Below are 48,768 nucleotides of genomic sequence, written 5' to 3'. Positions count from 1 at the left end.
CGGCACCGGCGCGAGCGGCGCGAGCCGGGACGCGTCGAGCAGCGGTGCCATATCGGTGCGGGCCTGCGGCAGCAGGTCGTCGACGGTGGTGGCCGCGGTCGCGGTCAGATCGGGATAGTCGGTCGCGGTCATCCGATCACCTCCGTCGGGACAGCCGCGGGACGTGGGAGCGGCGCGGGACGCACGGTGCCGTCGGTGAGATCGGCGAGCAGGCGCAGCACGTCGGGGCGACGGTCGCGGGCCAGTGGGAACGAGGCGCGGCGGGCGGGCACGGCGTCGAGGTCGAGGGTGACGCGCAGGGTCTCGCCGGCGCGGTGGGCCGGGGCCTGGGCGACGATCTCACCGCTCGGGGAGATCACGCACGACAATCCGAAATAGTCGACAGTCACGCCGTTGAGGGTTTCGGGGCCGCCGCGGTTGGCGGCGATGATCCAGGTCTGCGATTCGAGTGCGCGAGTTTGCAGTTCGGCGAGGAACAGGTCTTCGCGGCTGCCGAGGGACGAGACGATCGCGAGCATCACTTCTGCGTCGAGTGCGCGGGCGACCGCCCAGTATTCGGGGAAGGTGCGGTCGTAGCAGATGACGCAGCCGAAGCGGGTGCCGAACGCGTCGACCGTGGCCGGTGCCTGCCCGGGCGAGAAGTGGTACTTCTCGTCGATGTCGACGTCGCCGACCTTGCTCGCGGGCAGCGACAGCTTGCGGTAGGCCGGCACGCCGCCGCCGTCGGGGGTGCGCCACGTGAGCACCTCGCCGGTCGCGTCGATCAGCACGACGGAGTTGTGAGTGACGTCGTGGGCGGTGCGCTCGAACATGCCGAAGGTGATGGCGCAGCCCAGTTCTCGGGCGAGGTCGCCGAACAGGTCGGTGGCGTCGCCCGGGATCGTCTGCGCCCACGGGGTGCGGTCGACGTCGTGGCTTGTGCAGAAGTAGGGGGTGGTGATCAGTTCCGGAAGGACCACCAGGTCGGGGGTGCTGCCGTCGTCTGCGGGTGCCGCCGCGGTGCGGACGAGTGCGGCGAGCCGGGCCAGGTTGCCGAGGAGGTCCTCGGTCAGTTCGCCGGCCTGCACGATGGCGACGTCGAGGGTGCGCGAAGTCAAGGAGGAACCTCCGGGGAGAAATGGGGACGGGTGGGAGCGCGGTCTGCTGCACGCGCTCCCACCCGTCGATCGGGGTCAGGCCGCTTCGGCCGTGACGGCGTTGCGGCTCTTCATGAGCGGCTGGATTCGGGTACCGAAATTCTCGATGCCCTGCACGAAATCGTCGAAGGTGAGCATGATGCCCTTGATGCCGTCGATCTCGGCGACCTCGTCGAGCATCTTCGCGACGGTCTCGTACGACCCGACGAGGGTGCCCATGTTGAAGTTCACCGCGCCCTCGGGCAGCGAGATGGTACGGGCGGTGGACACGTCGTCGGCGGTCGCGTCGGCAGCGGACTGATCGGCCATGTAGCCGAGGGCCTCGAGGTCGGCGTTGTCGTGGTAGTCCTGCCACTTCGCCTGTGCCGCTTCATCGGTCTCGTCGGCGATGATCATGAACAGGGTGAGCGCACCCACGTCGCGGCCCGTGGCGCCGGCCGCGTCGACCAGCGTCTTGACCGAGTCGGAGATCGCGGTGGGGGTGTTGATGCCGCTGCCCATGATGAAGTTGAAGTCGGCCATCTCGGACGCGAACTTCATGCCGCTCTTGGACTGTCCGGCCGCGACGATCGGCACGCCTCCACCGGTGGGGCTCGGCGACAGGACGCACTCGTCCATCGTGTAGTGCTCGCCCTTGAAGTTGCTGACGCCGTCGGCCCACAGCTGCTTCATGACCGTGACGTATTCGGTGGCCTGCGCGTAGCGGTAGCCGAAGTACTCCTCCCCCGGCCACAGACCCATCTGCGTGTATTCGTTGGGGGCCCAACCGGTCACGATGTTGACGCCGAAGCGGCCGGGGGCGATCGAGTCGATGGTCGAGGCCATGCGGGCGACGAGCGCCGGCGGCAGGGTCAGGATCGCGGTCGAGGCGAACAGCTTGATCTTCTCGGTGACGGCCGCGAGACCCGCCATGAGAGTGAAGGATTCGAGGTTGTGGTCCCAGAACTCGGTTTCACCACCGAAGCCCTTGAGCTTGATCATCGACAGCGCGAAGTCGAGTCCGTGCTCCTCGGCCTTCTGCACGACTGCCTTGTTGAGCTCGAACGAGGGCATGTACTGCGGGGCGCTCTTGGAGATGAGCCAGCCGTTGTTGCCGATGGGGATGAATACGCCGATGTCCATGGTCACTCCTGAGGGTGGGAGATTCGAGGAAGCGAACTGGGCCGCGCTGTCCGGCTCGCTGTGACTTCGAATGTATGCAGGAGTTATTGCCGGTCCGGGACCGTCCGGTAACGGACCTGTTGCCCATGTTAACGATCATGAACGGGCTGGGTGGCCGGTGCCACACTCCCCCGCTGGACCCACTCCACCTCGAAGTTCCAGTGCACGGGAGCACCCGCCGCACCGTCGATTCGTGCCAGCAGCAGCTCCGCCGCCGCGACCGCCATGTCGTCGAGCGGCTGGCGCACCGTCGTCAGATCGAAGATCGACCAGCTGGACTGCTGCAGATCGTTGTAGCCGACGATGGAAACATCGTCCGGCACATCGAGATTCAGACGCTTGGCGGCGTCCAGCGTGCCGTAGGCCATGTAGTCGGTGGCGCAGAACACCGCCGTCGGGCGGTCCTCGCCGGCGAGCAGCGCAAGACCACCGTCCAGGCCGGTCGACGCATCCACCGGGCCGCGGTACACCCGCTTCTCGTCGAGCTCGACGCCGCGCGCCGCGAGCCCGTCACGGAAACCCTTCTCGCGCAATCGGATGCTGGGGTTCTGCAGCGGACCGGAGATCAGGCCGATCCGGGTGTGTCCCAGATCCACCAGGTGATCGGCGATGAGCCGGCCACCACCGACGTTGTCCGACGTCACGCGATCGACCCGGCCGGCGTGCCGGTCGTCGACGTCCCGGTTGAGGATCACCAGCGGGATCTTCCAGTCGATCATCTCCGACACCATCGGCGAATCGAGCCGCGACGAGATGAACACGACCCCGTCGACCAGGCCCCCGCGCAGCGCGAGGATGTCCTTCTCGAGCGAGCCTTCGGTGCGGTCGCTCATCAGCAGCACCCGGTAGTCGTGGCGGGCGAAGCAGTCCTGCAGGGTGTTCACCAGCGTCGGGTACGACGGGTTGCGCAGGTCGCCGCTCACGATCCCGATCGTTGACGACTTGCGCGTGATCAGGCTCCGCGCGGTGACGTGCGGGACGTAGCCCATCTCCGCCGCGAGGGCCTGGATGCGCTCCCGCGTCTCCTCGATGACCCGCGGATCGTTCCTGAGCGCACGCGACACCGTCGACTGCGACACCCCTGCGCGGCGTGCGACGTCGTAACTGGTGACCGACTTGCTGCCCATGACGGGATTCTAGGAGCAACCGGCGAGGACGGCCGGGCGAGCGGATTTCGCGACCCGCCGCAATGACCCCTGACGCAGCAGTCCGAACACTGCCGACCCATCGGCGGCGGCGTTCGGAGTTGGAGGCGAATTGCATTCGACGAAGGTGGTCTCACTATTCGAGTCGACGATGCCCACATCAGCAAAGCCAGCAGGAGTGGCCAGCTCACGCAGGTCCAGGGCGCATTCTGACATGCCGGGCACATGCTCCGGTACGTCGGCGATGTCGTTGGACTGAGTATGGATGGCGGGCGATCTGGACCAGCGGGAGGATCTTGCTGCTGCGGGCCTCGTCGATCCAGTCGTTCAAGCGGGGCAGCGGCGGTCACGTCGGCCAGCTGTAGTTCTTCCACTCGGTGGCGATTGTGGTCTCATACGACAGGAAGAACTCGTCCCGCCCACGCTGCTGGGTATGAGCGTGCTCCGGCTGCTCCCGCCATTGAGCGATAGCCTCGCGGGACTCGAACCTCGCCACCGCTAGCTCCGAGCCGTCCTCCCCTGCGAATCCCTCGATGGAAACGAACCCGGGAACCTGAGAGACGAGGTCCAACATTCGTTCGAACGTCCTCTGATATTCCTCCTGGTCGACGTCGGTGCGGGTCTTGATGTGGAACAGGACGATCTCCATGGCTCCTCCAGTCGAGTGTCGTTAGGTGGTGGTATGCCGAGCACCGAGCGGTCCGGAGTGAAGGACAAGACCCATCGGCACGTCACCGTCCACCCGCGGTGTACCAACCGCTGTGCGAAGGTCGATGTGGCCGCCCGTGCTTCGCGTCTTGTCGAAGCTGAGCGTCGCGTTGTGGATATCGGCGCCGCTGAGATCCAACCTGCCGCTCTGAAAGTTCGCACCTGCGAATTGAAGCTTCGCTCGGCCGAGCTGCGCGGACGCCATGGTGACGTCCTGGTTGAAGAATGCGCCGGCGAAGGAGACGGTGCCGGCGAATGTGGCGTGATTGAACGTCACGAACCCGGTGCCGCAGAAGCGCGCGCCCGCGAACGTGGGTCCGGGTGCCGCGATGGTGGCGTGATCGAACGAAACCTCGCCCTGACCGAGTTGCGCGCCGGCGAAGGTGACCGAACATCCCGGATGAAATGTCACGTTCTCGAAACTCAGCGACCCATGCTCGGGGGAAGACATCCTGTCGAATCGCACTGCGCCGCGGACAAAGTGAGTGTCTGTGAACCGAACGTCGGCCCCTTTGTCGAGAATGACGTCATCGAACCACACCTCCGCGCCGTTGAATCGAGAACTGCCGAAGTTGGAAGTGCCCGAAAAGACCGCCTTGCGGAGGTCGAGCCTTCCGGAATCGAACCGGACGTCCCGGAAATCCACGCTGTCGAGGTGTGCGCCCCTCAAGTTGAAGGTGGAATTCGACCAGCTCGTCGCGCTGCCTGCGCGTAGTCGGTCCACGATGGCCTCGAGCGCCGCCCTGCGCGAGTCGGGTGCCGGGGGTACCGCTTTACTATGCGAGTCGGGTACCTCGCTTGTCGCTCCTGGAATCGGTCCGCCCGATCGAATGTGCATACACAGCACGTCGATACAGGCCTGCCGGTTGTTCGGCCAGATGTCAGCTAGCTGAGCTAGCGCATACACACCGGCGGCCCGCACCGTTTCGTTGTTGTCTCCGATCTGCTTGGCCGCGCCCTCGAAGCGGTCGGTCAGGTGTCCCGCCTCCGTCAGGCGATAGGTTTTGTGACCGAACCAGACGGTGAACGACGTACCCACGGCGACGAGCGCAGCCACCAAACCGGTTCGAATATCCGCCATGACCTTGTACTCGTCGTCTTGCTGCTCCGGAGGAAAGGGCGGTGCCATCAGTCCGGGGATCACCCACACCACGATGGCGAGTCCGACGACAGTGACAACTCCTGTAAGGAGGAACCGAAGGAACGCGCTACGCCGAAGCTGGGACCGCCACGCACTCTGAGTCATCGCCGCGCCAATCTGGCTAGTTCTGAAGACAACGATTCACCGTGCAAGCAGTCGTGTCGAAGCCGGAATTCGTCCATGAAAGGCGACTGGAGGCTGCCGAGCTCGAACGATTCCGGCCCGCGGGGAAACAACGCTCGCGCCAGCTGAAAAGGCCGGGGAGACGATGCATCCATCGCGCCGAGAACGGCGTCGCGGTCGATTTCTCCGGGCGGGAACGCACCGGCCATTCGGCTGGCGCAGTCGAGTGCGTCGGCTGGGTGGTCGGCGAGTTCGAGCAGACGGTTCAGCGCGCGCCCCCGGACATCGATGTAGAACTGCATCGTGTAGTCGTCAGGCCGTTCGACACCGTGGAAGAGGTAGGCGTGCCGCACGGCCTGGCCGTACTCGTCCGCAGCGATATCGTGCCGATGCTGCTCCCAGTCCATATCTGCGCGCAAGAGCAGCAGGTTAGCGGCGAGTTCCTCGTCGTCTTCGTCGATGAGTTTGCTACTGCGCCGAAAGTGTTTCTCCACCGTGGTCGGGTCCGGCGCCGTCCTGCCTGCCAGCAGTTGCGCTAGCTCGAACTCGACCCATGCCGCGTTCCAGTCGTCGGGGAGCAGAGGTAGTGCCCGAAGATAGTAGAAGTCGGCCCGCGTGTCGGCGGGGTGGGCGTAGCGGTAGGTGTGCGCCATGAAGATGTCCAATAGCGCCGCCAGACGACGTTTCTTGCCTTTCAGGGTTTCGGCGCGGCGGCCTGTGCCGTGCCGGTGCAGGCCACACAGGTGCTTGACCTGCAATAGTGCCTGTCGGACCGAAACCCAGTCGGCGTTCTCAGGTTTGGCAGACCGCAGCGGGTAGGACTGCAAGATCGTCCTCAGCGCCCCGTGGAGTTGGTCGAGTTCTGGCCAGACGGCTTCATCGGGGAGGATGCCGACGTCCCACAACGCGCGGTTCTGTCCGGTCGCCGGTCCGCGGTGCTGTCCGGCGAGGACACCGAGGTCGGCGACGAGCTGATCGCAGAAGTCGAAGTGAACGTAGTTCCCCCACCACCAGAACGCGTCGAGGAAAACCAGCGAGATGTCCCGGATGACCTGGGAACGGTCTGACGATCGCGATGCCAGACCGCTGTGGACCAGCCACTCACGCTTGTTTCGCTGCCACGCCGGATCCTCATAGACGAAGGACTCGCCGTAGCTGGTGTTCTTCGAGCCGGACACCTTCGCCCGGTAGTAACTCGTCGCCCGACGGTTGAGGTCAGCAAACCGATCCGGGTCCGATGCCCGCATCAGTTCCAGCAAGCCGCTTCTGACCAAGGACGTGACGCGCAGACGGGAGCCGTCCGCCGACAGGTCCTCGACGAAGGGAAAGTCGGCTAGGCAGGTGAGCAGGGCCCGCACCTGGCCGCCCGACACGGTCTTTGGGCCGAGCAGGTGCCGCAGCAAGGGAGCGTCGAACTGCCGTGGCACTGCGGCGACATCGAGCGTGGACGCCATGAGTTCGTCGATATCGTCGCCGACGGCGACGCCTCCGATGCTGATCGACCGGACCAGCAACTGCGCGAGGTGCGCCGCGCGACGGCGGTCACTGCGCATGGCAACAAGCTCATCGAAGACCGGATCGGAAGTGCTCATCTGAAGGTCGCCGCGCCTCGACAGCAACTGGTAGAGGAGCTTGAGGACTGCAGGATGCCCTCCGCTTGCCGCGCAGATCTGCCGAACCATCGCCGATGACGGCTGGTGCCCCGAAACCCCGCACAGCCAGGCCTCGACAGTCGGCTCGTCGAACTGTGAGATGCGGGTGATCCGGGTACGTTCCTGATCGAGGGTAGACAACAACGTATCGGATTCCTGAGCAAATACGACCACGGTGGTGGAGAGACTGAGTACGAGTTCACCGATCCAGAGCCCGATCTCCTGGTCGGCGATATCGTCGGCGTTGTCGAGCAGCAGGAAACATCCGTGATCTTCGGTCATCGCGTTCCAACGCGTCGCAAACTTGTGGGCGATGTCACCGGCGGCATTGCGCCACGCATCAGCCAGCACTATCGGGTCGAGCGGGCGGAATCTCTCGTCGACGAAGTCCTCGATCCGAATGATCCGCGCGTCGTACACCTCGGCATTACGCACACTCAAGTCGAGCTCGCGGATCTCTCGCCGGTCGGCGTCAGTGCCGATCCGCCCGATCAGTGCTTCCAGGAGCCGAACGAACTGTAGGTAGCTGGCCTGAATAGCCCCAACGGACGCTTCGGGTCCTTGGTCGCCGCGGTGTCCGGGATCGAACTCGCTAAGGTCGATCCGCACTGCTGCTCGCGGAGCATTCAACTCGATGTGTTTGAGCATCGCGCTCTTGCCACAGCCGAGGATTCCGCACAGCACCTCGACATGATCAGCCGGCACCTCCGTGTGCAGGATCGTATGAACAAGGTCCGGATGCACTACCACGTACACCGGATGCACTGCCACGTAGGCCGGACGCACTACCACGTACATATCGATCACCCGCCTACCGTCGCGTCGCGGCCCGAGTCGCCGCCATATCGAGCAAACGCCTCGATCAGCTCGATCGTCATGAGTAGTCGACTACTCGATTTCTGCTTCACCGTTCGGCGAATGATCCGCTACTCGTAGCCATGGACTCGACCCGCGTGCCGGTTGTGCAGTCGCGACCGCGCTGGGTGTTCGCCGATCGCGGCTGCGACCTGGACAAGTACCGGAACCTGCTGTCCGCCCGGGGTATCACCCCGAAGATCGCTCGCCGTAGCGCCGCTCACGGTCCGAGCCCAGGAAGGTGCGCTGGGTCGTCGAGCGCACTTTTGCCTGGTTACATCAGTTCAAACGTCCTCGTATTCGTTCCGAAGTACAAGCTGACCTATATTACGGACTGCTCGAGCTCGCTTGCAGCATCATCTGCTTGACGCCGTTGCAGCGATCATTCTGAAACAGTCTGTCAGGGGATCACCGCACTCGCCAGGCAGCTCCGCTCGTCGCGATGACCCTAAGTACTCGCTGTTCGGCTCGTGAATTCTTGCAGGACAGGAACTTCCCGAGGTACGAGGCTGGCACCGAGCCAGCCCCCACCATTCACGAATCACCCCCTACCGGCGCACTGCGCGATACCCTCAGTACAAACTTGAATCATCGACCGTTTCCTTCGGGAGGTGCGAGCCATGAGCGAGCCACACAGTGCCGCCCCGGGATGGTATCCAGATCCCCAAGGCAAGCAGCACTACTGGGATGGAACGCAATGGCTGTCACTTCCTGAACCTCCAGGACCGGAACCTGATCAACGGAAGCGATTGAGCCGCGGCATGATCGGATGCATTGCCGCGTGCTGCGCAATTCTGGCTCTTACGGCAGTTGCAGTACTGAAGGTCAATCACGACACAGACGTCGATGCAAAGGCGGCAGCCGCCGAGACAGCTCGGCAGAGCGCCGAACGTCGGGCGGCGGAAGTTGCCGATCGCGAACGGAAGGAAGAAGCCGAGCGATCGATGAGGCAGGCAAGCGTACATCAGGTCGAGGCCAGCATCATGGAGATGGCGACGGGTCACGCAAACTCGTCGATAATCGACGGTCCAATCCTCTCGGTTTCATGTTCTCCCGTAGCGGGTGGATCCGTCGACGATCTACTAGCTGCCACTACAGTTTTGGAGTGCTTTGCCGCCACACAGGAGAACCCGAACGGAAGCCGAAGCGGATACAAGTATCACGCAACCATGAACTGGGAGACAGGGAGTTACACCTACGGGTTCGGCGCTCCATAGCCGAACCGGCAGGGCCCGGAGTTCACTCTACCGAGAACATCACGCCCAAAGTCATCATCGAAGTATCCGAAATCATGAGGGGCAGTGAGCATCCGTCCGAATCCAGATTCGCCGGACATCCCTTCGAGACAAAATCATCGTGCTGATTGTAGAGAATTTCAAACATTTGGTTCAGGCTGTCGTGATATGAGGGGTCGAGGGATTGCACCGCGGAACGTTCGAAGAACTCCACGTATGCTCTCCGCTCGTACATGCAGGTCACCGGATCCACATCGTCCGCGCACGCCGTCGAGGTCATTTGGTCGAACTGCTCAGCCATCGACGCTGCTTGTCGGGTTGCGCGCGGCGTAGCGCGCTGCGTTGTGATTGGGCTCGGCAATGGAGAACTCGAAGCCGTGGTCGCCCGATTATCTTCCGTCCAATCAGGAGGCGTTGCCTGTTCATCCGATGAACCGCACGCTGCCAGTACGGCAATGACCGCGGACGAGGCAAGAGCGAAAAATGTTCTCCTCATTCACATATGGTGCCATCGTAACCGCTAGGCCGTCCCGGAGTTGGGGTTCGATTCGACCGCTGACGTCGGCTCCGCATAACAAGAGGAACGTTGACCGAAGGGGCGCCTATGGGCTGCCAACCATTCAGCATCGTCCGAGTAGGTGACGATGTCGATTTCCGGACGCTGCGCCTCCTCATACGCGCCTTCGACCTGATTGTCGACGCGGACGAACAGCACGGAATCGACCAGCGCGGTCGCGTCGCTGCGGACGAGCGAGACGACGGCCCGCCTGTCCGGGGTTTGAACGAGCACCACTCCAGGTTCATCTCGTCGACGGAGAGCTCGAGGTAGTCGGTGTAGACCTCCGTGCTCCTCGACGTCAGGGAGGATCAGCGTTGCCGTGATGCCGGTGGGTTGCATGCGGAAACTCCCTCGGTCGATGCCGGGGGCATTACCCGTTTGCACGACACAGCATCAACCCACAGCCTGGTTCGATATGGGCCATCAGCTCCACTCGCAGGCAACACCGTCGCCGTCGGCATCGAGCTTGGACCGATATCCCGCCTCACCTATATACAGAGGTGCTGCGCCGGCCGCGCGGGCGGCAGCACAGTTCTTGTAGTAGGGGCTCGACTGCGGCGCAGGTGCCGGCGTGTACTCAGGGCTGGGCGTGTACACGGGCGGCGGGGTGTACGCGGGCGTGTACACCGGAGGCGGCGGGGGCGGCGTGTAGGTCGGCGCCGTCGTCGAAACACTCGAGGGCTGTCCCCCTGAAAGTGGCTGCGTCAGATCACGTCTCGGCGCACTCGTGGTTGCGGGCACTGCCGAGCGGACTGTCGTCGATACCACCCGGACCGGCTCCATATCGGATCCGGAGTCCGAACCGCTCGTTCCGATGATCAGACTGCCTGCCACCACGGAAAACAAGGCGACGCCCACACCGGCCATCCATCGCTTGGTTCGCCGACCTGCAGAGGTACCGGGCGAGGCGTTGACGGCCGTAACGCTCGGAGGTCTCGAGCCGGCAGAGGCGGCCGCGGGCGTGCGCGGCGACGGGCTCACCGGCTTGGTGAACGACACCCCGGAACTCGCGCCGCTCGACGTCGACGCGAACGGTTTGAGCATCGCACTCGAAATCGTGGGCGCAGCGTTTGTCGTGGACGCTGTTCTTGTCGTAGACACAGCGCCCGGACCGCGAAGCCCGACATGATTCCGCTCCGCCACTCGTCCGGAGGAATCGAATCCGTACAGCTGGATGCCCTTGGCGGTCGCGTAGTCGACGGCCGTCTTGCCGTAGCCGTTGAGCGCGAAGTAGGCCATCGCGTCACGAGATCCGGGCCCGCGATTCTCGTACATCTTCGCCAGCTCGGACCGGCTGACCGGAGTAGCTCGGACCGTCACCTGCGCGACGACCCCGCGCGCCCTGATCTGCATCCGTCCCGATCCGGCCCGAGTGTCGAGGGTGAAGCCCAGCGACTTCAGGTGCCGTTCCGCGATTGCCTTCGCTTCCTTCGGTGTCAACTGCGCGGTCATACCGTCCTTGTTCGTCCTGCCACACGCTCGATGCCCGGAGAAACCGGACAATGTACTACAACGTGTAGTCGTTCGGCGAGCGCCGCGCGTTACACCATCGACCCCGAAGCGAATGCGTGTTCGAAAGAATCCTTGCGCCGCCGGTGAACGCGGTGCCAGAATGGCCCAATCGTCACGCCCGTGGCGTCACAACTGAAGAAGGCCCGCCAGGAGCTGCAACTCCCGACGGGCCGGATGTCCGACTGATAAGGAGTCGAACGTGGGCCAGAATACCCTGGCTGGCGGCGTGCGTCGTGGACCGCGCCTTGCCAGCAACTTCACCATTCTCAGCAATGCCGTCATCAACGACGAGCGCCTCTCTTTCCGCGCGCGTGGCGTGCTCGTCTGGCTGTTGTCGAAGCCGGACGACTGGCACACCCGGTCCGAATCGATCGCCGCGCAGTCTCCGAAGGAAGGCCGCGACGCCGTCCGCTCGGCACTGCGCGAGCTCGCCGACCTCGGCTACCTCGTGCGCGAGAAGATCCAGGACGAACGCGGCCGGTGGAGCACGATCCAGACGGTGTACGAGGAACCCGCGACCGGTCCGACGCCTGGAAAACCGACCCGCGGACGCACCGACGTCGGACAACCCGGCCCTCTAGTCAGTACTGATGAACCAAGGACGAAAACCAACCGCTCGTCACGAGCCCGGAAGGTAACGACCAGACCCGCGGTCGGCCGGCTTGCCTCGGCATGCCGTGCCGCGGGATTGACCGCGACCTTCGCCTATCTCAAGCCCGACGACGCCGCAGTCATCGACCGACTCGTCGAGACACACGGGATCGCACCACTGGTCACGGCCGCGAAGTCCGTTCACCGCGCCCACGATCCGATGAGGTTCGCGCAGGCGTGGATTCCGCTCTGGCAGGCACTCCCGGAACCTTCTGCAACGCAGCCGAAATGCACCGCGTGCGACGAGTACGGGTGGCTGCCCGACGACGAACACGGCCGTGCCGTCAGGTGCAGGTGCCGCGCCGTTACTGCGGCGTGACTTGCGAGCACCGCGGTTGGAGAAAGAATAGTCAAACATCCCAGCGCAGAGGGCACTTTCGTCACTTCGGCTCACAACCGCACCAGCTGTGAGTAGATTTCGCCCCGATATCACCCGATATTCCGTCCAACAACGCGTTGGAAGCTTTTCGTCGGCGGTAATCTGTGGTACGCGACATCATCCCAATGTCGCTGCCGCTGTTAACCATTTGGACGATCTCGCGGGATTTCCGGTCGGAGGCCGACGTGCGTGGATTTGGTATCGATCTCGGAACTGCCAACACTGTCGTCGGGACGCCCGAGGACGGAATAGTCCTGAACGAGCCATCATTGATGATGGTGCGAACGAAGGATCCGCATCGCGCGCTAGCGATCGGCCAGGATGCGAGTGCCCTCGTCGACCGAACTCCGGTCGGTATCACGCCGGTTCGCCCGATACGCAACGGCGTGATCGTGGATCTCGAATCGGCCCGGGCCTACGTCTCCGCCGTCATCAAACGGGCCGCCCCGGCCCGACGGTCCGTAATGCGGCCGACGGGCATCATCGCGATTCCCGCAGGCGCCACCCCGCTCGAGCGTCGGGCACTGCTCGAGGTCGGGCACGAGGCCGGTCTGCGGAAGGTGGCCTTGGTACCGGAACCGGTTGCGGGTGCCCTCGGGTGTGGGATCAACCCGCTCGAACCGCGCACCCATCTCATCGTCGACATCGGCGGCGGCACTTCGGAAGTCACCGCCATCTGCTTCGGTGGCGTCCTGTCGCACCGCAGCTGCCGGATGGCCGGCGAGGACCTGACCCGAGCGATCCACCGGTACCTGCGTGCGAAGCACGAGATCATCGTCGGCGAGCTCACCGCCGAGCGGGCGAAGGTGGGCACGACCGAGACCACCGACGGACAGACGCTCGTGGTGGAGGGCCGCGACGCCGCGACCGGCCGGGCGCGCCTGCTCACCCTCGAAACCGACGAGATCATGGATGCGGTAAAACCTGCCATGACCGGCATCGCGCAGACGCTGGCCGCATGCCTGGACGATCTTCCGCCGCGGGCGATCAGCGACATCATGGCCGAAGGCATTCTGGCGATCGGCGGCGGGTCGATCCTGCGGGGCATGTCGCAGCTGATCGAAGAGTCCTTCGGGCTCCCGGTGAAGACGGCCGAGCGCCCGCTCACCTGCGTCGCCGAGGGCGCGACCGCGTGCATGGACCACCCCGAGGTGGTCGCAGCCTTCAGCTCTTGATCAGTCACGTGTTCCGCTCCAGGAACGGATTCGGTTCCGTTCCTGGAGCGGATTCATGAGTACCGCTTGTCAGCGGGCCGGGGTCGTGCCCCGGATCTCCGCGAGGTAGCGCTCGAGGAGGCCCTTGACCACCGGACCGGATGTCGCAGAACCGAATCCACCGCCGCGCACCAATGCCGTCACCACGATCTCGGGCTGCTCCGCAGGCACCACCGCGGAGAACCAGGCATTGAGGCCCTTGCCGGGCGCCGACGGATCCTCAGCCGTACCGGTCTTGGCAACGGCCGTCACCGGGAGGCTCGCGAGCTGGCCGGCGGTACCGGCCGCGGCGGATGCCCGCATCCCCGCGCGCACGGGACCGAGTTCGTCCGCGAAGGACAGCCGACGAGGCTCCGCAGTGGGGATGGGCACGGCGTCCGCCGGCCCGTAGGCCGCCGCGAGCTGGGGTGTCACCATCGCGCCGGTGGCGATGCCCGACGTCCAGCGCGCCACCTGCAGCGGGGTCGAGGTGACGGTGCCCTGACCGATCCCCATCAGCAGCGTCGATCCCGGATACCAGGTTCCGCCGATGCTGCCGACGTTCTCCGGGGTGCCGAGGAATCCCTCGGACTCGCTCGGCAGGTCGATGCCCGATCGCGTGCCCGCGCCCAGTTCGGTGGCGGTCGTCGCGATGCGCTGGGGGCCGAGGAGGTCGGCGAGTTGGTAGAAGTAGACGTTGTCCGACCACTGGATCGCACCGAGCAGACTGTTCCCGGCCATCGGCTGCCAGTTCGCGAACGTGTGCCCGCCGTAGGTGTAGGCCGCGCCGCCTTGGAGCACGGTGTCCGGCGACAACACGTGGGACGCCGCGTTCGCCGAGGCGACCACGATCTTGAACGTCGAGCCCGGTGGCACCGCCGTCTGGACGGCGTGATTGAGCATCCGGCCCGGTCCGGGTCCTTCGGTCTGCGCCGCGAGCGCGGCCAGATCGGCCGGCGGACCGAAGACGTTGTTGTCGTAGCCCGGGACGCTGGCCAGCGCCAGCACCGCCCCGGTCCGGGCATCCATCACGACCGCCGCGCCGAGGTCGCCGCCGCTGCTGCGCACCGCCTGGGCGAGCGCATCGGTCGCGGCCTGCTGCATCCCGAGATCGAGGTGCAACCGCAGGTCGTGGCCTCGCACCGGATCGACCCGCTCCCCTGTGCCGACCGGGCGACCGCCAGGATTCACGTACACGCACTGCCGGCCGTCGGTGCCGCGGAGCAGGGCGTCGTACTGCTTCTCCAGTCCGGCCTTGCCCACCCGGGATCCGAGCGGGAGGTTCGGCCAGAACTGCATGTCCTCCTGGTCCGCGATCCCGACGTACCCGAGGATCGACGCCAGCACCGGACCCTGCGGGTAGTGCCGGCGTCCGGTCGGGTACACAAGCACCCACGGCAGGTGGGCGTCGACGATCAGCCGAGCCTGCTCGGGCCCGACTCGTGCGAGCACGACCTGCAGCTCCCCGTTGTCGCTCCGGAGTTCCTCCGCGAGCTGCTCCGGGGTGATGCCGAGCAGCGCCGCGAGTTGGTTGCGCACCGCCGGGTCTCCCTCGGCGAACATTCGCGCCACCACCGCGACGGTGTACTCGGCGACGTTGACCGCGACCGGCACGCCGGTGCGGTCGAGGATCTGGCCGCGTTCGGCGGGCAGGCGGATGCAGCGCAGCATCTGCGTGTCGCTCGTCGCGCGCAGTTCCGCGCCCTGATTGGTCTGCAGCTGCCAGGCGAACACCGACATCGCGACGAGCGATGCCGTCAACGTCCCCGCACCCACCGACACGCCTCGCGGCATCCGCCGCTTCCGCGGCTCGGCGGCCCACAGCGGCCGTGTCACACCGTCGCGTCGCACCGCGAGCACCAACCCGATGGACACGAATCCGACGATCGAGGCCGTGCCCCCGTAGCTGAACACGGGAATCGGCATGCCGGTGTGCGGCAGCAGCGACAGACTCTGGGCGACCGAGACCGCGGTGTGAATCCCGAACAGGCCACCGATGCCCGCGGCGACGAGTGCCCCCTCGCGGGTCCGTGCCGTTCGGGCGGCGAGCACCGAGCGCCACACGATGACCACGACGGCCAGCACGACGGCGATGCCGGCGACGAGACCCCACCCGTAGACCAGACTCGCGAAGGCCAGGTCGTGCTCCGATTCCGGCAGGTACTCGGCTCGCAGGTCGTAGTCCGGTTCACGCCCGAGACCCCACCATCCCGCGCTGCCGATCGCGATGTCCGCCTGCCACGCCGCCCAGCCCGACCCCTGCGGGTCGGCATCGCGCGACAGGAACACGTGGATCCGTTCGAGCTGGTACGGGCGAAGGAACAGCACGGCCATGGGTAGCGAGAGCAGCCCGATCGCGAACAACGGGGCCAGCTGGAGCATCGGCACCCTGGCCAGGATCAGCATGAGCATCACGGTGGCCACGAGCACCACGGCGGTCGACAGGTCGGGCTGCAGCGCGACCAGCACGATCGGCACGGACGCAACCAGCAGGACCACGACGAACCTGCCGACCGTGTTTCCACCGGCCAGGATCGTGGCGGGAACCAGAACCAGGGCCAGCTTGGCCATTTCGGACGGCTGCAGAGTGAACAGGCCGAGGTCCAACCAGCGCTGGGCACCCTTGGTCGCGATACCCATCAGCGGCACCGCCACGAGCAGGACGACCGTGACGGTGAACAGCACCCACCCGAACCGGCTCAGGGCAGTAATCCGCATGCGCGACGTCACCCACATCGCACCGAGACCCACGGCGGCGAGAATCGCGTGCCGCACAGCGAGCGACGACATGCCCGTCGAAACCATGTTGAGCATGCCGAGTAGTACCAGTGCGACGGCCGCCGTGACGAGCCAGGGATCCGACTTTCGCCTATCCGCCTGCACCTGGGCTCCCGTCTGCACACGTAGCGTTCTCGGCGGGCACGTACACCGGCTCCGACGCGGCCACGGCCGGGCCGGTGGTGACCGCGGCGACCGCGAGGGCGGAACCCGGCGGCAGGGCGACGTTGCCGATGCCGTATGCCGTCGGTGCACCCGGCGGAACCGGAACCGTGACGTCACCACCCGGCTGGACCACACCCGTGCATCGGTCGTACACGGTCAGATTCCAGATCACCGCACCGAGATTCGCGGCGGGATCGACACCGACATCGACCCGCATGGTGCACGGGCGTCCCGGCTCGCAGGCGCCGTTGGCGAAGTTCGCGGCGACCCGCGTGATCGGTCCGGCTGCGCTCGGAAGAGCGGTGTCGACGGGACCCGGTGCGGTTCCAGGCTCGGCCGCTGGCGGCGGGGCTTCGGGCGGCGGTGGCGGCGGGGAGACCGGACTGATCTCATCCGGCATCGACGAGTCCACCGGGTCGAGGAGCGTGTGCCAACCGCGATTCAGCTCCGACCACGCCTTGGGAGCCGCCCATACCATCGCGCTGAGTAGCGCCAGTGCGACCAGCACGTAAATCGCTCGACGCCGCGACGGTCGTCTCTTCTTGCGATGCCACACCTTGCCCGTGGGTGGACGCCAGGTGTTCGACGCGAGGGAGGACGCCTGGATCGGCCTGATCGGCACGTCCGGCTGCTTCACCACCGGCGCCTCCGGAAGATCGCGTCCCATCACTGTCGAGGCGAGCGCGGCGATCTGACGTCTCGTCCGTTCCACCTCGCTCGGGTCGAATTCGGTTGCGGCAGCAGAACGGACACGCCGCACCAGCTCGTCCTCATCCGGGGATTCGGCGATCGCTTCGTTCAGGCGTTCGGCGAGTTCGGCGCTGCGGCTGTTCGCCGCGATCCGTCGAAGCAGGTCCGCCACCGCATCGCGTATCTCGTCCCAGGATCTCGGAGTCCCGGCGCATTCGAGCGTGAGCTGTCCGCTGTCGGACACTTTCACGGCCCCGCGTCGGAGGCTGGTGGGGTGGCGCTCCGGGCCGTGCGCGAGTTCGAGCTGATCGACCACATCCGTGATGAGCAGTGCCGCCTGCGCGCGCGTCAAGGTCGCAACCGCCAGCAGTCTTCCGAGGGTGACACCGCCTCCACCGGAGTCGGCGTCGATTCGTGCGGCCGGCCCGGAGCGGGCCTCGACCGACTCGTCGTTCCTCGCGTGGTGCCCCAAGACTGCTTCGATCATCGCGCATCCCGAAAACGCAAGGCCGCCCGCAGGTTTCAACCAGACCGGAGCGGGCGGGCGGTGGACCTTCTTTGTGCCTTTCTCGCTTGCCGTACTCTTGCCGAAATCCATTGTGTGTCATTTGACGTGGAGTTGCGTCGGCTTTCGAACTAAACCTTGCGGCCTATCCGGGTAACCGTAGATTTCGGGTCTGCCGACCCGTTCCCACCGAGGTCGAGGCCGTTACCGCAGGGAACGTTAATCGCCACTAGCCGAACGACTCCGGCTACGCCTCGTCGCCGATTCGTGACCTACTCGATGGTATTCAGCGGTCGCTCGGTGACTTCTCCGCTCGAGGACGAGCCGAGAAATGACGCTCGGCATCGAACGGCTCGAACCATGTCTGCACCGTCGCGAACAACCCCCGCTGCGGCAGCCGGAAGTCGCCGAACGCCGCCTGCTCCGGCAGCGGTCCATCGGGACCGAGATCGGACCCGTCGACCACCGCGCGCACGGTGTGCGCGGTCCACAGCTGTCGCGGGTTGGCCCGGAACCACTGACCGTTCGGCATGTGTCCGGCGAGCCGGACCCGGCCGACGCCGAGCACCGGTCCCGCGACGCGCCCCATCACCGCGAGCATCGCGGGACTGTGCCAGAGCGCGTCCGGCACGAACCTGCACGCGACATTCATGACGGTGGTCGCCGGGGACGTCTCCATCCGGAGATCCCACTCGAGCTCTCCCCCGGCCGTGACGTGCAGTCTGTTCGGACCGGTCCACTCGGCGCGGACGTCGGTCTGCTCGGTGCGGCTCAGCGCGTGGCCGAGGAACCGGGGGCAGCTCAGTTCGGGCGGCACATCGCTGTAGACGGTCCAGGCACCGCCGGGGTCGCGGTGCCATACGGACGTGTAGCCGTCGCCGATGGAACTGGCGGGGAATCTGCGCAGCGCGAGGTAGTGGCCGTCGGCGAACGGGGCGCCGACCACCGCGTAGCCGGCGAATCGTTCTCCGGAGACTCGGGGCAGTTCACAGGACAGCTCTGCGGCCGACTGCGGGGTGGTGGTGGTCATGGCGTCCTCCCAGGATTGCGGGTACGTCGATCGTGCGCCGCGCGCACCGCCGGGTCATGGGGCCGATGCCTCATCTTCCGTACCTAGTCTCTTCCCGACGACGACACTGGGAGGATGTCGCCCAGCGGTGAGGGTCCACGGCGAGCCGAACTGGTCGCCGCGCTGTCCCTCGCGATCGACCTCGGTCTCGGTCAGCCGATGGAGCACATGCTCCGGTCGGCGCTGATCGCCACCCGCATCGCGGACCGCATGGGACTGAGCCCCGAGCAGCGGGCCGTCGTGTTCTACGCGAACCTGGTCGCGTGGATCGGGTGCCATGCGGACTCGCACGAGCTGGCCCGCATGTTCGGCGACGACATCGCCTTCCGCGCCGACACCTACTCGGTGGACATGACCGGGCTGCCGTTCCTCCGTCTGCTGCTCGGTCACGCCGGGCGCGGTCTCCCCCAGGCCGAGCGCAGCCTGCGGGTCGCCACCTTCCTGTTCACGGCCCGTCGGCAGATGTCCGAGCTCATCCGGTCCCACTGCGGATCCGCGAGCGTCCTCTCCGATCGCATCGGGCTGGACCCCCAGGTCGGGGCGATGCTGGCCTACACGTTCGAGCGGTGGGACGGCGCGGGGTTGCCGGCCGGTGCGCGGGGCGACGCGATCCCCGTCGAGATGCACATCGTGCATCTGGCCGACGTCGCCGAAGTGCACCTGCGCACGGGTGGGCCGACGCAGGCGGTCGCCGTGGCACAGGCGCGCAGCGGCACCCAGTTCTGCCCACGGGTGGTACGAACGTTCGATGCAGCTGCGGCCGAGATCACCGCGGGCGTGCTCGAGCAGGATGCGTGGTCGGCGGCTCTGGCCCAGGCGCCGGATCGGCACTACTTTCTAAGCGGTCCCGAGTTGGACGAGTTGCTGCGGGCGATGGCCGATTTCGTCGATCTCAAATGTCCCTTCCTGCTGGGTCATTCGAGGCAGGTTGCGGATCTGGCGGCAGCTGCGGGCCGGCACCGAGGACTGTCCGATGCGGACGTCGACCTCCTGTACCGCGCTGGGCTCGTGCACGGTCTGGGGAGGATGGGTGTGCCCAACCAGATCTGGGAGAAGCCCGGTCCGCTCACCACAGCGGAGTGGGAGCGGGTCCGGTTGTATCCCTATCTGACGGGCCGGATCCTCAGTCGTGTGGGCGGATTGGAAGCGGTCGTGGCGCTTGCGAAAACACATCGCGAACGGCTCGACGGCTCCGGCTATCCAAACGGCCTGCGCGGCGCGGAGCTGGGCGTCCCCGCGCGGATACTCGCGGCCGCCGAGACCTATCAGCGACTACGCGAGCCCCGGCCGCACCGGAAAGCACTCACGGCCGGGGATGCGGCAGCTCGGATGCGCCGCGACGCAGCAGCCGGACGGTTCGACACGGAAGCGGTCGAGGCCGTGCTGGCCGCGGCCGGACACCGGACCAAGCGACGAGCGCCCTGGCCGGTCGGGCTGACCGGGCGCGAGGTGGAGGTGCTCAGGCTCGTCGCGCTGGGGCACTCGAACCGGCAGATCGCCGCCGACCTGCACATCACCCACAAGACGGCGCGCAACCACGTCGAGCATCTCTACACCAAACTGGGTGTCCACAACCGCACCCAGGCCGGGCTCGCGGCCATCGACCTGGGGTTGGCGCGTTAGCTGCGCCCATGCGTGGTGGGTGTGCGCTTTGCTGGACTGCCCGCGAGCTGCGGCGATAGGCTTCAACTCGGCGCCACATCGAGAATCCGCTCCCACCGACCACGCCGCCTCGTCCGACGTGATCTCGACGAAGGGCGCTCGCCATGACCCACGATGTCTCCACGCCGTCGTCTTCCGACACCACGACCACCGATCACGGCCGCACGTTCACCAGTCTCGACCCGCGCGACGGGTCCGTTCTCGGCCGATACCCCATCATGGACGCCGCGGACGTCGCCGCCATCGTCGACCGTGCACGCCCTGCCGCACAGTGGTGGGGTGAGCTCGGATTCCGCGGCCGTCGAGAGCTGTTGCTGGATTTCAAGAAAATCATTGCCACAGAGGCTGATTCGCTGGCGTCGGTGATTTCCGCCGAAACCGGGAAGCCGCACGACGCCGCGTACTTCGAGGTCATGCTCACCGTCGAATTCCTCGATTGGGCCGCGCGCAACGCGCAGAAGGTCCTCCGTCCGCGACGGGTCTCCACGGTTGTGCCGTCGATGAATCAGAAGGCGATCGTCGAGTACCTGCCTCTCGGGGTTGTCGGCGTGATCGGGCCGTGGAACTTCCCCGCGTTCACACCGATGGGCTCGATCTCGTTCGCGCTCGCCGCGGGTAATGCGGTGGTGTTCAAGCCCTCCGAGCTCACGCCGGGTGTCGGGACGTGGCTCGAAAAGACATGGAACGCCGTGGTTCCCGACTATCCGGTGCTCCAGGTCGTCACGGGGTTCGGCGAGACCGGTGCGTCACTTGCGCGGTCCGGTGTCGACAAGATCGCGTTCACCGGCTCCGGGGCTACGGCGCGCAAGGTGATGGCGGTCTGCGCCGAGACGCTGACACCGATGGTCGCCGAGTGCGGCGGCAAGGATGCGGTGATCGTCGCCGAGGATGCCGACCTCGACAAAGCCGCCGCAGTCGCGGCGTTCGGGACCGTCCTGAACGGTGGGCAAGCGTGCGTGGGTGTCGAACGAATCTATGTGGCGGCACCCGTGTACCAGCAGTTCGTCGACAAGCTCACCGCCACCCTCTCCCGGGTACGGCCCGGACCGGACGACACCGCAACCTACGGACCGATGACACTGCCGCGCCAGGTCGACATCGTGCGACGGCACATCCTCGACGCCCTCGATCACGGTGCGACCGCGGTGATGGGCGGACTCGATTCCGTCCGAGATCGCTACATCGAACCCGTCGTCCTGAAGGACGTGCCCGACACGTCCGCAGCGGTTCAAGAGGAAACCTTCGGACCGACGGTAGTCGTCGAGCCGGTCCAGGACCTCGACGACGCCGTCGAGCGAGCCAACAACACGCACTACGGGCTGGGTGCGACGGTCTTCAGCCGCAACAAGAAGAAGGGACTGCACGCGGCACGACGAATCCGCAGCGGCGCGGCGTCCGTGAACAGCTTCGGCGGCCCCGGGACCGTCCCGGCCCTACCGTTCGGCGGCATCGGCGAGTCCGGGTTCGGCCGGATCCACGGTGCAGACGGACTGCGTGAGTTCAGCCGGCCGCACTCAGTGACGGTGGAAAGGTTCCGGCCGCCGCTCAACCTGTTGTCGGTTGATCCTTCCGAACGCGACATGAAGATCGCGAAGCGGATGTTCCGGATGCGGCACGCGCGGTGATACTGGATCGCGCGGTGTGAAGCGCGCGATGTGGCACCTGCATCGGAGAGGCGCGGCTCCTCGGGTCAAACCCGAGTTGGCTCATTTCGTTAGTGCGTGAGTTCAGGCCGCGAAATCCGGTCGAGCAGGGTTTGCCTGTCGGCGTCGACCTCGGGTGGGAAGGTGTGTCGGGTCCCGTTGATCGCGATGGTCGCCGACCGTAGCGGTCGCAGCAGTTTGACGACCTTGCCGATCGCGAGGCCGCTGCGGTCCTGCACCACCCGGGAGACGGCCAACGCCGTGAACACCACCGTCAGGTGTGCCTCGATCGCGTCGCGGGTGCGGTGGAAGATCGGCCGTGCCTGCAGATCCGTCTTCGACATCCGAAACGACTGCTCCACATGCCACAACTCGTGATACTTCCCGATGATTTCACCTGGATCCATCATCGTGGCAGGAAGATTGGTGACGTAGCCTTTCTTAGGTCGAACTCGGCCTAACAAAGGTTATGACGATGTCGGGGTTATGCCGACACGGTTCGCATCGTTGCTGGTGGGGGTCTCGGTATCGGTGGATTGTTCGGCATAATCACAAGCCTTGCAGCCAAGCCAGGAGCGAGTCCGGCGGTGTGTAGTCACCTGCGACGGTCTCCGGTGGACGTGTCCGTTCGAGAGCGCGTCGTTTGATGTCCATGTCGGCGTGAAGGTAGATGGCGGTGGTCGCGGTGGACTCGTGGCCGAGCCAGAGCGCGATGACCGCGGTGTCGATGCCGGCGGCAAGGAACCGCATCGCCGCGGTGTGCCGGAGGGTGTGGACGGTGATGCGGGTCTCGGCCAGTTCCGGACAAGCCAGTGCTGCGCGGTGCAGGTGGGTGCGTAGCCGTTGCCCGATCGCGTCGGCGGACAACGGTTCGCCCCGTGGGTTGGGGAACAGTGCGTGCCCGGGTCGGGTGTGCCGTTCGCGCAGATAGGCTTTCAGAAGCATAGCGGTGCCGGCTGTCAGCGGTGTGGTGCGGTGTTTGCGGCCTTTCCCGGTGCAGGCAACATGTGCGGCGGTGCCGAGATGAACACTGTCGACGGTCAAGGAGATCAACTCGCTGACACGCAGCCCGGTGTGGGCGGCGAGGGTGAACATGGCCTGATCCCGTCGCCCGGTCCAGGTCGTGGTGTCGATCGCGTCGAGCAGGGCCTGTGCCTGGGTGGCGGTGAGGTAATTCAGCTTCGGTCGCGGGTGTTTCTTGACGGGGATCGCCTGAACTGCCGCGATGGTGTCGAGGTGCTCGGGCATGGTCGCGCACTCGAAGGTCAGCACCGCCTTGATCGCAGCCAACCGCAGGTTGCGTGTGGCGATGCTGTTGCCGCGATCGTTCTCGAGGTGATCGAGGAACTCGGTGACGCAACGGTGGTCGATGTGTGCCAGTTCGAGTGCGTGGGGCGGGATCTGCGTGCGTTCGGCGACGAAGGTCAGTAGCAGTGCCCAGCAGTCGCGGTAGGTTCGGATCGTGGCCGGGCTCAATGCCCGCTGGGTGAGCGCGTAGCTGGTGAAGTACCGCTGCAGGATCGGGGCGAGACGGTGGTTCATCACCACTCCTGGCCGTGGTCGAGGCGCCCGGCGGCGATCGCCGCGACTTCCGGTGCGGCCTGCAGATACCAGTAGGTGTCGACCGGGTTGGAATGCCCGAGCCAGAAGGACAATACGGTCAGCGTGTGTGCGGGATCGCGTCCTGTCCGGTAGGCCTCGATCATCGTCCGAGTGGCGAAACTGTGGCGCAGATCGTGCAGGCGGGGACGGGCACCGGCCCGGCGGACCAGTCCGACACGACGCACCATCTGATGGAAACCGCCGCAGACCTCGGAGTAGGACACCGCGGTGCCTCTGCCGGTGACGAACAGCGGCCGATCGGCGCCGGTTCCCAGAACCCGACGTGGTGAATCGCCCAGGTAGACGCGGAGCGCCTCGGTGGTGCTGGTATCGAGGCAGACGATGCGTTCGCGACCGAGCTTCGCGTGCCGGATCATCAGGGTGTTCTGCTCGGTGTCGAGGTCGCCGACATTCAGGTGCAGCGTCTCACCGATGCGCATTCCGGTGACGAAGAGCAACCCGACGAGGGTGCGCATGGTGGCAGCACGCAAGGGCGTGAACACCACGTCGGCGGCGTCCATGAGGTCGACGATCTGCGAGGTCGAATACAGATACGGGGTGGCTCGACGAGACGAGGTCGGTGCCTGCCGACTGGCCGGCACGACGACGGGTAGGCCGGATCCGGCGAGATAGAGCGCGAAACCCCGCACGATCGACAAGCGGGCCGAGACCCAGGACGGCGCCGCCCGATCAGGGGCGTTCGCCCAGGTCAGCACATCGGAGTTGCTGAACAGCAGACTGTCGTCGCGACTGTGAGGCAGCGAGGCAACGAACTGCGGGAGCAATCGCTGTATCTTGCGGCTCGGTTGGAATCCTCGTGCGATGCGGAAGGCGAGGTACTCGTCGATGAGGGCAGCCCAGTCGGGCATCACTGCCCCCTGACCGGCCACGGGCGGGCGAGGGGACGCATCGACGTCAGATCGAACGACGAGTACGCCATGGTGACCTGCCGGGTGGCGTGCCCGAGCAGCTCACCAACCTCCTCGAACGTGCCGCCACCGGCCAGCACGGCACGAGCAGCACTGTGTCGCAACCGATGTGCGTAGATCGTTCCCAGTCCTGCTGCCCGGGCGTTGCGGGCGACCGCAGCAGTGACCGCGCCGCGGGTCATCGGCACCGGCGTGCCGTAGTTCGTGAGGAACACTTCACGGAGAGGTGTCGAAGTGGGACGCCGATGAAGGTAGTCCACCAGAGCAGAACCGACATCACCGGGGATGGGCAGCTCGAGGACGTTGCCGCCTTTGACCCGCACTCTCAGGTGCGCGTGTGCCCAGTCGATATCGTCGAGGCGTAGTCCGCCGGCTTCGCCGGCACGTAACCCGAGACGGGACATCAGGATCAGCAGCGCGTAGTCGCGGGCTCCGCCCAGCGTCCGCCGATCCGGCGTCGCCAACAAACGTGCCAGTTCGTCCGGGTGCAGCGCCTTCGGGATCTTGCCGGACCGATGGGTGATGACCGTGCCGACCGCGCCGGTCAGATCCGCGCTCATCTGTCCGGACATCCACGCGAACCGCAGGAAGCAGCGCAGCACAGTGGCTTTGAGTTTGCACGATTGTGGGGCGTATCGCCCGCTCAGATCTGTGACATAGGACCGGACCTGCGGACCTGACACTGCGTCGAGGTCGACCGTGCCCGACGGCGTCGTGACGGTGTCGAGGAATGCTCGAGCGTGCCGGATGTAGCACTGACGGGTCATCGCGGATGCATTCTTGCCCGTAATCAGGTATCGGTCGAAGTCCTCGATCGCGTTGTCGATCGTGATCCAGCGGGAGTGGTCATTGGTAGTGGACATAGCTGGGTTTCCTTCCCTTCGTCACCAGGGAAGACCAGCATCACGCCTGACTCGGCAGTCGGTGATTATGCCGAACAATCCACCGGCGACGACGCCGCCACCAGCAACGATGCGAACCGTGTCGGCATAACCCCGACATCGTTATAACCTTTCTTAGGTCGAACTCGGCCTAACAAAGGCTACGTGACGAACCTGCCTGTCTCGCTGATGAATCCGCAGGAGGTGATGGCGAAGTATCACGATCTGTGGCATGTCGAGCAGTCGTTTCGGATGTCGAAGACCGACCTGCGGGCCCGCCCGATCTTCAGCCACACCCGCGATTCCATCGAGGCGCACCTGACCATCGTGTTCGCCGCATTGGCGATCTCACGCTACCTGCAGGACGCGACCGGGATGTCGATCCGGAAGATCGTGCGGACCCTGCGTCCCCTGCAGGAAGTCACCATCACGATCGCCGGCCACGAGCACACCGCCTTCGATCCGCTCACCGACGACGCCGTGCACATCCTCGACTCCCTCGGCATCGCGAATCCCCGGTCAGGGTTGGCACACTAACCTGGTGCAACTCGGGTGCGACGAACATTCCTCGGTCGCGGACACCTCGGTGTTGTTCGGCGAGAGCAGAAACCGAACCGTGCCGAGCGCGCAACTCTGCAGAGCGCATCTGCCGGTTCGACCGACGGTTCACCTGAGCGATGAGCGTCCGACTGTCGCCGAATCCCCTTGCCGAATAGACAGAAACGTCGGTCCTGGACCTCGGCGGTTGTCCGCTCAGCGCGCTGCTCCGGACGGAAGCGTCACCGGGGCTGTTCGGGCAGTGCTTCTCCCCCGATCCCACTGATCTCGGTGATCGCCCACTCGTCGTCGCTGTCGAGGGTCAGGCGGTACGTCGCAGTGGACTGGATGCCCTCGGGTGCCTGGGCGTTGGTGGTGTGGACGCTGACGAAGCAGTCGACGGTGTAGGTGCCGTCGGGGCCGGCTTCGGCCTTGGCGGTGATGGGTTCGGCCGTGGACGACCACTGGAGGGGCACGATGATCTGGTCCATCGACGTGGCGGCCCTGGTGAGGCGGTCGGTGAGTTCGGGGGTCGTGCCGGCGACGAGGCGACCCTTCCAGGCGCCGAGGTCGCGGAAGTCCATCTCTGCGGCGCCGATGGCGTAGTCGAGGGCGACCTGCTCGGCCTGCTCGCGACCGGCGGCGTCCGCGAGGAGCGCGTCGCGTTCGCTGCGGGCGTCGAGCCACTGCCAGGTGGTCAGGCCGAGGGCGGCGACGAGCACCACCCCGGCGGCTCCGACCGCGGCGCGGGGCGGGGTCCACCGCTTGCGGTCGGCGGTGATTTCGACCAGATCGGTGCGGTCGGTGGCGTTGGGCAGGGTGGTGACGTTCATCGTTTTCCTCGTCTGTCGTGGCTGGCCGGGATGGGGAGGGGGACAGTCAGTTGCCGGGCATCTCCAATTTCAGGGTGAGGGCGTCCCCGGATTCGGTGGAGGTGAGGACGTTGTTCATCAGCGTGCCGATGTCCATGCTGCGGATGCTGTTCGCGGCTTCGGACACGGCAGGCAGGAGGTTGACGCCGATGGTTTGGAGGTCAGGCGCGGTGGCGTCGAGGAACTTCTGCAGTTCGCCGATGAACGGGCTCGCGCCGTACTTGATGCCGGCGTTGAGGGGGCCGCGGTCGGAGGCGAAGCGGATACCGGCGAGCAGATCCTTGAAACCACTACCGAATTCGGCAACACGGGGTTCGGTGGCGCGCATCCCCTCGGGAATGGTTCCACTGTCGAGCAGCAGAGGCTGCACGGTGCGGAGCAACGTGGTGAAGGTGTCGGAGTTCTGCGTGATCGTCGCGGCCATGAGCTCCCCCGACCGCTCGAGGTTGCCGTAGACGCGCTGGTCGTCGGGCAACGCAATGTCGAGGGTGCGGAAGATCTCGCGGACGCCGTCGGGTTCGACCTGCGTGAGCAGGTTGGTGAGCCGTTCGGACAGTTCCTCGAACGTCGTGGGCACGACCACCTGGTCCGACGCGAGCACGGCGCCGTCCTCGAGGGCCGGTCCGCCATCGGAACCAGGTGACACGGCGAGGAACGGCTCGCCGAGGGCCGAGAGGTTGTCGAGGCGGACGGTGCTGTCCGCGGCGATCGGGGTGTTCCGGTCGTACTTCCACGACACGGTGACGGCGTCGGCCGACGCCGTGATGTCGGTGACTTCACCGATGTCTATGCCGCGCAGCAGTACTCGCGATCCGACGACGAGCCCGTTGGTGTCGGGCACCTCGACCTGCGCGGTGTAGACGTCCTCCATGAGCCCGGTGCGCAGACCCTGCTGGCTCATGTATCCGAAGGACAGGGCCGCGATGACGGCCATGCCGCCGAGGGACAGTACGGTGCGCCGCATCACTTCACAGCTCCCAACATTCGCAGGATGTTCTCGGCGTCGGACACGAGCTGGTCGCCGTTCGTCGAGTCGACCGCGACCACGTCGACGGCCGGCTTCTGCGCGAACGGGATCAGCGTGGTCCGCAGGAAGTTGGACAGGTCCACCGCCGCGGACGGGGTGCCACGTGAGATGTCGGTGGTGTCGGCGAGCGACTCGAACATCGGGATCAACCACAGGCCGCCCTCGTAGAGGCTGCCGACCGACGGGAGGATCTGGCCGATGTGCGAGACGACATCGACCGCGAGGCGACGCCAGTAGTGCACGGTCTCCGCATCGAAGATCGTCTCGAGCGACTCCGCGTTGTTGTTCAAAGTCGTTGCGGTGGCGTCCAACCCGTTGAGCATGCGGTCGATCTCCGCGGTTCGCCCGCCGAGATCGTCGAGGTCGACGGCCACGGTCGAAGCGAGACGCTGGATCTCGGGCACGTCCGGCATGACGGAGTTGACGCGACCCATCACCTCTTCGATGCGGCGGATGCTGCCGCCGTTGATGAAGGTTGCGAGCACGGCCATCGTGTCCTCGAGCTGGGGTGGCGAGGTGGTGCGTTCGGTGGGGACGGTCGCGCCGTCACGGAGGTACTCCCCCGTCTTGCCCTGCGGGTCCCGCACGAGCGCGACGTATGTGTCGCCGAGCAGGGTGTTCTGGCGGACGATCGCCTGGATACTCGCCGGCACGCGCGTATCGGAGCGGATCCCGGCCGTCACGGCGACGCTGTCCTCCTGGAGGGCAACCTCGCGGACCTCGCCGACGCGGACGCCGTCCATGATGACGTCGGCGCCGGACGGCAGGTTCATGACGCTGGCGAACTCGATCGAGATCTCGTAGCCGTCGCCGATGCCGCCGCGCACGGACGGCAGGTCCTCGGGGCGCAGCGAACACGCCGAGGCGACGAGGATGAGGGCGAGCGCTGTGAAGGTCCGGATTCCGCGCCGGATCGTGGTCGAGGTCATCGCACCGCTCCGTTCAGGTCGAGCAGACCGAGCAGGCCCTCTTCGGTGACCTTCTCGCCCGAGCCTGCACTGCGGCAGCTTCCCGGGCTCAGCGATTCGAGGAGAGCGCAGAGACGTTCGGCTTCTTCGTCTTTCAGAGCAATCGCGGGCGGGTTGAACCCTGCCGTCAGCGGCCCGGACTGCGCGGTCTGCTGGTCCACGGCCCCCTTCAGGGAGGGCACGGTGGAGACGAGGTCGCCGATGTCGCCGGAGCGGGCTGCGGCGAGGGCGATCGCATCGGTCGCCTGGCCGTGCACGAACGGCCAGATCTCGTCGCCGTACCTGTTCTGGACGTCGTCGAGCAGGGCGACGAGCCATCCGATGCCGACGCAGACGTCGATCGTTCCGGGCCACAGGTCGATGCCGGCGTCGACGACGTCGGGCATGTTCGCGACGATGTTCTTGATCGCCGCCCACTGGGCGAGGGCGTCCTCGGTCAGCGGGGCCATGTTGTCGATGGACGAGCCGATGTCCGCGACGAACCGGTCGGGGTTCTCCATCGCGCTCGCGGCGTGTTCCATCATCGCCCGCGCGTTCGGTCCCTGGCCTCGCAGCGACTCGTTCAATCCGGTCACGGCCATCTCGATGGTGTCCTCACCACCCTCGGGCGAGAGCGCCTCGATGAAGTCCGCGGCCGATCCGACGACCTCGGAGATCGTCTTCGGTGTGTGGCTGTTCCGGAGCGGAATGCACGATCCGGGCTCGAGGGTCGGCCCCGACTCGTAGTTCCCGACGAGTTCGAGGCTGCGGTCCGCGAGGATCGACTTCGACCGCGTCACGGCCTGGACGTCGGCCGGGAACAGACGTCCGCCGTCGGTCGTGAAGACGACCTCGACGTGATCGCCCTTCGACACCACCGAGTCGACCTTGCCGACCGGAAAACCCATCTGCGTGACGGGGTTTCCCGGGTAGAGGCCGATGCCGTCGGGCATCTCGGCGCACAGGGTCTCGGACGGTGCCCCGGTGTCGTTCGCCTGGGCATGGGTGACGGCGACGCCGCACGACGACGCGATCGCGGTGGTGGTCAGCGCGATGATCGTCATTCTGGTCGTTCTCTTCACAACAACCTGCCGTTCGTGTCATCAAGACGGAATGTCGAGGGCCGCATCAGCATTGACGTCCCGGTACGGGGACACAGATGTCCGAGGCCATCAGGGTGCCGCCGCCGATCTCGGCGATGCCGGTGGGCGTGAGCCAGTTCGCGAGCTGATCGCGGGTCGCGGCCAGTGCATCGATCGACGGCCCGAACTCCGCGTTGAACTGCTCGATCATGCCGCGGACCTGTGCGATGCCGGCCGCCACCTCCTCGCGATGGTCGAGGTAGTACTCCTCGTAGGGCGCGACCGTCATCAGGACGTGGCCGAGCAGCCGGTACGCCTCGTTGAAGCCCGCGTGGGTGGTGTTGTAGGTGGCGAACACGATGTCGATCTCGCGGATCAGGTCGAACACCATCTGGCGGCTCGCGTTGAACGTCGTGAGGTACTCCGAGGCGAGGCTCGCGACGGTGTGGACCTGGGCGCGCTGGTGGTCCATGACGCGCGCGACCGCGCTCATTCCGGCGATCACCGATTCGACGGAGCCGGGGTTCTTGTTCAGGGCCTCCGCGACCTGCGCGAGGTTGGCGTCGATCAGCTCAGCCTCGACGTTGTCGGTGACGTTGGGGGCCGCCTGCAGCACGTCGCCGATGGAGTACGGGACGGTGACCTGCGCGGCGGGGAGGGTGGAGTCGCCGAGCGGAACCTCACCGAGGGGAACGAGCGTCACCGCGTAGCCGCCGACAGGGGTGAGCATGCGAACCTCGACACGGGTGTCGGTGCCGACCTCGAGGTCGTCCTCGACCTCGGCGGTGACGCGCACCGAGGTGTCACCGAGTTGCATGTCGGACACCTTGCCGACGGACACACCCGCGACACGCACGTCCTGCCCCACCGAGATGGCCGACACGTCGGTCGTCTCGAACGAAATCGTCTTCCGTCCGGGCGGATTCGTGTACAGGACCGCGGTGGCGACGAGACCCAGGACGACGAGAGCCGCGACGCCCGCGCCGATCCGGAGATCGTTGTCGAACCACGCCGCGATGCGGCCCGATCCGAATCGTCCCTTGCTCATGACGCGCTGCATACGACGACCTCACTACCGTTGAGAAGAACCTGGACATCGGTCGGCAGCTGGGCGAGACCGTGGGTGCAGCCCGCTCCCGCTCCAGCGGGCAGACTCGCCGGCAATTGCAGGCCGGCGACGGCGGGTGGCAGCAACCGGATGGCGTCCGCGGCTTCCTCCAGCGACGTGAACGCGTCGGCGACCATCGCGTCGACGTCCGCACCCGGCGCGAGCCCGTAGGCGTCGAGCAGTCGCTTGATTGGGGTCAGGAACTGCGGACCGTAGGACGCGGTCTTCGGGAACTCGTCGAGAACGGTCATGGCCTTTCCGATCGGGAAGCTCACGGAGCGAAGGAATTCGACGACGCCGTCGGAGCGGCCGCCCATGCTGTCCGCGATCCGGGCGAGGTTGCCGGCGAGGGTGGACAGGACCTGCTCGCGGTCGGCGGCGAGGTCGGCGAGCTTCTGCGCGTCGTCCATCATCGGGGCGAGACCGCTGCCGTCGCCCTGGAGCAGCGAGATCGCGTTCTCGGCGAACCGGTTGATGTCCTCGGTGCTCATCGTGGCGAGCACCGGCTGGAGGCCGTTGAACAGCTCGGTGATGTCGAACGACGGCCGGGTCCGTTCGAGGGCGACGTGATCCACCGGAGTGCCGGACCCGGATCCGAAGTCGACGTCGATGTACCGCACGCCGGTCAGGTTCTGGTACTTGACCGCCAGGGTGGTGTCGCCGGTGAGGGTGTAGGGCTCCTCCATCGTGAATCGCACCTCGGCGATGGTGCTGCCGTCGCGGCGGTGCAGGTCGATGGATTCGACCTTCCCGATGCGGACGCCTCGGGTGCGGATGTCGCCGTTGGATCCGAGACCGGACACGTCGGAGAATTCCGCGGTGTAGCTGCGGGTGGCGCCGTCCACGGGGCTACGCATCGCGCTGATGACCAGACCGAACAGCATGACCGAGATGACCGCCGCGATCACGAGTTTGACGATGGTCGCGATGTAGGTGGCTCGGGTCGTCATCGCTCGCCTCCTTCCGGGGCCGGTGCCGCTCCGAGTCCGAGGGGCGCTGTGAACGAGGGGAAACCGTCGACGAGGATGCGCAGGCGCAGGCGCTGTCCGTCGGGAGTGTCGACGAAGGTCGAGTCGAGGCGCCGCACGATCTCGCGGGCCGCGGCCGGAGTCATACCGCCGTTGACGAGGTGCGGGAAGATGTCCGAGGCCACGACCACCGTGTCGATCAACGGGGTGAGTTCACCGCCGTGCGACGCCAGCAGGGCGCCGGCCTGACCGAACAGCTGGTTCGCGGCGAGCGTCAGACCCGCATTCGCTTCGTCGAACACCGCGTCGTCGACGCCGATCGAACCGTCCGCGAGGTGGTTGTAGTTGCTGTCGTAGATGGCCATGAGGGACGCGATCGCCTGCTCGCTGAATCCGGGCATCGCCTCGAGGATGTCGTTGAAGTGTGCGATCTGGACGGTCGGGAGTTCCTGCTGGGTGTCGGCGACGTGATCGGCGACCTCGACGCCGGTGTCGATCCACGGCGTCAGTCCGTCGAGGTAGTGGACGGTCTTGTCGAGCGACGAGATCATGTCGTCGGTCAGGGTGCCGTCGATGGTCAGCGAGCCCTGCTCGATCATCGTCGACATCGTGTAGTCGCCCTGTGGTTCACGTGCGAGCTGCATCCCGGATGCGATCGGGTTGCCACCCGGCTGCGCGACGAGGTTCACCGCGGACGTGCCGAAGTAGTTCTCGGGCCGGAAGTCGAGTTCGAACCGGTCGGTGAGTCCGCCGACCTGGTCCTCGTCGAGGACCAGGTGCATCCGCACCGATTCGGTGTCCGTGCGCTCGAGTTCGGTGACGGTTCCGACCGACTGGCCGCGCAACACGACCTTCGTTCCTTCCGTGACGCCCGGTCCGACATAGGCGACGTCGACTGCGACATCGATTCCTTTCGGGGCGGACCACTTCGGGTACATCGTCGCGCCGACGGCGGCTGCGACCCCGAGTACCGCGAGGGTGGCCATTCCGGTCGTTGCCAGCCTCCGCGACTGCTCTGCCGCTGTTCCGCGCAGGAAGTCCTGGCTTCTCGACATGTTCGTTTCCTCATCCCTTGAAGACAAGTTCGGGGCTCAGGCCCCAGATGATCACCGTCATCACGAAGTTCAGGACGACGATGGCGACCAGGCTCGCGCGGATCGCGCGTCCCGACGCCGAGCCGACACCCGCCGGCCCGCCCGACGCGAAATACCCGTAGTAGCAGTGGATCATCGTGACGACGGCACAGAAGATCAGGGCTTTGGCAACCGACGCGGCCAGATCCGGAACGTTGAGGAACTGGCCGAAGTAGTGGTCGTAGGTGCCGCTCGGCTGGTCGTGGAAGTTCTTGACCACAAGACCACCGGTGATGAAGCTGACGACGAGCGCCATGAGGTAGCCGGGCAGGACCACGAGCATGCTGCCGATCAGGCGGGGACCGACGACGAACGGGATCGCCTGCAGACCGATCGATTCGGTCGCGTCGATCTCCTCGGAGATGCGCATGGACCCGATCTCGGCGGTCATGCGGCAACCGGCCTGGGCCGCGAAGCCGATGCCGGTGATGATCGGCGCGATGACGCGCACGTTGCCGAACGAGCCGATGATGCCGGTCAGGGCGCCGAAGCCGAGCAGGTCGAAGGCCATGAACGCCTGGATGGCGACGACCGCGCCGACTGCGATACCGAGGAAGAACATCAGGCTGATGACACCGCCGTCGACGACGAGCGACCCGTTGCCCCAGGCCATGTTGTTCATCGTAGCGAGGGTCTGCTTGCGGTAGTGCTTGACGGTCTTCGGGAGCAGGTAGAAGGTGCGGGCCGTGAACAGCACGATCTGGCCGAGTTCCTCGACCGCTCCCCTGGCGCGTCGGGTCACCGCGCCGAGGCGTGCCGAGACCGGCGTGTGCTTGCGAATCCCGCGATGCGCGGGTGTTCCGGTCGTCATCACGCGAGCCTTGCCGGGAAGAACATCAGCTGGAGCTGGCTGACGACGAGGTTCGCGATGAAGATGCAGAACACGCTCAGCACGACGGAAGCGTTGACGGCGTTGGCGACGCCGGTCGGTCCGCCCTTGGCCTCGAGGCCGCGCAGGCCGGCGATGAGCACGACCATCGCGGCGAAGATCACCGATTTGAGGACCGAGAATGCGAGGTCGGTGGGGGTGGCGAAGGCGCCGAAGGACTGCCAGAAGCTGCCCGGCACAACGTCGTTGACGTTGGCAGAGATGGTCAGGCCGGCGGCGACACCGGCGGCGATGATCACGATGCACAGCATCGGGGCGATCGCGATCATCGCGAGGAAGCGGGGAACGACGAGGCGCTGGACAGGATCGATGCCCATGACGCGGATCGCCTCGATCTCCTCGCGGATGGATCGCGCGCCGAGATCGGATGCGATCGCAGAGGCGGCCGCGCCGCTCATGAGGAGACCGGCGGCCATCGGCGCACCCTGACCGACGACGCCGAGGCCGCTGGCCGCGCCCGCGAGGGAGTTGGCACCGACCTGGTTCATGATGCCGCCGACCTGGACCGAGACCTCGGCGCCGATCGGGACGGCCATCAGGAGCGCCGGCAGCGCGGTGACCTTGAGGAGGATCCACATCTGCTCGATGACTTCACGCAAGGGCAGCTTCATCGCGATGATGTCGGTGACGCAGTAGCGCAGGACGTTTCCGCCCAGGCGGGCCGACCGCCCGATTGTCGCGAGAGACGCGGCGGGCTTGCTCGTGAGGTACTTCCCCATTCGCGCCAGGCCCGACATACCCGGTTTCTTCTCCCGGGGTCTGTTCTCGTCACCCGAGAGGGGTGCGATGGCAGGAGCGCTCATCGGACGACCACCGCCGGGATCACTTCGGTGGGGGCGTCGAAGTCCTGATACCCGGTGTACGCCGGCTCGGCTCCGAGGCTTTCGCGGATCGCCTGCTGTGCCGCCTCGGGCAGGGTGTGCAGGATCGAGCGGACACGCTCCTGGCGGCGGGCCACGGCCTTGCGTTCGGGCATGCCCGGCGTGGCCTGCATCTGCGGCACGATGCCCTCGACGTCGTCGACACCACCGGCATGATGCCCCGCGTCGACGAGCGCCTGCTCGTGCGCCATCTGCGCCTCGTCCTTCTCCTCCGACATCCCGATCGGCCCGATCATCGTGCCGTTGAGGAACTGCTTGACCACCGGCTCGTCCGAGGTCAGCAGCACCTCACGCGGACCGAACATCACCAGTTCCCGACGGAACAACATGCCGATGTTGTCCGGCACCGTCCGCGCCAGATTGATGTTGTGCGAGACGATCAGGATCGTCGCGTCGATCTCGGCGTTGATGTCGATCAACGTCTGCGAGATGTACGTCGTGCGCACCGGATCCAGCCCCGAGTCCGGCTCGTCGACCAGGATGATCTGCGGATCGAGCACCAGCGCCCGGGCCAGGCCGGCACGCTTGCGCATACCCCCGGAGATCTCACCGGGCAGCTTGTCCTCGGCCCCGAGCAGACCGACCAGCTCGAGCTTGTCCATCACGATCTTGCGGATGTCGGACTCGGACTTCTTGGTGTGCTCGCGCAGCGGGAACGCCACGTTGTCGTACAGGTTCATCGACCCGAACAGCGCACCGTCCTGGAACAGCACCCCGAACAGCTTGCGGATCTCGTAGAGTTCCTTGCTCGAACACTGCAGGATGTCCGTGCCGTCGATGACGATCGAGCCCTGCTCCGGGCGGAGCAGACCGATCAGCGACTTCAGGAACACCGACTTACCCGTACCGGACGGGCCCAGCAGCGCACTGACCTCACCCGCGGGCAGCGTCAGCGTCACATCACCCCAAATTCGTTGTGAGCCGAACGACTTCGTGAGTCCTTCGACCGAGACCTCGACACCCATCGGTTCCCTCCCGTTCGCCGCTGCTTCGGCGCGTGCCGTCGGCAGCGACTGTCAGCGAATCATCATGTGTTGACACAGGTTCGGCACTCTTGCGGCCTCGCCGGGCTTCACACGGGCCGCGCGCTGGGACTCGATGTGACCAAAGTCCCGATTGCCGATAACTGTGATTCAAAATACGAATATTGTCAATCGTTGCGTCGTCGTGTCTCACCCCTGAATTCACCCCGTCTCAGGAGAACTGGACAAGTTGCCATGAAGCGGACATTTCGACGCACTGCCGACCGCCACTAGCGGCCCAGAGTCGCCGGCTCACCCCGCGCCACCGACACCATGTCTCCGACGCTCACGACCTTCACCCGGGGCCGTCCGGCCGAGCGTCCCTCCCCTCGCTCGAACGCGTCGATGCGACGCCATCCCTGCAGGTCGATGTAGTCGGGGTGGCGGGCGCACACAAGCTCCGCAAACGCCTTACGGTCACCGACCGGCGGTGTGTGCAAGCCGTTTACGAAGTCACCGACGATCGCGGCGGCGGTCTCCGCCGAGCACACCTTGTTGGATCCGATCACACCGCTCGGCCCACGCTTGAGCCATCCGGCCGTGTAGACGCCGGGAACGCGGTCGCCGGACTGCGGATCGATCGCCGCGCCCGCCGCGTTGGGGATCACCCCGCGGTCCTCGTCGAACGGCACGCCCGACTGACGCATGCCCCGGAATCCGATCGACCGGAGCACCAACCCGGTCTCGATGTTCTCGAATTCGCCGGTGGCACCCTCGAGCGTATTCACCGCGGTTCTCAGAGACTCGACGCGTCCGTTTCCGAGTACTTCGACGGGCGATCGCAGGAACTGGAGATGGATGCGGCGCCGGCCCGGCGCGGGTTCCGTCGCGGCGTACCGCGTGAGAATGTCGGCTCGAATCCGTTCGAGCGCAGACATTTCGGCACTTCCGGTGCCGATATCGGAGGCCGTCACGTCGACGCCCGGGAGGTCGCCGAGGCCGAGCAGTTCCGGTGTGCTGAACGCCGCCGCGCCCGCTCCCCTGCGGCCGAGCACGACAACCTCCCGAATCCGGCTCGCAGCAAGCGCTTCCAGCGCGTGTGCGGCGATGTCCGTCTTCAGCAGCCGGGACACATCGGACGTGAGAACGCGGGCGACGTCGAGCGCGACGTTGCCGTTGCCCACGACCACCGCGCGCTCGCACGACAGATCCACCCGCAGGTCCGCGTAGTCGGGATGACCGTTGTACCAGGCGACGAACTCGCGAGCGGACATGCTGCCCGCCAAGTCTTCTCCCGGCACTCCGAGTGCACGATCCCCGGTGGCGCCGTTCGCGTACACGACGGCGTGGTGGTGGCGCAGAAGATCCTCGTGCGTGAGATGACGCCCGACCTCGACGTCGAGGTAGACGTCGATGTTCCGGCGCCCCATCATCCGCGTGAACGTGCCGGCGATGCTCTTCGTGGAACTGTGGTCGGGTGCGACGCCGTAGCGGACGAGTCCACCGGGCACCGGGAGCCTCTCGATCATCGAGATCTCGACGTCGAGGCCCCGGTGCGACGTGAGTGCCTCCGCCAGGTAGCACGCCGACGGCCCGCTCCCCACGATCGCGACGCGCAGCACACCCGCCCCCGCGGACACCTTCGGCAGCTCGACGGCGGGCATCGGATCAGGCGTCGGATTGTCTTGGTAATAGGCGGCATTCATGTCGACGAACGGCTGCATCTCGGGCGTGAGGTCCTCGGGCGGCACAATCGCGTCGACCGGGCATTCGTCCACGCAGGCGCCGCAGTCGATGCAGGCCTCGGGGTCGATGTAGAGCATCTCGGTGCGACCGCGGGTTCGCTCCTCCGGGGTCGGGTGGATGCAGTTGACCGGGCAGACCGCCACGCATCCCGCATCGTTGCAGCACGGTTGTGTCACCACGTGCGCCATCGTTGATCACTCCTCGTAACAGCTGTTGTTCTTCGTGTCCGGTCGGTCTCAGACGATGCGGCGGGCCCGCATGTCGGGGAAGACGTCTCCGATGCGGACCACGTCGCCGGTGGTCGGCGCGTGGACCATCTGGCCGCCACCGATGTAGATGCCGACGTGTCCGGGGCCGGCGGACTGCCAGTTCCCGAAGACGAGGTCGCCGGGGCGGGCTTCCGCGAGCGGAACCTCGACGCCGACGTGCCACTGAGTCTCGGACGTGCGCGGCAGCGCGATACCGGTGGCGGCGTGCATCGCGAACGATGTGAGCCCGGAGCAGTCGAAACCGCCGCCGGACGGTCCGTTGATGTTGCCGCCACCCCACACGTACGGCAGGCCCAGGTAGCGGAAGGCGGCGTCGATGACCCTCTGACCGATGTCGTTCGCGACGGGCAGGCCGAGTGCCCCGAAGGGTGCGAGGAGCCGCTCGAACACGGGCCGGGCGGCGAGGATCTTCGCAACGTAGGGCTTGGTCTGGTTCTCGTAGTCGGGCAGGCCCGACGGCATCCCGCCCGACCGCAGGACCGCACCGAGCCCGGCGTTGTACGAGGCGAGCGTGAGCCCCAGGGTGTCTCCGGTGACGCGACCCTCGCTCTTCCATGCCTCGATGCGAGACCAGTTGTCGCACAGCAGGTGACCGGATGCCATCACCGGGTCGGCGATACCCAGGACGTCGGCCTTGCCGTCGCCGTCCGCATCCTTCCCGTAGGCGTCCCACGTGCCGGGCATGAACTGCCCCGGTCCACGCGCCCCGACCGGCGAGATCGGCGCGGCGGGGCCGTAGCGGAAGCCGTTCTCGACCGAGTAGAGCGCGGCGAGTACGGGCGCGGAAACACCCTCGCAGATCGAGCCGGCCTTCTTCAGCCACGGCGCGAACACGGCGATGGCTCCGATCGGGGCGAGTGACGTGCCGGGGACGATCGCGGGAATCTGCGGGAGAACCGCGGGTGCATCCGCAGCGGGCGTACCGGTCGAGGCACCGAAGTCGATGCCCCACGGGTTGGGTCGCGCCGCGGGGGCCGCGATCGTGGGCACGCCGGACGGCGCAGGCGATACGGCGACATCGGTCTCGGTGGCCGACGATTCGGGCGTGTGCGGATCGGTCACGCCGGCGAGAAGCTCCTGGGTATCGGCCACAGCCTGCCGGGCCGGGGCCTGCACCTCCACGGGCAGCGAGGCGAACGCATCGTCGAGTTGTGCGCCGAGGTCGGCCGCGCCCTGCTCGATCGACGCGGCGAGCGCGGCCGCGGGTTCCTGGACTTCCTCGGGTACATCGACGCCGAGCACTGCGGTGCTGACGGCGGAGGCCACTGCCACGATCAACGACGACGGATCCACTGTCATGGTGGGGTAACCCTCTCGGATCGATGGAGTCCACGTCGTCGATCTCCGCCTACGGGGCGGGCTGGGATTCTCCGCTGATTCTCGCGGTCGACCGGACGTCGTGGATAACAAGATACAAAGTTCGTATTTTGTTATACAGCATGTGAGCTGGACCACGCAACCAATGCTGTGCCATGAAATGGCAACGGCCCGTGGACAATAAGTCCACGGGCCGTTGAAATTCGGACCGGAGGTTGCGGGATTGCTAGCGCATGACCTCCACCGGAGTGGAGACGATCCCGGGCAGAAGGAGGTTGGTGAGCAGGCGCTTGTTCTCGGGACCGGTCGGATCGCCGAAGTCCATGCGTCCCACCAGAATCAACTCGACCAGAGTGATCCAGTTGCAGATCTCGATGTCGGTGATCCCCTCCCGGATCTCCCCGCGCTCGCGAGCCGCATCGATGAGCGGAGCCCACATCTCGTACGTCAATCGGGAAGCGAGACCGGAACTTCCGGCGAGCGCCGTCCGCCGGCCGGCATGCTCCGGGCTGACGATCAGGCGGATCACCATATCCCGGCGGCCCTGGTCCACGAGGTACAGGAGGCCGTCGACCACCTGTTCGGCGAACGTGTCCCGATCCGAGACATATTCGCGGGCCTGCTCGAAGAGCCTTCGGGATCGGGCTTCGATCATCGACGTCATCAGGGTGTCGCGATCACGGAAGTACCGGTAGATCGTCGGTCGCGACACACCGGTTTCCTTCGCGACGTCGTCGATCGTCGTCTTCGCGATACCGAATCGCTGGATCGCGGTTTCGGCTGCCCTGAGGATCTGCGAACGTGCAGCCTCCGGGTCCTCGCTGAGGACACCGTGACGTCGCGCCATGTGTCCTCCTCGGCCGATCGATACCCAGTCCGCCCCGACGATACCGCAGCCGTGCCGGTCGGCACGGCGGCGGCACCGCCGTGAGCGGTTGCTCGCCTGCCGGTCCGTCTGCCCTCGGAGCCGGCAGGCGAGCGGTGGGTCAGGCGGTCGGTGTGAACCTGATGGGCAGGCGCATGCAGCCGCGGACCTGGCTGGCGTGGAGGACCGGCGGATCCTCCGCGATCAGCGAGTAGTCCGGGATCCGGCGGTGGAGTTCCTCGAGCGCGATGGTCAGCTCGATGCGGGCCAGGTGGGATCCGAGGCACCGGTGCGGACCGCCTCCGAACGACAGGTGCCGGTTCGGGCGACGATCGAGGATGAGCTCACCCGGATCGTCGAACTCCTCGGCGTCGCGATTGGCCGAGCAGAGGGTCAGGATGAGCTGATCGCCCTCCTTGATCTGCACCCCGCCGAGCTCGACGTCGCGGGTCGCGCGCCGTCCGGGAGTCACGGGTGCTTCGAAACGCAGGATCTCCTCCACCGCGCTCGGGATGAGGGTGTCGTCCTCGATCAGGGCCTGACGCTGCGCGGGGTTGTTGTACAGGTGGATGATCGACCACGCGAGCGCGCCCTGCGTCGTGTGCAGGCCGGCGATCAGCAGCAGGAAGAACATCCGGTACAGCTCTTCGTCCGTGAGGAGCCGCTTGCCACCCTCGAGCTCCACTTCCGTGTGGATGAGCGTGGAGGTGATGTCGTCGCCCGGGTTCTCCCGACGCTCCTGCACCATCTTGTGGAAATAGCCGAACATCTCGAACCCGGCCGCGACCTGCGCCTGCTGGTTCTCCTCCGGGCTCAGCCCGGGCTTGCCCAGGAGGACGGTGTCGGTGGCCTCGGTGAACAGCGGCGCGTCCTCGAGGGGCCAGTCCATGAGCGCCAGGAACACGCGGGTGGGCAGCTCGTGAGCGAACTCCGTGATGAATTCCGCCTCGCCCTTGCCAGCGAAAGCGTCGATCAGGTCGTTGGTGTGGGCGCGGATCTGCTCCTCCAGCGCCTTCATCCGGTTCGGGCTGAACAGCGGCTGCATCGCCAGGCGGTAGCCGGTGTGCTCCGGCGGATCCAGCTCGATCGGGATGAACTTGCCCATGCCACCGGGGCCGGTGACGAGGTTGTTCGGGTAGCTCGAGAAGGTCTCCGGGTCGCGGAGGACTTCGTGGATCTCCTTGTAGTGCGTAACGATCCAGTGTCCGCCGTGCGCGGTGGAGTACACGACCGGGCCCTTCGCCGCCAGCTCGGCGACCCGCTCCTGCACGGTGTCGACAGGCTGCGCGAGCGTCTGGTCGTAGATGTCGAAGTCGACGACGAGTTCGTCGGGTACCGACTTTTCGGTGGTTGTCATCAGGTGTTCCTCGGGCCGGAATCCTCAGCGGGATTCGATGGTCAGCGCTCGCTCGGGGCAGACGACGGCCGCGGCCTCCGCGGCGGGCACGTCGTCGTCGGACAGAAACTCCTTCAGGAGAACGGGATATCCCTGGTCGTCGCAGTCGATCAGCTGCGGGGAGGTCGAGTAGCACAGGCCGTGACCGGCGCAGGCCGAGCGATCGACGACGAGCTGCCGCGTCTGTTGCCGGGTATCGGACACGATCCGATCCCTCCTTTCGAAAGCCTCTGCGCGCGAAATCAGTTGGATTCGAGCGTGGGCTTCAGTTCGTCCTCGGGGAACATCATCGCGACGCGGGAGAGAGTGCCGCCGTCCGTGGCCGGCAGGGTCAGACCCGTGATGTAGGCGGCGTCGTCCGAGATGAGGAACAGGGCGGCACGCGCGTTGTCGCCGAGTGACGGCGGGCGGTTGAGCTTGAGCGGGATCGGCGAGATGCCCGGATCCCAGGGGCCGGCGACCTCTTCGTAGGACTTGCCGACGACCGGAGTTCCCGCGGGCGCAAGGAAGTTCGGCGACATGCCGTGCGTGGGAGCGACGGCGTTGACGCGGATGCCGTACTTGCCGAGGTCCAGGCTCAGGCCGCGCACCAGGCCGTTGACGCCGGCCTTCGTCGCCGAGTAGAGCGCGATGCTGTGGTAGGCCGCGAAGGACGCTGCCGAGGAGGTCGCGAGAATGACACCGCCACCGTTGGCGCGGAGCGCCGGCACCGCAGCCTTGGCGGTGTAGACGACGCCGCTGAGGTTCACGCCGAGGACTGCCTGCCAGTCGGCGTCGGTCAGGTCCTGAAATTCGACCTGCTCACCACCGGCGACGGACGGAACGCCGCCGCGCGAGACGATGCCTGCGTTGGCCCAGGCCACATCGAGCTTGCCGAGGCGATCGACAGTGGCGGCGACCGCGTCGATGACCTGCTGTTCCTTGCTGACGTCGGCGGTGATCGCGATGGCCTCGCCGCCCTGCTGCTCGACGAGTTCGACGGTGCCCTTGGCACGCTCGGCGTCGATGTCGACGACGGCGATCTTGGCGCCTTCGGAGGCGAACAGCTGGGAGGCCTCACGTCCCAGTCCGGAACCCGCACCGGTGATGAGAACGACCTTGCCTTCGAGTTTCATGCGAGCTCCTCTGCTCATGGGCTGCTGGGAATTAGGTAGATGCACTGTGCGACAAGCGGTTCCGACCCTCCTGCCGTTTCGGGGCCCGAAGTGGATGCCGTCGTCCCACCTCAGCGAGGGGGCTTGCCGCGTGTGACCCAGGTTACCGCCACGCTACAGCTGACGTCAATCGAAATTTGTAAAGTGATTTGTGAGTGATCGAAAAAAGCGGCCGGCCCCGTCCCGTGGAGGGAAGGGGCCGGCCGGGTGGTCGCGGACCGAAAGCCGCTGGGCTGCTTCGAAACCTACCGATCGACGACGGCAGATTCCGTCACGCGGACTGCGCCACGATGCTGGGCAGCAGGAAGTTCGTAAGCATCCGCCGGTTCTCGGGATCCTCCTCCGAGCTGAAATCCATGCGTCCGACCAGGACGAGCTGGACGAGCGCGATCCACTCGCAGATCTCCTCGTCGGTCAGGCCGTCCCGGATCTCACCGCGTTCGCGCGCCTCCGCGAGCAACGGGGCCCACATCTCGTATGTGAGCCGCGCCGCCAGACCGGTGCTGCCGACCAGCGCGGTCGCGAGATCCATGTGCTCGGGGCTCACGATGAGCCGGACGATCGGATCGTGACGGCCCCGTTCGACCAGGAAGATCAGGCCGTCGACGATCTGATCGGCCAGTGTCTTCCGTTCGCGGAGATACGCGCGCGCCTTGTCGAACAACCGACGCGATCGCGCCTCGATCAGGGCCGTGATCAGCGAGTCCCGGTCGCCGAAGTAACGGTAGACCGTCGGCCTCGAAACACCCGCTTCCTTGGCGATGTCGTCCATCGTCGTCTTCGAGACGCCGTACCGCTGGAACATCGACTCGGCGGCCTTCAGGATCTGCGCGCGCGCCTCCTCCGTGTCGTCACTGAGGACGCTCCCCCTCCGTCGCGCCATTGCATTGCTCCTGAAATGTCGATTCCCAGCAGAAAAGTTTCGTTTGATGATACAAGATGCGTCACTTGTCAACGAGTTGGCGCGGGCCTGCCCGGACCACCGCACCCTGTGACACAAAGCGAAACGCCCCGGGAGGTCGACCCCCCGGGGCGTTCGCGACCCGCACAGGCGGGTTCTGTTCTCGTCGGCTACTCGAACAGATCGGGCAGTCCGTCGGACACCCTGTTCGGGAACTCGGGGTCGCGCTTGCCGAGAAACGCGTCGACCCCTTCCTTCACGTCGTCCGACGTGCCACGGACGTAGATGCCGATCGATTCGGCACGATGCGCGATCTCGGGTTCGGGTGCACCGAGCATCCGCCACATCAGCTGACGGGTCAGCGCCACCGAGACCGGCGCCGTGCCGGTCACGAGTTCGCGGGCGAGCTCGACCGCCCGGTCCAGCACCTGATCGGCCGGAACCAGCTCACGGACGAGCCCACGCTCGAGTGCTTCCTGGGCCGGCACCATCCGGCCACCCACCGTCCACTCGACCGCGGTCGAGATTCCGACCGCCCGCGGCAGGAACCACGTCGAGCAGGCTTCCGGCACGAGCCCGCGCCGCGCGAACACGAAACCGAATTTGGCTGTGTCCGCTGCGATTCGGATGTCCGCCGGCAGTGTCATGGTGACACCGACCCCGGCGGCGGGTCCGTTGATCGCCGCGATCACCGGCTTGAGCGACCGGTAGATCCGCAGCGAGACCTGTCCTCCGGTGTCCGGCGGGGCCCCTCCCGTCTCGGGATCGTCGCCGAGGACGAACGTGTCGCCACCGGCCGCGAGATCGGCACCGGCGCAGAACGCACGTCCGGTTCCGGTCAGGACGACCGCCCGCACCGAGTCGTCCGCATCCGTCTCGTCGAAGATCGCGACGAGCTTGTGGCACATCTCGTTGGTGAATGCGTTGAGCCGATCGGGTCGGTTCAGTCTGACGATCGCGATCTCGCCGCGACGTTCGAGGACGACGATGTCGTCGATTCCTGCTTCGGGCACTTGATTGCTTCCTTCCGGGGCCCGCGGACCTGTGTAGGTCAGCGCACCTTGTCGAAACGCTCCGACACGTCCTTGTACTCGGACCGGATCGCGGTCTTCGACAGCTTGCCGCTGGGGAGCCGCGGCAGCGGCTCGTCGCGGATCACGACGTAACGCGGAACCTTGTAGTCGGCCATCAACCGGTCGCAGTGTTCGATGATCGTCGCCTCGTCGACACCGTCGCCGACGGTCACGATCGCTGCCGGGGTCTCGCCGAACCGCTCGTCGGACGCCGCGATCACCGCGACCTCCTGGACACCGGGGATCTCGCCGATGACGCGCTCGATCTCGACGGGCGAGACGTTGATGCCGCCGGTGATGATGAGGTCCTTGAGACGATCGACGAACTTGACGCGTCCCTCGGCGTCGAGGGTGCCGAGGTCGCCGCTGTGCAGCCAGCCGTCGCGCAGCGCGGACGCGGTGGACTCCTCGTCGTTCCAGTATCCGGGGGTCACGCCGGGACCGCGCAGCAGGATTTCGCCTTCCTCGCCCGGGTCGGCGTCGGTGCCGTCGTCACGGACGACCTTCAGTTCGGTGAAGATCGAGCCGGAGCCGCACGAGTCCGGGTGATCGAACGCCTCGGCGACGAGGGTCGCGGTCGCGACACCGCCTGCTTCGGTCATGCCGTAGATCTGGCGCAGCGCGACGCCCTTGTCCGCCCACCGCTTCAGCAGCGCCGGCGCGACCGCGGCGCCACCGACGATCGCGGTGCGCAGCGAGGACAGGTCGGCCTTCTCGAATTCGGGTGCCCGCGAGATCGCCTCGAAGATGAGCGGCACACCGAAGATCGCCTGCACCTTGTGTTCGCCGAGGAGCGTGGCTGCCCGTCCCGGATCGAGTTCCTTCTCGATCACGAGGGTGCCGCCGAGGACGGTCGTCATGATCAGGCCCCACACCAGCCCCGGGGTGAACACGAGCGGAAGCACCAGCAGCGACGTGGAGCCGGGCCGGAATCCTTCCTCGGTGAGGGTGGCCTCGAAGACGATGTTGAGCAGGGTGCGGTTGGTGCAGATGACACCCTTGGACAGCCCGGTCGAACCGCTGGTGAACAGCAGTGCCGTCGGCTCGTCGGGGTCGAGGTCGACACGGAAGTCGTCCTGCTCGCCCTCGCGGAGCGGGGTGATGTCGTCGAACGTGAGCGTGGCGAAGGTGTCGCCGAGCTCGCGGGCCTCCTCGACCGTGCCGGTGAACTCGGCCGGTCCGATGACCATGACGGCGCCGGCATCGTCGACCACCTTGCGGAGCTCGGCGGGCTTGAAACGCGGGTTGAGCGGAACGAGCACCGCACCGGCCTTGAGCACACCGAGCGCGACGACCGGCCAGGTCAGCGAGTTGGGGCCGAGCACACCCACCCGCTCGCCGGGCTTGATTCCGCGATCGACGACGGCGCGAGCGATGCGGCTCGACCAATCCTGGAGCTCGCGATAAGTGAGGGCTTCGCCCGCGACGATGATCGCGTTCTGCTCGCCTTTGGTCTTCGCCCACCAATGCAATGCCGAGCCGACGGTGGTAGCCATGTCTCCCTTGCCTTTCCCGTACCGAGAAGAATCCGAATCGGGTTTGTCCCCAGAAGTTTTCAGCGCGAATGAATCGAGGAGACGGGGTCCTCACGTCGCGTGTGATCCACGCTATCCGCATTTCTGTGAGACGTCAATCAAAATCTGTTACTTGCAAAGCGCGGGACGCTCGCGACGAGTCCCGCAGCCAGTGCCGTCACTCCCCCGACCACGAAGACGGCCACATACGCTCCTTCGGAGGGAATGCCGGTCTCCGCGATCGTGTTCGACGCGAGCAGCGTTCCCACCAACGCACCGGCCAGCGAACTGCCGAACGTCCGCGCGATTGCGTTGACACCGTTCGCAACACCGGTGTCCCGCAGCGGCACGTGCTCCACGAGCATCGCCGGCAGCGCGCCGTACGCGACGCAGACGAATGCATTGAGAATCGCCACCGCCGTGATCATCTGCCAGGTATGGTCGTGGGCCAGAATCAGAAACACGAACCCGCACACGCCGACGGCACAGGCCGTCGCGAGAACCCGGTCTGCACGGAACCTGCGGACCAGGAATCCGCTGATCGCGGCCGCGACAATGCCCACGACCTGCCCCGGCAGCAGGTACACCAGACTCGTCACGAGAACCGACGCGCCGAACCCGTACCCCCCGTCGTCGCGGGAGACCTGCACGAACATCGCAATCGCCAAGAACTGCACGAACATCGCGATGCCCACCAGGAACGCGGCGAGGTGCGCCGGTGCCACCGCGCGAGCCGTGAGAAGGGCCGGAGCCACCAGTGGTTCGGCGCACCGTCGTTGGTGCCGGTACCAGGCGACGAGCACGAGGACACCGCCGGCGGCACAACCGATCGTCGGTACGGACACCCAGCCCCAGGTCCCGCCCTGCGCCGGTGCCAGCAGCAGCGCGGACAGGCCGATCGCGAGCCCGAGTGCGCTCCGGACGTCGAGCCCCGCTCCGGCACCGGAACCGGCGCTGCGGGGCACCACCGCCCAGGCGATGACAAGAGCGAGCAGCGCGAGCACCACCAGCAACCAGAACACGCGGCGATAGTCGTCGCCCTCTCGGTAGAGCAGACCGGCCGCGATCATTCCCGCACCGCCCCCGACGCTCATCGTTCCGGACATGACGCCGAGCGCGGGCGTGAGCCGATGCGAGCCGAGTGCGCTGCGCAGGACGGCAACCCCGATCGGGAACAGAGCGAACGAAGTCCCCTGCAGTGCACGGCCGGCGACGAGCACGGGCAACGAGTCCCACGCAACGCACAGCACCGACCCGACGAGCACCACGCCGAGAATCCCGAGCAGTACCTTCCGTGGCCCGCGCCGGTCGGCAAGCCTTCCGAGCAGAGGGGTGGAAACGGTGGCGGCGAGGAGATTCGCCGTCACGATCCAACCGGCGGCGTTCGTACCCACCTCCAGTTGCGTCGCCATCGCCGGCATCAGCGGCACCACGGCAGTCTGCATGACCGCCGTGATCATCACGACGAAACACAGTGCAGGAATCAGCACACCGGGCGGGACGGTGGGGTTGCGTACCCCTCCCCTCGCGGTGGCGAGTCGTTGGGTCACCATAGACCGGATCTAGAGGTCCAGGGTGAGTTTTGCTGTGCAGCTGCGAGATACGCAGATCATCATGCAGTCGTTCTCGGCCTGCTCGTCTTCGGTGAGCACCGAGTCGCGATGATCCGGCACGCCGTCCAGCACGGCGGTTTCGCACGTGCCGCACGTCCCCTCGCGGCACGAGAACGACACGTCGACACCGGCGCGGAGTACCGCGTCGAGCAGGGTCTCCGACGCGTCGACGGTGATCGTCATGCCCGATTGCCGGAGCTCGACGTCGAACGCCTGGTCGACGGCATCGGCCGGACGCTCCTTGGCCGCGAACCGTTCGACGTGCAGGGCGATACCGGCACGGTTGCGGCACTCGTTCTCGATGGCCTGCAGGAGCGGCTCCGGCCCGCAGCAGTACACGCCGGTGCCGGCGGCCACCGCGTCGAGCTCGCCCGCCAGATCGAGGAGGCCGTATTCGTCCTGGGGACGGAGCAGGACCCGGTCGGGATACCGGGCGACGAGGTCGTCGGCGAAGGCCATGCTCGCGCGGGTGCGCCCGCCGTACAGCAGGCGCCAGTCGGCGCCGGCCGCTTCCGCGGCCCGCACCATGGGCAGCAAGGGGGTGATGCCGATTCCGCCCGCGACGAAGAGGTACGACTGCGCGGGCTCGAAGCGGAAGTTGTTGCGGGGACCGGCGATGCTGACGAGGTCGCCGATCTGTAGCGAGTCGTGGACCCACCGCGAGCCACCGCGCCCGTTCTCCTCGCGCAGGACCGCGACGGTGAGGCAGGTGTCGTCGGCCGGGTCGCCGCACAGCGAATACTGCCGGACCGTCGACTCGTCGATGATGATGTCGATGTGCGAGCCGGGATCCCATGCGGGAACGCATCCACCGTCGGGGTCGGCGAATCGCACTGCCACGACGCCGTCCGCGACGACGTCCTTGCCGATCACCTGCATCTTGTCCTGCTCCGAGTTGCTGTGTGCGGCCATCAGTGCTCCCACTCCCCTGGACCTCGCCTACGCGCTAATCTTATGTAATTAGTTTTAGGGCGCGCAAGGCGCACCCGCGACCACACCGCACGCAGCACCGGGAGAACACCGCATGACCTCGACAGATACCGTCCACCCCGCCGACTCGGTCCTCGACCTCTTCAGGCTCGACGGGTCCGTCGCCGTCGTCACGGGCGCCGGCAGCGGCCTCGGGGCCGGCTTCGCGCG

At 66.4% G+C, this 48,768-nt stretch carries 42 protein-coding genes and 3 pseudogenes; 8 read left to right on the top strand and 37 right to left on the bottom strand.

Annotated features, from left to right (window positions below; all coding sequences use genetic code 11):
- Positions 1 to 128 precede the first annotated feature (128 nt).
- From ACN675_RS12185 to ACN675_RS12160, 6 genes are all read right to left on the bottom strand, one after another.
- Positions 129 to 1,097 carry a carbon-nitrogen hydrolase family protein gene (locus ACN675_RS12185; protein ID WP_420751109.1) on the bottom strand — a complete coding sequence of 323 codons (969 nt, stop codon included), beginning with the start codon at positions 1,095 to 1,097 and terminating at the stop codon, positions 129 to 131.
- Positions 1,098 to 1,172: 75 nt separating this feature from the next.
- Positions 1,173 to 2,258: a pyrimidine utilization protein A gene (gene rutA, locus ACN675_RS12180; RefSeq protein ID WP_420751108.1), complete on the bottom strand. Its 1,086-nt coding sequence runs from the start codon at positions 2,256 to 2,258 to the stop codon at positions 1,173 to 1,175.
- Positions 2,259 to 2,386: 128 nt separating this feature from the next.
- Positions 2,387 to 3,424 carry a LacI family DNA-binding transcriptional regulator gene (locus ACN675_RS12175; RefSeq protein WP_420751107.1) on the bottom strand — a complete coding sequence of 346 codons (1,038 nt, stop codon included), beginning with the start codon at positions 3,422 to 3,424 and terminating at the stop codon, positions 2,387 to 2,389.
- Positions 3,425 to 3,788: 364 nt separating this feature from the next.
- Positions 3,789 to 4,091, bottom strand: a complete 303-nt coding sequence (locus ACN675_RS12170) for an antibiotic biosynthesis monooxygenase family protein (protein ID WP_197257898.1) — start codon at positions 4,089 to 4,091, stop codon at positions 3,789 to 3,791.
- Positions 4,092 to 4,112: 21 nt separating this feature from the next.
- Positions 4,113 to 5,294, bottom strand: coding sequence for a pentapeptide repeat-containing protein (locus ACN675_RS12165; RefSeq protein WP_420751106.1), 1,182 nt, complete (start codon positions 5,292 to 5,294; stop codon positions 4,113 to 4,115).
- A gap of 98 nt (positions 5,295 to 5,392) precedes the next feature.
- Entirely contained in the window at positions 5,393 to 7,873 is a 2,481-nt protein-coding gene (locus tag ACN675_RS12160) for a hypothetical protein (protein ID WP_420751105.1), read from the bottom strand.
- Positions 7,874 to 8,037: 164 nt separating this feature from the next.
- Here ACN675_RS12160 and ACN675_RS12155 point away from each other — a divergent pair.
- Together ACN675_RS12155 and ACN675_RS12150 are read left to right on the top strand one after the other, a co-directional pair.
- Positions 8,038 to 8,312 (top strand): annotated as a pseudogene (locus ACN675_RS12155) (transposase); the annotation flags it as partial.
- A gap of 229 nt (positions 8,313 to 8,541) precedes the next feature.
- Positions 8,542 to 9,138, top strand: a complete 597-nt coding sequence (locus tag ACN675_RS12150) for a DUF2510 domain-containing protein (protein ID WP_420751104.1) — start codon at positions 8,542 to 8,544, stop codon at positions 9,136 to 9,138.
- A gap of 22 nt (positions 9,139 to 9,160) precedes the next feature.
- Here ACN675_RS12150 and ACN675_RS12145 read toward each other — a convergent pair whose 3' ends face one another.
- The 3 genes from ACN675_RS12145 to ACN675_RS12135 all read right to left on the bottom strand — a co-directional run bounded on the left by ACN675_RS12145 (position 9,161) and on the right by ACN675_RS12135 (position 11,167).
- Positions 9,161 to 9,457, bottom strand: a complete 297-nt coding sequence (locus ACN675_RS12145) for a hypothetical protein (protein ID WP_420751103.1) — start codon at positions 9,455 to 9,457, stop codon at positions 9,161 to 9,163.
- Between the two features lie 219 nt (positions 9,458 to 9,676).
- Positions 9,677 to 9,949 carry a hypothetical protein gene (locus tag ACN675_RS12140; RefSeq protein ID WP_420751102.1) on the bottom strand — a complete coding sequence of 91 codons (273 nt, stop codon included), beginning with the start codon at positions 9,947 to 9,949 and terminating at the stop codon, positions 9,677 to 9,679.
- 189 nt (positions 9,950 to 10,138) lie between these two features.
- Entirely contained in the window at positions 10,139 to 11,167 is a 1,029-nt protein-coding gene (locus tag ACN675_RS12135; protein WP_420751101.1) for an excalibur calcium-binding domain-containing protein, read from the bottom strand.
- A gap of 259 nt (positions 11,168 to 11,426) precedes the next feature.
- Here ACN675_RS12135 and ACN675_RS12130 point away from each other — a divergent pair, with 259 nt between their 5' ends.
- The gene (locus tag ACN675_RS12130) at positions 11,427 to 12,197 is read left to right on the top strand and encodes a replication protein (protein WP_420751100.1); all 771 of its coding nucleotides are present in this window, start codon (positions 11,427 to 11,429) and stop codon (positions 12,195 to 12,197) included.
- Between the two features lie 245 nt (positions 12,198 to 12,442).
- Positions 12,443 to 13,432 (top strand): rod shape-determining protein, encoded by a 990-nt coding sequence (locus tag ACN675_RS12125; protein ID WP_138998021.1) that lies wholly within the window; start codon positions 12,443 to 12,445, stop codon positions 13,430 to 13,432.
- A 69-nt stretch (positions 13,433 to 13,501) separates the two neighbouring features.
- Here ACN675_RS12125 and ACN675_RS12120 read toward each other — a convergent pair whose 3' ends face one another.
- From ACN675_RS12120 to ACN675_RS12110, 3 genes are all read right to left on the bottom strand, one after another.
- Positions 13,502 to 16,333 carry an FtsW/RodA/SpoVE family cell cycle protein gene (locus ACN675_RS12120; protein WP_420751099.1) on the bottom strand — a complete coding sequence of 944 codons (2,832 nt, stop codon included), beginning with the start codon at positions 16,331 to 16,333 and terminating at the stop codon, positions 13,502 to 13,504.
- Positions 16,320 to 17,570 carry a hypothetical protein gene (locus ACN675_RS12115; RefSeq protein ID WP_420751098.1) on the bottom strand — a complete coding sequence of 417 codons (1,251 nt, stop codon included), beginning with the start codon at positions 17,568 to 17,570 and terminating at the stop codon, positions 16,320 to 16,322. Before ACN675_RS12115 ends, ACN675_RS12120 begins: the two co-directional genes overlap by 14 nt.
- Before the next feature lie 304 nt (positions 17,571 to 17,874).
- Positions 17,875 to 18,618, bottom strand: coding sequence for a hypothetical protein (locus ACN675_RS12110; RefSeq protein WP_420751097.1), 744 nt, complete (start codon positions 18,616 to 18,618; stop codon positions 17,875 to 17,877).
- Positions 18,619 to 18,732: 114 nt separating this feature from the next.
- On the opposite strand from ACN675_RS12110, the gene ACN675_RS12105 reads away from it, so the two are divergent.
- Together ACN675_RS12105 and ACN675_RS12100 are read left to right on the top strand one after the other, a co-directional pair.
- Positions 18,733 to 20,280: an HD domain-containing phosphohydrolase gene (locus ACN675_RS12105; RefSeq protein WP_420751096.1), complete on the top strand. Its 1,548-nt coding sequence runs from the start codon at positions 18,733 to 18,735 to the stop codon at positions 20,278 to 20,280.
- Positions 20,281 to 20,423: 143 nt separating this feature from the next.
- Positions 20,424 to 21,944, top strand: a complete 1,521-nt coding sequence (locus ACN675_RS12100; RefSeq protein ID WP_420751095.1) for an aldehyde dehydrogenase family protein — start codon at positions 20,424 to 20,426, stop codon at positions 21,942 to 21,944.
- 89 nt (positions 21,945 to 22,033) lie between these two features.
- On the opposite strand, the gene ACN675_RS12095 is transcribed toward ACN675_RS12100, so the two are convergent.
- The 4 genes from ACN675_RS12095 to ACN675_RS12080 form a co-directional block, all read right to left on the bottom strand.
- The gene (locus tag ACN675_RS12095) at positions 22,034 to 22,426 is read right to left on the bottom strand and encodes an IS1634 family transposase (RefSeq protein WP_420751094.1); all 393 of its coding nucleotides are present in this window, start codon (positions 22,424 to 22,426) and stop codon (positions 22,034 to 22,036) included.
- 85 nt (positions 22,427 to 22,511) lie between these two features.
- The gene (locus ACN675_RS12090) at positions 22,512 to 23,504 is read right to left on the bottom strand and encodes a tyrosine-type recombinase/integrase (protein WP_420751093.1); all 993 of its coding nucleotides are present in this window, start codon (positions 23,502 to 23,504) and stop codon (positions 22,512 to 22,514) included.
- A complete protein-coding gene (locus ACN675_RS12085; protein WP_420751092.1) occupies positions 23,504 to 24,433 on the bottom strand; it encodes a tyrosine-type recombinase/integrase in 930 nt (309 codons plus the stop codon). The genes ACN675_RS12090 and ACN675_RS12085 overlap by 1 nt, the downstream gene beginning before the upstream one ends.
- Entirely contained in the window at positions 24,433 to 25,356 is a 924-nt protein-coding gene (locus tag ACN675_RS12080) for a tyrosine-type recombinase/integrase (protein ID WP_084421966.1), read from the bottom strand. Before ACN675_RS12080 ends, ACN675_RS12085 begins: the two co-directional genes overlap by 1 nt.
- A gap of 171 nt (positions 25,357 to 25,527) precedes the next feature.
- Here ACN675_RS12080 and ACN675_RS12075 point away from each other — a divergent pair.
- A pseudogene (locus tag ACN675_RS12075) lies at positions 25,528 to 25,911 on the top strand (IS1634 family transposase); the annotation flags it as partial.
- A gap of 242 nt (positions 25,912 to 26,153) precedes the next feature.
- On the opposite strand, the gene ACN675_RS12070 reads toward ACN675_RS12075, so the two are convergent.
- From ACN675_RS12070 to ACN675_RS11970, 21 genes are all read right to left on the bottom strand, one after another.
- Positions 26,154 to 26,744 carry a hypothetical protein gene (locus ACN675_RS12070; RefSeq protein ID WP_420751091.1) on the bottom strand — a complete coding sequence of 197 codons (591 nt, stop codon included), beginning with the start codon at positions 26,742 to 26,744 and terminating at the stop codon, positions 26,154 to 26,156.
- A 46-nt stretch (positions 26,745 to 26,790) separates the two neighbouring features.
- A complete protein-coding gene (locus ACN675_RS12065) occupies positions 26,791 to 27,747 on the bottom strand; it encodes an MlaD family protein (protein ID WP_420751090.1) in 957 nt (318 codons plus the stop codon).
- Positions 27,747 to 28,739, bottom strand: coding sequence for an MlaD family protein (locus tag ACN675_RS12060; protein ID WP_420751089.1), 993 nt, complete (start codon positions 28,737 to 28,739; stop codon positions 27,747 to 27,749). Before ACN675_RS12060 ends, ACN675_RS12065 begins: the two co-directional genes overlap by 1 nt.
- Positions 28,736 to 29,821, bottom strand: coding sequence for an MlaD family protein (locus tag ACN675_RS12055; RefSeq protein ID WP_420751088.1), 1,086 nt, complete (start codon positions 29,819 to 29,821; stop codon positions 28,736 to 28,738). The genes ACN675_RS12060 and ACN675_RS12055 overlap by 4 nt, the downstream gene beginning before the upstream one ends.
- Positions 29,822 to 29,885: 64 nt before the next feature.
- Positions 29,886 to 30,887 carry an MlaD family protein gene (locus tag ACN675_RS12050; RefSeq protein WP_420751087.1) on the bottom strand — a complete coding sequence of 334 codons (1,002 nt, stop codon included), beginning with the start codon at positions 30,885 to 30,887 and terminating at the stop codon, positions 29,886 to 29,888.
- A complete protein-coding gene (locus ACN675_RS12045) occupies positions 30,884 to 31,897 on the bottom strand; it encodes an MlaD family protein (RefSeq protein ID WP_420751086.1) in 1,014 nt (337 codons plus the stop codon). Before ACN675_RS12045 ends, ACN675_RS12050 begins: the two co-directional genes overlap by 4 nt.
- A complete protein-coding gene (locus ACN675_RS12040) occupies positions 31,894 to 32,970 on the bottom strand; it encodes an Mce family protein (protein ID WP_420751085.1) in 1,077 nt (358 codons plus the stop codon). The genes ACN675_RS12045 and ACN675_RS12040 overlap by 4 nt, the downstream gene beginning before the upstream one ends.
- A gap of 10 nt (positions 32,971 to 32,980) precedes the next feature.
- Positions 32,981 to 33,859: an MlaE family ABC transporter permease gene (locus ACN675_RS12035; RefSeq protein ID WP_248674646.1), complete on the bottom strand. Its 879-nt coding sequence runs from the start codon at positions 33,857 to 33,859 to the stop codon at positions 32,981 to 32,983.
- Positions 33,859 to 34,674: an ABC transporter permease gene (locus ACN675_RS12030; protein ID WP_420751110.1), complete on the bottom strand. Its 816-nt coding sequence runs from the start codon at positions 34,672 to 34,674 to the stop codon at positions 33,859 to 33,861. Before ACN675_RS12030 ends, ACN675_RS12035 begins: the two co-directional genes overlap by 1 nt.
- 62 nt (positions 34,675 to 34,736) lie before the next feature.
- The gene (locus ACN675_RS12025; RefSeq protein ID WP_420751084.1) at positions 34,737 to 35,783 is read right to left on the bottom strand and encodes an ABC transporter ATP-binding protein; all 1,047 of its coding nucleotides are present in this window, start codon (positions 35,781 to 35,783) and stop codon (positions 34,737 to 34,739) included.
- A gap of 287 nt (positions 35,784 to 36,070) precedes the next feature.
- A complete protein-coding gene (locus ACN675_RS12020) occupies positions 36,071 to 37,714 on the bottom strand; it encodes an FAD-dependent oxidoreductase (RefSeq protein ID WP_420751083.1) in 1,644 nt (547 codons plus the stop codon).
- A 48-nt stretch (positions 37,715 to 37,762) separates the two neighbouring features.
- On the bottom strand, positions 37,763 to 39,094 hold the full coding sequence (locus tag ACN675_RS12015; RefSeq protein ID WP_420751082.1) for an NlpC/P60 family protein: 1,332 nt from the start codon (positions 39,092 to 39,094) through the stop codon (positions 37,763 to 37,765).
- Between the two features lie 244 nt (positions 39,095 to 39,338).
- Entirely contained in the window at positions 39,339 to 39,959 is a 621-nt protein-coding gene (locus ACN675_RS12010; protein ID WP_248675064.1) for a TetR/AcrR family transcriptional regulator, read from the bottom strand.
- Positions 39,960 to 40,098: 139 nt separating this feature from the next.
- A complete protein-coding gene (locus ACN675_RS12005; protein ID WP_420751081.1) occupies positions 40,099 to 41,334 on the bottom strand; it encodes a cytochrome P450 in 1,236 nt (411 codons plus the stop codon).
- Positions 41,335 to 41,358: 24 nt separating this feature from the next.
- Positions 41,359 to 41,577 carry a ferredoxin gene (locus ACN675_RS12000; RefSeq protein ID WP_248675066.1) on the bottom strand — a complete coding sequence of 73 codons (219 nt, stop codon included), beginning with the start codon at positions 41,575 to 41,577 and terminating at the stop codon, positions 41,359 to 41,361.
- Positions 41,578 to 41,615: 38 nt separating this feature from the next.
- Complete coding sequence (locus ACN675_RS11995) at positions 41,616 to 42,488, bottom strand: SDR family NAD(P)-dependent oxidoreductase (RefSeq protein WP_420751080.1); 873 nt, start codon at positions 42,486 to 42,488, stop codon at positions 41,616 to 41,618.
- 310 nt (positions 42,489 to 42,798) lie between these two features.
- A complete protein-coding gene (locus ACN675_RS11990; protein ID WP_197251379.1) occupies positions 42,799 to 43,410 on the bottom strand; it encodes a TetR/AcrR family transcriptional regulator in 612 nt (203 codons plus the stop codon).
- Positions 43,411 to 43,598: 188 nt separating this feature from the next.
- Positions 43,599 to 44,441 (bottom strand): enoyl-CoA hydratase-related protein, encoded by an 843-nt coding sequence (locus ACN675_RS11985; RefSeq protein ID WP_420751079.1) that lies wholly within the window; start codon positions 44,439 to 44,441, stop codon positions 43,599 to 43,601.
- Between the two features lie 38 nt (positions 44,442 to 44,479).
- The gene (locus ACN675_RS11980) at positions 44,480 to 45,997 is read right to left on the bottom strand and encodes a class I adenylate-forming enzyme family protein (RefSeq protein WP_420751078.1); all 1,518 of its coding nucleotides are present in this window, start codon (positions 45,995 to 45,997) and stop codon (positions 44,480 to 44,482) included.
- Positions 45,998 to 46,134: 137 nt separating this feature from the next.
- Positions 46,135 to 47,568, bottom strand: coding sequence for an MFS transporter (locus ACN675_RS11975; RefSeq protein ID WP_420751077.1), 1,434 nt, complete (start codon positions 47,566 to 47,568; stop codon positions 46,135 to 46,137).
- Between the two features lie 9 nt (positions 47,569 to 47,577).
- Positions 47,578 to 48,540, bottom strand: coding sequence for a PDR/VanB family oxidoreductase (locus ACN675_RS11970; RefSeq protein ID WP_420751076.1), 963 nt, complete (start codon positions 48,538 to 48,540; stop codon positions 47,578 to 47,580).
- Between the two features lie 112 nt (positions 48,541 to 48,652).
- On the opposite strand from ACN675_RS11970, the pseudogene ACN675_RS11965 reads away from it, so the two are divergent.
- A pseudogene (locus ACN675_RS11965) lies at positions 48,653 to 48,768 on the top strand (short-chain dehydrogenase); the annotation flags it as partial.

The organism is Rhodococcus sp. O3 (genome assembly GCF_048897285.1).
Lineage (GTDB): Bacteria > Actinomycetota > Actinomycetes > Mycobacteriales > Mycobacteriaceae > Rhodococcus.
This window is presented reverse-complemented; position numbering and strand designations above follow the sequence as displayed.

Coding starts and splice junctions, on each gene's coding strand:
- rutA (WP_420751108.1), bottom strand. CDS start 2,258: ATGGACATCGGCGTATTCATCCCCATCGGCAACAACGGCTGGCTCATC.
- ACN675_RS12175 (WP_420751107.1), bottom strand. CDS start 3,424: ATGGGCAGCAAGTCGGTCACCAGTTACGACGTCGCACGCCGCGCAGGG.
- ACN675_RS12170 (WP_197257898.1), bottom strand. CDS start 4,091: ATGGAGATCGTCCTGTTCCACATCAAGACCCGCACCGACGTCGACCAG.
- ACN675_RS12150 (WP_420751104.1), top strand. CDS start 8,542: ATGAGCGAGCCACACAGTGCCGCCCCGGGATGGTATCCAGATCCCCAA.
- ACN675_RS12145 (WP_420751103.1), bottom strand. CDS start 9,457: ATGGCTGAGCAGTTCGACCAAATGACCTCGACGGCGTGCGCGGACGAT.
- ACN675_RS12135 (WP_420751101.1), bottom strand. CDS start 11,167: ATGACCGCGCAGTTGACACCGAAGGAAGCGAAGGCAATCGCGGAACGG.
- ACN675_RS12115 (WP_420751098.1), bottom strand. CDS start 17,570: ATGATCGAAGCAGTCTTGGGGCACCACGCGAGGAACGACGAGTCGGTC.
- ACN675_RS12110 (WP_420751097.1), bottom strand. CDS start 18,618: ATGACCACCACCACCCCGCAGTCGGCCGCAGAGCTGTCCTGTGAACTG.
- ACN675_RS12105 (WP_420751096.1), top strand. CDS start 18,733: ATGTCGCCCAGCGGTGAGGGTCCACGGCGAGCCGAACTGGTCGCCGCG.
- ACN675_RS12100 (WP_420751095.1), top strand. CDS start 20,424: ATGACCCACGATGTCTCCACGCCGTCGTCTTCCGACACCACGACCACC.
- ACN675_RS12090 (WP_420751093.1), bottom strand. CDS start 23,504: ATGAACCACCGTCTCGCCCCGATCCTGCAGCGGTACTTCACCAGCTAC.
- ACN675_RS12085 (WP_420751092.1), bottom strand. CDS start 24,433: ATGCCCGACTGGGCTGCCCTCATCGACGAGTACCTCGCCTTCCGCATC.
- ACN675_RS12080 (WP_084421966.1), bottom strand. CDS start 25,356: ATGTCCACTACCAATGACCACTCCCGCTGGATCACGATCGACAACGCG.
- ACN675_RS12070 (WP_420751091.1), bottom strand. CDS start 26,744: ATGAACGTCACCACCCTGCCCAACGCCACCGACCGCACCGATCTGGTC.
- ACN675_RS12065 (WP_420751090.1), bottom strand. CDS start 27,747: ATGCGGCGCACCGTACTGTCCCTCGGCGGCATGGCCGTCATCGCGGCC.
- ACN675_RS12060 (WP_420751089.1), bottom strand. CDS start 28,739: ATGACCTCGACCACGATCCGGCGCGGAATCCGGACCTTCACAGCGCTC.
- ACN675_RS12055 (WP_420751088.1), bottom strand. CDS start 29,821: ATGACGATCATCGCGCTGACCACCACCGCGATCGCGTCGTCGTGCGGC.
- ACN675_RS12050 (WP_420751087.1), bottom strand. CDS start 30,887: ATGAGCAAGGGACGATTCGGATCGGGCCGCATCGCGGCGTGGTTCGAC.
- ACN675_RS12045 (WP_420751086.1), bottom strand. CDS start 31,897: ATGACGACCCGAGCCACCTACATCGCGACCATCGTCAAACTCGTGATC.
- ACN675_RS12040 (WP_420751085.1), bottom strand. CDS start 32,970: ATGTCGAGAAGCCAGGACTTCCTGCGCGGAACAGCGGCAGAGCAGTCG.
- ACN675_RS12035 (WP_248674646.1), bottom strand. CDS start 33,859: ATGACGACCGGAACACCCGCGCATCGCGGGATTCGCAAGCACACGCCG.
- ACN675_RS12030 (WP_420751110.1), bottom strand. CDS start 34,674: ATGTCGGGCCTGGCGCGAATGGGGAAGTACCTCACGAGCAAGCCCGCC.
- ACN675_RS12025 (WP_420751084.1), bottom strand. CDS start 35,783: ATGGGTGTCGAGGTCTCGGTCGAAGGACTCACGAAGTCGTTCGGCTCA.
- ACN675_RS12020 (WP_420751083.1), bottom strand. CDS start 37,714: ATGGCGCACGTGGTGACACAACCGTGCTGCAACGATGCGGGATGCGTG.
- ACN675_RS12015 (WP_420751082.1), bottom strand. CDS start 39,094: ATGACAGTGGATCCGTCGTCGTTGATCGTGGCAGTGGCCTCCGCCGTC.
- ACN675_RS12010 (WP_248675064.1), bottom strand. CDS start 39,959: ATGGCGCGACGTCACGGTGTCCTCAGCGAGGACCCGGAGGCTGCACGT.
- ACN675_RS12005 (WP_420751081.1), bottom strand. CDS start 41,334: ATGACAACCACCGAAAAGTCGGTACCCGACGAACTCGTCGTCGACTTC.
- ACN675_RS11995 (WP_420751080.1), bottom strand. CDS start 42,488: ATGAAACTCGAAGGCAAGGTCGTTCTCATCACCGGTGCGGGTTCCGGA.
- ACN675_RS11990 (WP_197251379.1), bottom strand. CDS start 43,410: ATGGCGCGACGGAGGGGGAGCGTCCTCAGTGACGACACGGAGGAGGCG.
- ACN675_RS11980 (WP_420751078.1), bottom strand. CDS start 45,997: ATGGCTACCACCGTCGGCTCGGCATTGCATTGGTGGGCGAAGACCAAA.
- ACN675_RS11975 (WP_420751077.1), bottom strand. CDS start 47,568: ATGGTGACCCAACGACTCGCCACCGCGAGGGGAGGGGTACGCAACCCC.
- ACN675_RS11970 (WP_420751076.1), bottom strand. CDS start 48,540: ATGGCCGCACACAGCAACTCGGAGCAGGACAAGATGCAGGTGATCGGC.